The organism is Butyrivibrio sp., from assembly GCF_017635265.1.
Taxonomy (GTDB): domain Bacteria; phylum Bacillota; class Clostridia; order Lachnospirales; family Lachnospiraceae; genus Butyrivibrio.
The window spans coordinates 115,343-173,013 of sequence record NZ_JAGBLU010000091.1 but is presented as its reverse complement, the minus strand read 5'-3'; the positions used below and the strand labels follow the sequence as shown (position 1 = coordinate 173,013).

At 40.6% G+C, this 57,671-nt stretch carries 43 protein-coding genes (2 of these 43 running past the window's edge); 3 read left to right on the top strand and 40 right to left on the bottom strand.

From position 1 onward, the window contains the following. Positions 1–142, top strand: the final stretch of a protein-coding gene (gene arcC / locus J6O61_RS10855) for a carbamate kinase (RefSeq protein WP_292212956.1). The gene continues 797 nt to the left of window position 1, outside the view; only the last 142 of its 939 coding nucleotides appear in the window; its start codon lies off the left edge, out of view; its stop codon occupies positions 140–142. 147 nt (positions 143–289) lie between these two features. Then, on the top strand, positions 290–1,846 hold the full coding sequence (clpX, locus tag J6O61_RS10850) for an ATP-dependent Clp protease ATP-binding subunit ClpX (protein ID WP_292212954.1): 1,557 nt from the start codon (positions 290–292) through the stop codon (positions 1,844–1,846). 99 nt (positions 1,847–1,945) lie between these two features. Here the strand turns inward: clpX and J6O61_RS10845 are convergent, their stop codons facing one another. From J6O61_RS10845 to J6O61_RS10790, 12 genes are all read right to left on the bottom strand, one after another. Continuing rightward, positions 1,946–3,553 carry a S1C family serine protease gene (locus tag J6O61_RS10845; protein ID WP_292212951.1) on the bottom strand — a complete coding sequence of 536 codons (1,608 nt, stop codon included), beginning with the start codon at positions 3,551–3,553 and terminating at the stop codon, positions 1,946–1,948. Positions 3,554–3,646: 93 nt separating this feature from the next. Further along, a complete protein-coding gene (locus J6O61_RS10840) occupies positions 3,647–3,916 on the bottom strand; it encodes a hypothetical protein (protein ID WP_292212949.1) in 270 nt (89 codons plus the stop codon). Between the two features lie 97 nt (positions 3,917–4,013). Next, positions 4,014–4,823, bottom strand: a complete 810-nt coding sequence (locus J6O61_RS10835; RefSeq protein ID WP_292212947.1) for a phosphatase — start codon at positions 4,821–4,823, stop codon at positions 4,014–4,016. A 21-nt stretch (positions 4,824–4,844) separates the two neighbouring features. Continuing rightward, on the bottom strand, positions 4,845–5,861 hold the full coding sequence (gene galE / locus J6O61_RS10830) for a UDP-glucose 4-epimerase GalE (protein ID WP_022772438.1): 1,017 nt from the start codon (positions 5,859–5,861) through the stop codon (positions 4,845–4,847). A 158-nt stretch (positions 5,862–6,019) separates the two neighbouring features. After that, complete coding sequence (locus tag J6O61_RS10825) at positions 6,020–7,249, bottom strand: UTP--glucose-1-phosphate uridylyltransferase (protein ID WP_292212944.1); 1,230 nt, start codon at positions 7,247–7,249, stop codon at positions 6,020–6,022. A gap of 153 nt (positions 7,250–7,402) precedes the next feature. Beyond that, positions 7,403–9,109, bottom strand: a complete 1,707-nt coding sequence (locus J6O61_RS10820) for a GH25 family lysozyme (RefSeq protein WP_292212941.1) — start codon at positions 9,107–9,109, stop codon at positions 7,403–7,405. A 180-nt stretch (positions 9,110–9,289) separates the two neighbouring features. After that, positions 9,290–10,768: an L-fucose/L-arabinose isomerase family protein gene (locus J6O61_RS10815; RefSeq protein WP_292212938.1), complete on the bottom strand. Its 1,479-nt coding sequence runs from the start codon at positions 10,766–10,768 to the stop codon at positions 9,290–9,292. Between the two features lie 156 nt (positions 10,769–10,924). Then, positions 10,925–13,051: a glycoside hydrolase family 3 C-terminal domain-containing protein gene (locus tag J6O61_RS10810; RefSeq protein WP_292212936.1), complete on the bottom strand. Its 2,127-nt coding sequence runs from the start codon at positions 13,049–13,051 to the stop codon at positions 10,925–10,927. A 1,321-nt stretch (positions 13,052–14,372) separates the two neighbouring features. Continuing rightward, positions 14,373–16,091 (bottom strand): extracellular solute-binding protein, encoded by a 1,719-nt coding sequence (locus tag J6O61_RS10805; RefSeq protein WP_292212934.1) that lies wholly within the window; start codon positions 16,089–16,091, stop codon positions 14,373–14,375. Between the two features lie 145 nt (positions 16,092–16,236). Continuing rightward, complete coding sequence (locus J6O61_RS10800; RefSeq protein ID WP_292212932.1) at positions 16,237–17,121, bottom strand: carbohydrate ABC transporter permease; 885 nt, start codon at positions 17,119–17,121, stop codon at positions 16,237–16,239. A 13-nt stretch (positions 17,122–17,134) separates the two neighbouring features. Continuing rightward, a complete protein-coding gene (locus J6O61_RS10795; protein ID WP_292212930.1) occupies positions 17,135–18,082 on the bottom strand; it encodes an ABC transporter permease in 948 nt (315 codons plus the stop codon). Positions 18,083–18,352: 270 nt separating this feature from the next. Beyond that, positions 18,353–20,338: an alpha-glucuronidase family glycosyl hydrolase gene (locus tag J6O61_RS10790; protein WP_292212927.1), complete on the bottom strand. Its 1,986-nt coding sequence runs from the start codon at positions 20,336–20,338 to the stop codon at positions 18,353–18,355. A gap of 88 nt (positions 20,339–20,426) precedes the next feature. Between J6O61_RS10790 and J6O61_RS10785 the strand changes: the two genes are divergently transcribed. Next, a complete protein-coding gene (locus tag J6O61_RS10785) occupies positions 20,427–21,314 on the top strand; it encodes an AraC family transcriptional regulator (protein WP_292212923.1) in 888 nt (295 codons plus the stop codon). Here J6O61_RS10785 and J6O61_RS10780 read toward each other — a convergent pair. The 28 genes from J6O61_RS10780 to J6O61_RS10650 all read right to left on the bottom strand — a co-directional run. Then, entirely contained in the window at positions 21,309–24,566 is a 3,258-nt protein-coding gene (locus J6O61_RS10780) for a DUF4982 domain-containing protein (protein WP_292212921.1), read from the bottom strand. The genes J6O61_RS10785 and J6O61_RS10780 overlap by 6 nt on opposite strands. A gap of 12 nt (positions 24,567–24,578) precedes the next feature. Beyond that, positions 24,579–26,474 (bottom strand): sialate O-acetylesterase, encoded by a 1,896-nt coding sequence (locus J6O61_RS10775; protein ID WP_292212919.1) that lies wholly within the window; start codon positions 26,472–26,474, stop codon positions 24,579–24,581. A 200-nt stretch (positions 26,475–26,674) separates the two neighbouring features. Continuing rightward, positions 26,675–27,775 (bottom strand): hypothetical protein, encoded by a 1,101-nt coding sequence (locus J6O61_RS10770; protein ID WP_292212916.1) that lies wholly within the window; start codon positions 27,773–27,775, stop codon positions 26,675–26,677. Positions 27,776–27,797: 22 nt separating this feature from the next. Then, a complete protein-coding gene (locus tag J6O61_RS10765) occupies positions 27,798–29,837 on the bottom strand; it encodes an ATP-binding protein (protein WP_292212914.1) in 2,040 nt (679 codons plus the stop codon). 12 nt (positions 29,838–29,849) lie between these two features. Next, entirely contained in the window at positions 29,850–32,651 is a 2,802-nt protein-coding gene (locus J6O61_RS10760) for a hypothetical protein (protein ID WP_292212912.1), read from the bottom strand. 22 nt (positions 32,652–32,673) lie between these two features. Continuing rightward, on the bottom strand, positions 32,674–33,252 hold the full coding sequence (locus tag J6O61_RS10755) for a hypothetical protein (protein ID WP_292212909.1): 579 nt from the start codon (positions 33,250–33,252) through the stop codon (positions 32,674–32,676). Next, a complete protein-coding gene (locus J6O61_RS10750) occupies positions 33,252–36,281 on the bottom strand; it encodes a hypothetical protein (RefSeq protein WP_292212906.1) in 3,030 nt (1,009 codons plus the stop codon). The genes J6O61_RS10755 and J6O61_RS10750 overlap by 1 nt, the downstream gene beginning before the upstream one ends. 85 nt (positions 36,282–36,366) lie before the next feature. Next, positions 36,367–36,981 (bottom strand): SH3 domain-containing protein, encoded by a 615-nt coding sequence (locus tag J6O61_RS10745; protein WP_292212903.1) that lies wholly within the window; start codon positions 36,979–36,981, stop codon positions 36,367–36,369. 68 nt (positions 36,982–37,049) lie between these two features. Then, on the bottom strand, positions 37,050–37,928 hold the full coding sequence (locus J6O61_RS10740) for a sensor histidine kinase (RefSeq protein WP_292212900.1): 879 nt from the start codon (positions 37,926–37,928) through the stop codon (positions 37,050–37,052). A gap of 3 nt (positions 37,929–37,931) precedes the next feature. Further along, positions 37,932–38,606 (bottom strand): cell division ATP-binding protein FtsE, encoded by a 675-nt coding sequence (locus J6O61_RS10735; protein WP_292212897.1) that lies wholly within the window; start codon positions 38,604–38,606, stop codon positions 37,932–37,934. Positions 38,607–38,629: 23 nt separating this feature from the next. Continuing rightward, entirely contained in the window at positions 38,630–39,688 is a 1,059-nt protein-coding gene (locus tag J6O61_RS10730) for a phage tail protein (RefSeq protein ID WP_292212895.1), read from the bottom strand. Between the two features lie 20 nt (positions 39,689–39,708). After that, positions 39,709–41,805, bottom strand: coding sequence for a baseplate J/gp47 family protein (locus J6O61_RS10725; RefSeq protein ID WP_292212893.1), 2,097 nt, complete (start codon positions 41,803–41,805; stop codon positions 39,709–39,711). Positions 41,806–41,828: 23 nt separating this feature from the next. Beyond that, complete coding sequence (locus J6O61_RS10720) at positions 41,829–44,897, bottom strand: baseplate J/gp47 family protein (RefSeq protein ID WP_292212891.1); 3,069 nt, start codon at positions 44,895–44,897, stop codon at positions 41,829–41,831. 10 nt (positions 44,898–44,907) lie between these two features. Beyond that, on the bottom strand, positions 44,908–45,351 hold the full coding sequence (locus J6O61_RS10715; protein ID WP_292212888.1) for a GPW/gp25 family protein: 444 nt from the start codon (positions 45,349–45,351) through the stop codon (positions 44,908–44,910). Between the two features lie 20 nt (positions 45,352–45,371). Beyond that, a complete protein-coding gene (locus tag J6O61_RS10710; protein ID WP_292212885.1) occupies positions 45,372–46,184 on the bottom strand; it encodes a phage baseplate assembly protein V in 813 nt (270 codons plus the stop codon). Positions 46,185–46,210: 26 nt separating this feature from the next. Next, positions 46,211–47,359 (bottom strand): phage late control D family protein, encoded by a 1,149-nt coding sequence (locus J6O61_RS10705; RefSeq protein WP_292212883.1) that lies wholly within the window; start codon positions 47,357–47,359, stop codon positions 46,211–46,213. Positions 47,360–47,375: 16 nt separating this feature from the next. After that, entirely contained in the window at positions 47,376–48,419 is a 1,044-nt protein-coding gene (locus J6O61_RS10700; protein ID WP_292212882.1) for a CIS tube protein, read from the bottom strand. Between the two features lie 12 nt (positions 48,420–48,431). Beyond that, positions 48,432–49,388 (bottom strand): CIS tube protein, encoded by a 957-nt coding sequence (locus tag J6O61_RS10695; RefSeq protein ID WP_292212880.1) that lies wholly within the window; start codon positions 49,386–49,388, stop codon positions 48,432–48,434. Between the two features lie 3 nt (positions 49,389–49,391). After that, complete coding sequence (locus J6O61_RS10690; protein WP_292212878.1) at positions 49,392–51,059, bottom strand: hypothetical protein; 1,668 nt, start codon at positions 51,057–51,059, stop codon at positions 49,392–49,394. 16 nt (positions 51,060–51,075) lie between these two features. After that, entirely contained in the window at positions 51,076–52,170 is a 1,095-nt protein-coding gene (locus J6O61_RS10685) for a hypothetical protein (RefSeq protein ID WP_292212875.1), read from the bottom strand. A gap of 9 nt (positions 52,171–52,179) precedes the next feature. Then, on the bottom strand, positions 52,180–52,431 hold the full coding sequence (locus J6O61_RS19740; RefSeq protein WP_442861705.1) for a DUF6760 family protein: 252 nt from the start codon (positions 52,429–52,431) through the stop codon (positions 52,180–52,182). After that, the gene (locus J6O61_RS10680; RefSeq protein ID WP_292212874.1) at positions 52,383–52,745 is read right to left on the bottom strand and encodes a phage tail assembly protein; all 363 of its coding nucleotides are present in this window, start codon (positions 52,743–52,745) and stop codon (positions 52,383–52,385) included. Before J6O61_RS10680 ends, J6O61_RS19740 begins: the two co-directional genes overlap by 49 nt. 94 nt (positions 52,746–52,839) lie before the next feature. Next, on the bottom strand, positions 52,840–53,340 hold the full coding sequence (locus tag J6O61_RS10675; protein ID WP_292212872.1) for a phage tail protein: 501 nt from the start codon (positions 53,338–53,340) through the stop codon (positions 52,840–52,842). Between the two features lie 20 nt (positions 53,341–53,360). Continuing rightward, entirely contained in the window at positions 53,361–55,058 is a 1,698-nt protein-coding gene (locus J6O61_RS10670) for a phage tail sheath family protein (protein WP_292212869.1), read from the bottom strand. A gap of 24 nt (positions 55,059–55,082) precedes the next feature. Then, positions 55,083–55,472, bottom strand: coding sequence for a DUF4280 domain-containing protein (locus J6O61_RS10665; protein ID WP_292212866.1), 390 nt, complete (start codon positions 55,470–55,472; stop codon positions 55,083–55,085). After that, positions 55,465–56,274 (bottom strand): hypothetical protein, encoded by an 810-nt coding sequence (locus tag J6O61_RS10660; protein ID WP_292212863.1) that lies wholly within the window; start codon positions 56,272–56,274, stop codon positions 55,465–55,467. Before J6O61_RS10660 ends, J6O61_RS10665 begins: the two co-directional genes overlap by 8 nt. A 5-nt stretch (positions 56,275–56,279) precedes the next feature. Further along, positions 56,280–56,873: a DUF4255 domain-containing protein gene (locus J6O61_RS10655; protein ID WP_292212861.1), complete on the bottom strand. Its 594-nt coding sequence runs from the start codon at positions 56,871–56,873 to the stop codon at positions 56,280–56,282. A 17-nt stretch (positions 56,874–56,890) separates the two neighbouring features. Continuing rightward, a protein-coding gene (locus J6O61_RS10650) for a PspA/IM30 family protein (RefSeq protein WP_292212858.1) crosses the window boundary here: on the bottom strand, positions 56,891–57,671 show its end. Its footprint extends 1,922 nt past the window's final position; 781 of the gene's 2,703 nt are visible here — the last part of the coding sequence; its start codon lies off the right edge, out of view; the stop codon is at positions 56,891–56,893.

Genomic DNA, 57,671 nt, shown 5'->3' with positions numbered 1-57,671 from the left:
CGAAGTTGATATGCTTCCTAAAGTCGAGGCAGCTATCGAGTTCCTTGAATCAAATCATGGCGGCGAAGTGCTTATCACTTCTCTTGACGCTGTTAAGGATGCACTTAAAGGCAAAGCAGGAACACACATCGTATTTGAATAATATCCTTTTTACAATGGTCAGCCCCGCGCACTTTGCACGGGGTTGTTTTTGTGTTTTGTTAATAGAATGTTAACTTGTAAGAATATATGTGATGCGGATATAATAACCTCATGGGTTTAGTAGTTAAAATGCAAGATTGGAGTAGTTATGACAAATAAAAATAATGATGAATTTGATTTCAGAGAAGTCAAAGAGGGTGAAGAGTCTGAAGTCGTAGATACCACAAAAGATTCAACCGCTTCTGATGTCAGCTCTGACAATACTTCAAATAATAACGAAGAAATAACTGAATATGAAGATGTCTGCTTTGTCTGCAGACGTCCTGAAAGCAAAGCAGGAAAGATGTTCCATCTGCCAAACAACATCTGCATCTGCAATGACTGTATGCAAAAGACCATGGATACTGTAAGCCAGTTTGATTATCAGAATCTGTTAAATAATCCTAATCTCATGAATGAGCTCAATAAGAATCAAAATGGATTCCCGGGATTTGGCTTTTTTAACATGGACAACAATAACGGTTTTAATATGGGAGGAATTCCAAACTCTCAGAAGATAAAGAAAAAAAGTGAGAGCAAAGTAAAACCTGCATTTGATATCAAAAATATACCTGCACCTCACAAAATCAAAGCCAAACTTGACGAATACGTGATTGGACAGGATCAGGCCAAAAAAGTTATGTCTGTTGCAGTTTACAACCACTACAAGAGAGTGGCCACAGACACGATGGATGACATTGAGATTGAGAAATCCAATATTCTTTTACTGGGACCAACAGGAAGCGGAAAAACATACCTTGTAAAAACTCTTGCAAAGCTTCTTGATGTACCTCTTGCAATTGCCGATGCCACATCGCTTACAGAAGCCGGATACATCGGAGATGATATTGAAAGCGTTGTAAGTAAGCTCCTTGCAGCAGCCGGCAATGATGTGGAAAAAACCGAGCATGGCATTATCTTTATCGACGAAATAGATAAGATTGCCAAGAAAAAGAACACCACTTCAAGAGATGTAAGCGGTGAGTCAGTTCAGCAGGGAATGTTAAAACTCCTTGAGGGTTCTAATGTAGAAGTTCCCGTAGGTGCCGGAAGTAAAAATGCCATGGTTCCTCTGACTACAGTAAACACCAGAAACATCCTGTTTATCTGCGGCGGTGCATTCCCTGATCTGGAAGAGATCATAACGCAAAGGCTTAACAAACAGACATCAATCGGATTTGATGCCGACCTTAAGGATAAATATGAGGATGATCCTAATCTTCTTTCAAATGTAACTGTGGAAGACCTTAAAAAATTCGGAATGATTCCTGAGTTTCTCGGAAGACTTCCTATCATCTGTACACTTCAGGCTCTTACAAAGGATATGCTTATCCAGATATTAAAAGAGCCAAAGAATGCTATACTCAAGCAATATCAAAAGCTACTTGCACTTGATGAAGTAGATCTTCAGTTTGATGACAGTGCTCTTGAAGCTATTGCGGAAAAAGCCCTTGAAAAAGATACAGGTGCAAGAGCCCTCCGTGCGATCATCGAAGAGTTCATGCTTGATATCATGTATGAAATTCCAAAGGATGAGAATATCGGACGCGTGACCATTACCAGAGACTACATTGATGGCAAAGCCTCACCTCTCATCGAAATCCGTGGTGATTCCATACAGCCAAAGCTTCCCGTCTTTGATACAAGCCAGGCAACATCTGTTTAAAAAAAGTTCCAATATACTTCAAACAGAATTTAATAATTGTTTAAAAAAAATAGACCATATCTTTGATTTTCCAAAGATATGGTCCTTATTTTTTATTTATTAGTGACCGCCGCCCTGCTGTTGCTGGCCATCACCGCCATTTTGTCCGTTTTTGTCATCCGGAAGTGCCGGCTGTTGCTGACCATTATACTGATTTTCGCCTGAGCCTGCAGCATTTGAATCTGTGCTGCTTGAAGTACTTGCTGCTTCACCAAGTGTTACATCAAGGGTAACTTCTGTGTATCCTGAATCACTCTGTCTCATTACTGTAATTGAAACCGTTGTGCCTTTCGCGTAATACTCAAGTCTGCTCTGGAGATCGTCCATAGAAGTGATTTCTTCTCCATCAAAAGCAATGATTACATCACCGCTCTTAATACCTGCATCGGCTGCTCCGCCGCCTTCATATACATCGTGAACAAGTACTCCAAGAGGAATACCATATACTTCATGGATCTCTGAAGGAACGCTTACACCTGAGATTCCAATGTATCCTCTGTCTTCCTCAGATACCTTGCGTTTTGTCTCTTCGTTCATGAGCTTATCGATGATAGGCTTTGCTACTGAAATAGGAATAGCATATCCCATACCTTCTACTGTATCGCCGCCAATCTTGTTGGAGTTGATACCGATAACTTCGCCCTGAATGTTCAAAAGAGCTCCACCTGAGTTACCTGGGTTGATAGCTGCATCTGTCTGAATAAACGTATGTGTTACGCCCTCTTCAGTTTCAACTTCTCTGTTGATAGCTGAAATAACACCTGTTGTAACTGACTGACCATAACCAAGTGCGTTACCGATTGCTATTGCAGGTTCACCAAGTGTAAGTGAGTCGCTGTCTCCAAGAGTTGCAACCTTGATTGAATCAAGTGTATCTGATGAAACCTCATCGATTGATACAGCAATTACCGCAAGGTCCATATCTGAGTCAGATCCCTTAACAACAGCCTCTACTGATGAATCATCATTAAAGATAACTTCAAGGGAATCAGCTCCTTCTACAACGTGGTAGTTAGTTGCGATCAAGAGCTCTGTATCATTCTCACCTACAATAATACCACTACCTGAAGCTGTAGCTTCCTGTGTCTGTGTATAGCCAAAGTAGCTTGCTGATGCTGTGTAGTTATTGTGGATAATTACCATTGCAGGCATTACCTCTTCAACTACTTCTGTAACATCAGTTACTACTACTGAAGTTGCTGCGCTTGTTGTGGTGGTTTCTACTTTTTTCTCTGAAGAATCTTCTGTTTCAGCGCTCTGTTCGCTTTCTGTCTGTTCTTCAGTTGCCTCTGATTTCTCTTCAGCTTCTACCTCGGAACTATCATTTGAAGCTAAAAGTGATGCATGTCTTGAATATGCATAATACCCTGCGCCAACACCACCTACTACCAAAGCCAGAATCAAGATTGCTGCAATAACAATTGCTGCTGTATGTTTTTTCTTGGGTGGCTGTGGCTCAGGAGCACTTGCGTAATTTGAACCACTGTATTGATATGTCCCATAGGATTGCTGTCCATTCCCATAGCTATATGTATTCTGATTTCCATATGTATTCTGGTTATTTGAATAATTATTATTTACATAGCCATTTGAAGAAGTACCCTGCTGCCCATATCCGGATCCATATCCGTAAGAATTGTTCTGTTCGTTTTTCCCATCGTCAAACATTGTCTCTACCTTCTTCCTTTCTTTTATGAAATTCAGTATAGTTTTATTCTGTGACGGAATTGTGTTCAGTTTATAATAAAAAAATAATATTTTTTAGTAATCTTCTTCTAAAACCTGAATCTCCATGTAATCAAATGGAACCTCTTCTATAAAAGCATCCTTTGTGAATCTGCACTTTGCATGAAGCTGAAAGTCCCTGACAATAGGCTTAAGCCAGATAGGCTTTGAAAGATCCATCTCATAACAGGCTTTTTCAATCGCATTCATAACTTTATGTGTCCTGCTATCTACAGTATCATCACACACAACCGTATCTTTTAAGAGGTGATTATCATTAATGAGTTTTACCCACAATCGAAACATACTTTTTCCCTTCCTATTTCATAAATGCATTATAACAGACAAATAGAAAAAGCTGAATTACAAGATCAGACTCATAACCCAGCTTTTCACTCAGCTTTTATTGTTCATCCAGCGAAAATACTCCACTGTCTTTTAATCCTTTAAGGAAGGCTTCTTTGGATCGATTGATAATAAGCTCCTGCGGAAAATCAATACTCTCCAGCATATTTACCGCCCTATCCATATGTCCGATTTCCAGCGAAATATGAGCATCAGTGTTTATACATATACTAACACCAAGCTCAGCACATCTCTTAGCTATCTTTCTGCAGAGTTCCTTGTGATGGCCTTCAAAAGAGAAACTGTGTTCATTAATCTCAATAGGCTTGTGAAGTTCTTTTGCTCTTAAAAGAACTTCATCCAGTTCAAACGGAACCCCTGCTCTTCCAATGTGTCCGATAAAAAACACTTTAGGATTCTCTAAGGCATTTAAATACATCTGAGTATTCCTTGCCACAGACTGACCTATTGTATGTCTCTTGGCATGAACAGAAGCAATTACATAATCACATCTGTCAAACACCATCTTCTGTAAGTTCTGAGGCGGATCATATGTATCACCTATTGTTGATTTCAAAACTTCAATGTCGTGACCAAACAGATGACCGTCCATATCAACGATATCTGCCTCACAACCTTTTAAAAGTGTAACCCCCTGCCAATTTCTTGGCCACATATTGGTACAAAAGAGATACTGATAATTCTTGACCTCTTTGTAATCCCCAAACAGCATATCACTGAAGTGATCTGTGCTGCCCAAAAGCGTCATACCCGCTTCCTTCGCTGCTCGTACATTTTCTTCAATAGTTGAATAAGCATGTCTTGAATAAAATGTATGAGTATGTGTGTCACACTCAATTTTGTACATTATAAAACCTCATTTAAATCTTTAATCGTCGTATCCATTTGGATTCTGGCTCTGCCATCTCCAGGAATCCGCGCACATTTCCTTGATTCCGTTCTGAGCCTTCCATCCAAGTTCTTTTTCTGCCTTGTCGGCATTGGAGTAGCATGTAGCGATATCGCCGGCACGTCTCTCCTTGATAACATAAGGAATCTTAACTCCTGTAGCAGCTTCAAAGTTCTTTACAATGTCAAGAACGCTGTAGCCCACACCTGTTCCAAGGTTGTAGATGTTAAGTCCACTGCCCGGTTCAAGCTTCTTAAGAGCCTTAACATGTCCGAGAGCAAGGTCTACAACATGGATATAGTCACGGACACCTGTTCCGTCCGGAGTATCATAGTCATCACCAAATACGTTGAGCTGTGGAAGCTTTCCAACAGCAACCTGTGTGATATAAGGCATCAGGTTGTTAGGAATTCCGTTAGGATTCTCTCCGATTGTTCCGCTCTTATGAGCTCCGATAGGATTGAAGTATCTAAGAAGAACAACATTCCACTCTGGATCTGCCTTCTGAATATCTGTAAGAACCTGCTCAAGCATTGACTTTGTCCAACCATAAGGGTTTGTGCATGTTCCCTTAGGGCACTCTTCAGTGATCGGAATAAATGCAGGATTGCCATATACTGTTGCTGATGAAGAGAAGATGATGTTCTTGCAGCCATGCTTTCTCATAACATCTACAAGTGTAAGAGTTCCTGTAATGTTGTTGTCATAGTACTCCCATGGTTTCTGAACAGATTCTCCAACAGCCTTAAGACCTGCAAAATGAATTACGCTGTCGATCTTCTCACTTGAAAAGATCTTCTCAAGTCCTTCTCTGTCTCTTATATCTGCCTCGTAAAATGGTACCTTCTTACCTGTAAGTGCTTCTATTCTTCCAATTACTTTTTTGCTGGAGTTTGCAAGGTTATCCATGACTACTACATCGTAGCCAGCATTCTGAAGTTCTACTACTGTATGTGATCCAATATAACCTGCTCCACCTGTTACAAGAATTGCCATAATTTGCCTCTTTCTACATCTTGTACATGAGTAAAAGTATTTTGCGTCCTCATGAAGATAGTTTAAATATATCTTTTTATGAATATATTAAAAATAGACTGAGAGGAATACAACCTTTATTTGTTATATTAACCTGTCTTTTTGTTAACTACCTTTTCTTATAGTTCTATGCCACACTTCTTGCAGAGCTCTCTTGCGGACTCTACTGAGTCGATTCCTTCTTTGTTTTTGATAGGTGCGAACTCGTACTCTCTTACTACCTCATATGGAAGGCAGCTGTCAAGTTCATGGATCATATCAAGAACGAGCTGCTCGAACTTGCATCCGTTTGGCTTCTCAGGCTTTACCAGATTAGCATTCTCATCGATGTATGGGATCTTCTTCTCAACTACATGAAGAGGAAGTGTCTTTTTAGCGATCTCATTAAGTGCCTTCTCGTTAAAGAGGTAGTTAAGGATTACTCCGTAGTTATATGCAGGATCGCCGTTCTCATCCTTAGCGTCCATCATTTCCTGTGAAAGCTCATAGTACTCAACAATTGATGGCTTGCCATCTTCAAGGCACATAACGCCAACCTTCTCATCAGTAGCATTCTTTCTAACAACCTTTGCACCACAGTCAACTGCTGCATTAACTGTAGCACCTACGAAACAAGGATCTGCTATTCTCTGAAGAACGTTATCTACTGCAAAGATATCGATCCATTCGATGCCCTCTTTTAAAATAAGATCACGAAGACCTGCCTTGAGCATTGATGAATACCAGCCTGCATTTCCGTTTGGTGATGTGGAGATTCTGTTCTTGCCCTCCATATAAACCTTTCCTTCATAGTCAGAAGCAGGTGCCATGTCCTGTTTAAAGAATGTAACCTTTTCCTGAGGATATCCGAAATAGTTGTGCTCCTTAAGGAAGTTTATTGTTGCATCATTGTTCTTTTCACTTGTCATGATAAAGAGTCTTAAGTATGTTCCACCTGCCTGCTTAACTGTATCAAGAAGGTTTTCGATGATTCTCTGGAAAATGTAAACATGCTTGGTAAGTCCGATATCATACATACCCTTTGGATTGTCAGAGCCAAGTCTTGTTCCCATTCCGCCTGCAAGGAGACAAGCTGCTACTTTTCCGGCTTTGATAGTCTCAACACCAATCTTTGTGAACTCTTCTTTTCTCTTTTCAATCTCAGAGATCTGCATTGCTGCAAGTGGAGCAAAGTTTCCTCTTCCCTCGCTCTTACCAAGGTTCTTGCAGTTCTCAAGTACAGCAAAATCTGTCTCATCAATCTGCTGTAAAAGTTCCTTTTTCTCAGCCTCGCTGAGCTCATCGTAGTATTTAAGAACATGTTCCTGACCGAACTGTTCAAGTTTCTTTTTAGCTTCTTCGAAATTCATTAACGTTTCCCTCATCTTTCAAATTATAAAAACTCCAAGGAACATTTTAAGTGATTAGCAGACTTTTTACAAGGTGACAAAAAAGGCATACATACCACGTATTAAATGTGATATGTACGCCTTTATTATTTACGCTTAAATATTCGATAATTATCAGCCTGCTGTAGTTGAAGCAACTGCTGCAGCATCAGCCTCAGGTGCTGGTGCAGGAGCCGGTGTTCCGGGTGTCCAACCGGCAGGATCAACTAGGATTCCGTTCTTATCAAATGTACAGTTTACATTATCAAGCGGTACTGTCACGGAAGTAAGCATCTTACCCGTATTACCGTCAAAGAATCTCCAGCCTTCTGCTGTCTGTACCCATCCAAGTGTCATATGTCCGTCTGTAGGTTCAAGGTAATATACTGCGTCACCAATTGTTGCAAGACCCGTAGCCATCTTACCGTCAGCTCCAAAGTAATAGGACTGACCATCTATCACATTCCATCCTGTTACCATCTTGCCATCTGCTCCGAAGTAATATCTGCTTGCTACATCACCTGACCATCCGGTCTGCATTACTCCATCTTCGCCGAAGAGATAAGTTGCTCCCTCTACTGTCTGAAGTCCTGCAAGTGCAGTATGAGTCTCCGGGCTAAAATAGAATCTCTGTCCCTGCTCATCGGAATACCATCCACTGATAGCGATACCGTCTGCTCCAAACATGTACTTACCGGTTTCAAGTGCGTGCATTCCTGTAAGCATTACTCCGTTACCGTCAAAGAGATACAGATTATTACCAACCTGTGTAAGTCCTACATGCATTGCGTAATTGTCATCAAAAAAGTGAATTCCGTCTTCTAACTGAACAAAGCCCTTCTGACATACACCATCCGCATTTGCATAATACACTCCTGCTTCTCCAAGGTTGAGAAGTCCTGTGCATCTTACACCATTAGCATCAAAGTAGAAACGTGAACCGTCAATATCATTAAATCCTACAGCTGCAAGACCGCCTTCAGCCGGCTTAAAGTAATAAATACCACTTTCATCCTGGAACCATCCGGTCTGAACAAATCCGTTTTCATCTGTGTGATACCTTCCGTTTGCAAGATTAAGCCAGCCATACTGTTTGCGGTAGTTACTATAGTAATAAACATGTCCGCCCCAGCTGTTAAAGCCTTCTCCGATAATTCTTGAAAAATAATCAACATACAAATGGTTGACATCTACTCTCGTAGGAATTCCTGAGTATGAACCGTGGCTGCTTGACTGCCACATTGCATACTCTCCTGCATAATCGCAGGATGAGTTATACTGAGCAACCCATTTAGCTGATGCTACATTTGGCATTTTATTCGTAAACCAGTTTCTGCTGGCATATACCATGGTCTCATACCCGTTGGCATTTAAGATTCCGCAGAAAGTGTCTGCTATGGCCTGAAGCTGTGCTGAACTTAGGCCTTTCTGACATGAATCTTCTATATCAATTGCGACAGGAAATGTTACTGTGTATGGAGCAATCCACGCCAAAACCTGATTTGCTTCTGCTGCTGCAGCCTCCGGCGTTGTAGCGTAGGAATAAATGTAAACTCCGGTTCTTACACCTGCTGCATTAGCCCCATTTATATTGTTGGCAAACTGCTCATCAAGTCCTTTTTTGGTTGTGCCCACTCTTATCATGGCAAATCTGACACCAGCAGCCTTAACCTGCTGCCAGTTAATGGCCCCCTGATATTTGGAAACGTCAATACCAACTGCCACCTCCGGACCGGATGCTCCGGCTTTAGCTGTAATTCCAAAGGCAGGAACAAAAGACAGGAATGCTATAACTGCTACAAGCAATCCCATAGAAAAAAAGATTTTTCTAGCTTTTTTCATTTAGATATAACTCCCCTTCAACTTTTTTACAAAACTCTTAACATTTCAATTATAAAGGAAAAGCCACCTTGGAGCAACCTCCAAAGTGGCTTCTATTATCAATTTGCTATACCCCATCAAGTTCTTTATCAACAAGGTATCTTCTGCTGCACTAGACTCGATAATACCTCGTCAAGTACTTTACACAAAAGGATTCTCAGTTGGATATGGAAGTGATGCCGGCTGATTGTAACCAATTGTCTCAGCTCCAACATACTTAAATACCTCATAAAGAGCTTTTCCAAAGTGACCGAACGCAACAGCTCCGTGGTGAGGGAAGTTCTGCTGAATAAGTACATGTCTGTAGAATCTGCCCATTTCAGGAATAGCGAATACGCCGATACCACCGAATGATCTTGTTCCTACAGGAAGTACTTCACCCTGAGCTACATATGCGCGAAGATGATTGTCTGATGTACTCTGAAGTCTGTAGAATGTGATATCACCAGGAACGATGTCTCCCTCAAGTGTTCCCTGTGTAACTTCCTCAGGAAGGTTTCTTGCCATGATTCTCTGGAACTTCATCTCGCAGCTTGAAAGCTTACTTGAGCATGTGTTTCCGCAGTGGAAGCCCATGAATGTATCTGTGTGCTTGTAATCAAACTTGCCCTTGATGCTCTCTTCATACATGTCAGCAGGTACAGAGTTATTGATATCAAGAAGAGTAACCGCATCGTTACTGATGCATGTTCCGATGAACTCACTGATTGCGCCATAAATATCAACTTCGCAGGATACAGGAATTCCGCGACCTGTAAGTCTTGAGTTTACATAGCAGGGAACAAATCCAAACTGTGTCTGGAATGCAGGCCAGCACTTACCGGCGATACATACATATTTCTTGCCGCCCTTATGCTCTTCAATCCAGTCAAGAAGTGTAAGCTCATACTGAGCAAGCTTCTCAAGGATCTCAGGCTTCTTGTTGCCGGCACCAAGGTCTTTTTCCATATCAGCCTTAACTTCAGCGATTCTGGGATCTCCGGCATGTTTGTTGAAGCTCTCGAAAAGATCAAGCTCTGAGTTCTCTTCAATCTCTGCGCCCATGTTGTAGATCTGCTGAATAGGAGCGTTACAAGCAAGGAAGTTCATAGGACGAGGTCCAAAGCTGATAACCTTGAGGTCTCTAAGTCCGACAATTGCTCTTGCAATAGGAACGAACTCGTTGATCATCTTTGCACACTCATCAGCTGTTCCAACAGGATATTCCGGAATGTATGCTCTTACTCCGCGGAGATGAAGGTTGTAGCTTGCGTTAAGCATACCGCAGTAAGCATCTCCTCTTCCATCAATAAGGTCTCCCTGTGACTCTTCTGCAGCTGCACAGAACATAACAGGTCCATCAAACTTCTCAGCAAGAAGTGTCTCTGAAATTTCAGGTCCAAAGTTTCCAAGATATACGCAAAGAGCATTACATCCTGCTTTCTTAACATCTTCAAGAGCTTCAAGTGTCTGAACCTCACTCTCAAAGATGCAAACAGGACACTCATAAACGTCCTTGTCACCAAATGCTTTTTTGTAGGCTTCAGCCAAAGCCTTTCTTCTGTTTACAGCAAGTGATGCTGGGAAGCAATCACGGCTTACTGCAACAAGTCCAATTTTTACTTCTGGAATGTTAATCATAAAAATCCCCTTTCTTAATGTAAAACGCTTACAACTTGTATTGTTTTCCCCTAATTATTTTAATCTTATCTAAAATATTATCTGTCAAAGCTCTCTAAATTACAACCTTGCAATATGTAGAAAAACATATCAATTTTTTATTCAATATGCTTGTAATCAGTTAAGCTTAACATCAAAGCTTGCGCACTTATGACCTGTAAGCTCTTCTGATCGTGCATCAGGCTGCTGTGTTCCGAAATAAATCCTGAAGTTCTTGCCGAACACCTTTCTTTCACCTGCCTCATTAACAGATGTGAAGGCTTTCTTATCAAGCTTTATTGTTACCTCTTTTTCTGTCCCGGCCGGAACATGTACTCTCTTAAATCCGCAAAGACGTGGATTGGTAGTTGCAAACTCAGAATCAAGATCCTTTATGTAAACCTGTACAACTTCGTCTGTGTCTACTTTACCATCATTTACTACTGTAACAGTAAGCTCTGCATCAAATGTATCAGGTTCACTACCATTATCCATATGTAAATTGTTGTCAGGCTTCACATAGCAATCTCCATATGTAAGACCATATCCAAATGGATAAAGCGGTGTTCCGTTAAAATACTTATAAGTCCTGTTCTTCATTGAATAATCTTTAAAGTCAGGAAGATCATCCGCTGATCTGTAAAAAGTAACAGGCAGTTTTCCTGAAGGTGATACATCCCCAAACAGAATATCCGCAACGTCTTTTCCGCCTCTTGCTCCCGGATAAAATGCCTGAAGAACAGCATCCGCATCATCCTGGGCTTTTGAAAGATCTATGGCACTTCCTGCCATGTTGATTACGATTGTAGGCTTGCCACACTCAAGTACAGAGTATAGGAGCTGTCTCTGTGGAAGAGGAAGGCTTAAATTAATCTTATCGCCGGATGCAAACTGGTTTCCTGCATCCCCCTCTTCTCCCTCAAGGTTCTCATCAAGACCAACTACAACAATTACCACATCTGAATAATCTGCAACTGCCTTTGCCTCCGAGAGTCTGTCCGGAAGATTTGGATCAGAGAGATTGCTTAAGTTGTCCCTAAAAATATCGCAGCCTTCTGAATAAAGAACCCGGACGTCACTTCCAACCTTATCCTGAATTCCTTCAAGTACTGTGATATATCTTGAAGATGTTCCGTGATAATTACCTATAAGTGACAACCTTGAATTGGCATTAGGTCCAACTACACCGATTGTCTTGATCTTATTCTTATCAAGAGGAAGGATTCCGTTGTTTTTCAAAAGAACTACTGACTCTTTTGCCGCTCTGTGCGCAACTTCAAGGTGTTCTTTGCACTCAACAACATCGAAAGGAATCTCATCGTATTCTGTCTTATCAAACATGCCCAAAAGGAATCTTGTTGTAAAGAGTCGTTCGCAGGATGTTGTAATTGTCTCTTCACTGAGAATTCCTGCTCTATATGCATTCATGATCTTTTGATATGTACATCCGCAGTTAAGATCACATCCCATTTCAAGCGCAAGCTTTGCAGATTCTTCAGGACTCTTTGTAACTTTGTGATTCTCATGGAAATCTTTTACTGCCCAACAATCAGATACAAAGTGGCCTTCAAATCCCCACTTGCCTCTGAGTGTGTCAACCATAAGTGGCTTGTTAGCGCAGCAAGGCTCGTCGTTGGTTCTGTTGTAAGCACCCATGACTGCCTCTACACCGGCCTCCTTTACGCATGCTTCAAATGCTGGAAGATATGTTTCTTCAAGATCTTTCTTAGAAGCCTTGGCGTTAAAGAAATGTCTTTCGCCCTCAGGACCTGAGTGAACAGCGAAGTGCTTAGCACATGCGGCTGCCTTCATATACTCTCCATCGCCCTGAATCCCCTTAACAAAAGGAACTGCCAGGCTGCTTGTAAGGAATGGATCCTCACCATAGGTCTCATGACCTCTGCCCCATCTGGGATCTCTGAAAATATTAACGTTTGGTGCCCAGAAAGTAAGTCCCTTGTAGATATCTCTGTCTTCTCTCTTAGACTGCTCGTTATACTTGGCTCTTCCCTCTGTAGCGATGATCTCGCCGACTTCTTTCATCAGCTCCTCGTCGAAAGCTGCAGCAAGACCGATTGCCTGCGGAAACATGGTAGCTGTGCCGGCTCTTGCCACCCCATGCAGAGCCTCGTTCCACCAGTTGTAAGCAGGGATTCCAAGTCTGTCAATAGCAGGTGCGTCATAGCGAAGCTGAGATGCCTTCTCTTCAACTGTCATCTTAGCAACAAGCTCTTTTGCACGCTTTCTTGCTTCTTGTCTATTCATATCTATACCCCTTAAGTTTCTTTTGTTTACCATATTTATTGTATAGGTGGAGCATTTAATTTTCTTACCATATTTTGCCTTTATTAGCTTAATTATTGTTGTTACGTTCGGGCAATTCAACAAGGTAATAACTTTTCCTTTGTATATGCGTAAGTTGTTGGATATTAGGCAGGATGATTCTATGTATAAAATTAAGAAATTAGTGATTGATTGGTAAGCAATTGACTACGTACGCCACCATTGACTGAACCTGCGGTGTGACTGTAATCTAATGCCTCAGGCTCTGAATCCAGGAACAGTAGTTGTGGCTATTTTCAAGCATGTGACGGGCTTTATGGCCGCAGTTTCCAATACAAGAGTGCGAAGAAAACGAAAATTCTGTTTTGGGCACATAAGCCTGATTTCAAACTTACAACATCCATTGCCAGAATTTTTGATTCGTTAGTTTGGGCATATACGGCTTTTTATGAAGTTACAGCATCCAATAATTGATAATACTTTGTTTCATTTCACTCATCTAATGGATGTGTAAATCCATTTTTTCTCATATATGCCCATTTTCACTTCCTGAAAATTTGCCGATGGATGTGTTAACTTGAAAAAATAGCTATATGCCCGGAACGACATTTTTGTCTATGAAAATTCCGATACTTCTGGCAGAGGTACGGATAAGAATGCTGATAAAGTGTCATCTTATCCGTAAAATCGGTCAGTATAAGCTTCATTTCCCGCGTGGCATACGGATAAGACAGCATACATCGTGCAATCTTATCCGTAAAATTAAAGATCATTGAGCAAAAAATAACCATATTGTACGGATAAAAATAAAGAATGGTGCTGGAATTATCCGTATGACGGGATGAAAAGGAGAAAATCTATAAGCAGTGAGTGGACTTCAAAAAACAATATATGCCCAAAAACTTTCCAATGTGAGCACGCTTGCATTGGAAAGCTTCGGCCATACATCCTTGAAAATAGCCGTCCCTACTGTTCTCGGAGTCAGAGCCCGAGGCAATAACACCCAGCCACACCGCAGGTGCTTGCCATTTACGGGTTCTGAGGAAAACGCTACAATGCTGCATCCGACGGTGAGATAAGATCTACTGTTCCCATCGTCCTCACCGTCGGCTCCCAGACCAAGGCGTTTTCCTCAGGTTCAGTCAATGGTGGCGTACGAAGCCGCAATCTAAATTTTTTAGAATGTTAGAGAAGTCACTTACGCTTATACAAAGTGGGAGTATTATGACTCAAGAACAACTCACACAAAAACAGCTGCCACAATTAAGTGACAGCCGCCCCAAATTTCTTTTGCCAATACTAATTATCTGATATTCTCGGCATCGCCGTATGTAGCTTCCCATTTCTGAGTTCTCTCATCAATGATAGCCTGTCCGCCTGAACCAAGGTAATCAGCAACACCCTCATCCCAAACAGATTCGAATGCGTCTACACTTGCGCTCATAGCCTGATCATAAATCTGATCTCTCTTAGCTGAAAGTGTATCACCTACGCCGCCTTCTGCCTCGATGTCACCGGTCTTAACGTTGATACCGATTCTTGTATCTGTCTTTGCAATCTCATTAGCCTTGATTACATCCTCAACATCGATTCCTGCATATGAGTGAGCAAGAGTCTTCTCTGTAAGGTCATCGGATGTAAGGTGAAGACCATTACATGTGATTGTGTAGTCAATATTCATACCGGAGTTCTGGATTGCATCACCTGTTGCTGCAACGATTTCATATCCACCATCATCAAGCTTGTTGCATGTAACGCCTTCTTCGCCAAGCTGCAAGAACTGTATTGTCTCAGGATCTGAAATAAAATCAAGGTAAAGCATTGATGCAAGAGGCTCATCGTTTGTTGCAGGGAAGAAAATCTTACGGTCGATAGGACCTGCAAGGAACTTGTTGTGTGTTCCGTTTTTGTCTTCGAATGGATCGATTGCTACGTACTTAGCGTCTTCGCCTACAAGTCTCTTAAGGTTAGCCTGGATTGAATCCTCACCGTTTCTGAAAGGATAATCCCAGTTGTGTGTGAATGCGCCAACATAACCAGCCTTCATCATGTCATCTTCTGTTGTATCGCCTGATCCGTAGATAGCGAAGTCATTCCACATAAGGCCTTCGTTGTACCACTGGTTAAGAAGCTTAACTGCTTCCTTTGTTCCGTTCTGTGTAAGCTTTCTGTCATCGAAGCCGTTTACATAGAACTCTTTGTCAGAAATATCTGGGTCAATGAAAGACTCGATAAGAGTACCAGCTCTCCAACCTACATCGTAAGAAACTGAGTAAGGAACCATCTTGTCAGCGTCTGCTCCAAGAAGTTCGCTAGCATTGTCCTTGAATGCTACGAGCATGTCATGGAACTCCTGCTTTGTTGTAGGTTCAGCAAGACCAAGCTTATCAAGCCAGTCCTTACGAACGAATGTAAGAATTCTGTTCATGTTAGCAAGCTTTGCCTCTACAGCCCATGTCTGGCCGTTCTCAGGATCAGCATCCCAGTAAAGGTTTGACTCACCAAGCCATGTCCAAAGGTTAGGAAGTTCATCCTTGTAATCATCAATGTAAGGTCTAAGATCAAGAACACCGCCCATGTCAGCATATGTCTTGATTGTTGGATAAGAATAAGTTACACATACATCAGGAGCTGTACCGCCAGCAAGAAGGTTGTTGATCTCATCAACCTCTGTCCAACGAGGAACTGCTACGAACTCAACTTCTACGTTGTGCTTCTCGAGCATTCCTTTCTTGATGTAGTCTGTGTACACGTTGTTTGTTGGGTCTGATCCGCCGTCGTTACCACGATCATAAACCTCAACTGTGATGTGTCTTGTGTCTGCGAACTTACCATCTGTAAGTTCTGAAGCAACTGCTGGTTCTGTTGCTGTGTCAGCCTGAGCAGTTTCTGCCTCTGCTGCAGGTGTTTCTGAAGCTGCAGGCGTCTCTGAAGTTGCCTGCTCGCCACCCTGGCTACCGCATGCTGCAAGTGAAAGTGTCATCGCAGATGCAAGTAACAATGATAAAACTTTTTTCCTCATAACATAACCTCCATTTATCTTTTACCCCCGTAGGGGAAATTAACATATTTTTTCAAAAAAACTCTAACAAGGAAGTTCTGCTCTCACACTACGTGTGAGCCAGAACAAGAATTCTCACTAAGCTCGCCAAAACCTCGCTAAGTGATCATTCTTTTACCGCTCCAAGAGTAACTCCGTGAATGAAGTATTTCTGAAGGAACGGATAAATGCACAAAATAGGAATTGTTGAAAACATAACTATCGCAGACTTAAGTGAATCCTTAAGCCCCGGTGCAGAGAACCCTTCCTGAGTAGCAACTTCTACTGAATTGATATTGTTCAGAATGTTGTAAAGAAGAAGCTGCAAAGGATAGAAATCCTTGTTTTTCATAAACATAAGAGCATCTGAATAACCGTTCCAACGTCCTACAGCATAGAAAAGAGCAAGTGTTGCAAGAACAGGTTTGGACAGCGGAATATATATAGACCAAAGAATCCTAAAGTATGATGCACCATCAATTTCCGCCGATTCTCTAAGTGACTCAGGAATTCCGTAAAAAAAGCTCCTCATGATAATCATGTTGTAAACACTCATACAATATGGAACAATGAGTACCAACGGATTATCAAGGAATCCAATCTTTTGCATAAGCAGGTAGTTAGGAATTGTACCTGCTGAAAAGAACATTGTAATAGTAATAAATATATTGATGATTCCTCTTCCCTTTAAGTTTTCAAAGATCAAGGGATATGCACAGATTGTTGTCATAAAAAGTGAAAAGACTGTGCATACTACTGTCAAAAATACCGTCCATACAAATGCGTGAATATATTTCACATCGCCGAGAACTGTTTTGTAAGCATCGAAGTTAAATCCCTTTGGTATAAGATAAACCTCATGCCTTACAAGATAGTCTGTACCTGAAAGTGATCTTGCCAAAAGATTTATCATGGGAATCACACAGATAAGACTTATAAGTACACATATAATAACGAAAACCCAATCCCCAATTTGTGTCTTGGTGGATCTTATTGTTCTACTTTCATCCATTTAAAGCCACCTCCTACCATATACCACGTTCACCCAGCTTACGTGAAAGCCAGTTGGCAGCAAGCAGGAAGAATACATTGATCACAGACTGGAAAAGCCCAATCGCTGTAGTTAAGCTGAACTGAAGTCCCTTAATACCGGCCTTATAAACATATGTTGAAATAACTTCTGCATACTTCATAACAAGGTTGTTCTGAAGTGCAAATGGTCTGTCAAAGTTAGATCCAATAATATTACCAAGAGCCATAATCAAAAGAACTACTATAGTAGGCTTGATTCCGGGCAAAGTGATATGCCACATCTTCTGAAATCTTCCGGCGCCATCTACACTGGCAGCTTCATAAAGCTCAGGTGATATGCCGGCAATAGCAGCAAGATATATGATTGAGTTCCAACCAAAACTCTGCCAGACGCCAAGTCCGATATATGTCCCAACCCAGTGAGCCGGATCATTAAGGAAAGGAACTGCTTCACCACCCAGTGCCTTGATTGCCATATTAACAAGACCGTCTGTCGGTGTAAAAAGCTGAAGTGCAAGACCATAGATAATAACCCATGAAAGGAAATGTGGCATATATGCTATAGTCTGAACTGTCTTTTTAAACATTTTGAAACGAAGTTCGTTCAAAATAAGAGCAAATATAATTGGTATCGGGAATCCGATAACGAGATCAAGAAGGTTAAGTACTATTGTATTTCTCAAAGAATTGATGAAATCCTTTGTACTAAATGCCTTGATGAAATACTCCATACCATGATTCTTTGCCCATGGCATTTCCCAAATGGACTGGACAATGCTGTACTTTTTGAATGCAATCATGATGTAAAGCATTGGAATGTACTTGAAAACGATCAGATAGATAATAGGCAGAGCAAGCAGTACATATAATTGCCAGTAACGCTTAATATATACCCCAAATGACTGGTTGCTCCCCTTTCTCTGTGCTTTGGTATTGCTCATAAACTCCTCCTAAAAACCCTTACTTTCTATTGTAGAAATATTGCACAATTTCTACTCTTTTATTCTATATTGCTCACGTCATTTATTCCTATCAAATATTGACTATCACTTACCGATAAATGCGCGCATTGTGCATTCTTTACAATTCACAGAAGTGTTCAACTGTATATTTTGTCTAAACGCTCCACTTATACTCTGCCAAAATAAGAGCTGCAAAGAAATGATATGATTACTCATTCTTCACAGCTCTCTTCTTTGTTTTTTATATGTTTAATATATTATGCGGTTCTTTTCGTCAGCTATGCCGCTTTTTCTGTAGAAATAGGAATTTACCTGATCTCTCCATTCTTTGGCATTGTCTATCTGCATCTTAAACCTGCCGCTTACGTTTTCAAACACTTCATCAGGCACCTGCCCCTCAAGACTCTTCCATGTTTCAAAAAGTTCTTCTGCCTCTGCTTCGCCCTCAAAATGGCTGTCATAGATATGCTGTATCAATGTTTTTCCGCTCTTAAGTTTCCATGTATATGGTATGTGATGGAAAAATAAAAGCAGCTCTTCAGGGCATTTTTCAGGATCATTGTACTGCTCTGCATTTTCCTTGTAATACTGCTGAGCATAGCCTGTTCCCTTATCTGTTCTGTCAACACCTATTCCTAAATGATCTGCTCTGTGATATGTCCCCCATCTTGAGTACTCGTACCCGTCAACACTTGGACCGTAATGGGTATTAGGAGTTACCATCCAGCCAATTCCAAGAGGACTTGTATACTTCTCATAGATTTCTCTTGATCTAAGGAGCATATCTGTCAGCTTATCCTCTTCTTCTTTCTCAATGGCAAAAGAAAGTCTTATCCATTCTCTTGCTATTTCCTCAGCGCTAAGAGACGTATCAAAGGCAAGTCTGCCAAAACCATAGAGATTTGCCGCTGCCAGATAATTGCCTGTCCAGTTCCTGTCATTACCTGTGTTTATGACTGCTGCCATTCCGGCAAGCTTATTGCCAAAGGCTCTTCCGCTGACTATATCTGCAACAGTATCATTGTCCTTCTGACAATATGTTCTAAAGCCCAGTATTTCCTTGAACATAGGTATAAGATAGCAAAGATCGATCTGATGACCTGTATACTCCTGAGCAATCTGAACCTCCAGCATCTGATTGGTCTTGGTAAGTCCGCCGATAAGTGGTGAAATAGGCTCTCTTATCTGGAAGTCCATAGGTCCGTTTTTAATTTGAAGGATTACATTATCATGATATGCGCCATCATATTCCTTGAAGTAGTCGTAGCCGGCTCTTGCCCTATCAGTCTTATAATCTCTCCAATCCTGAGTACAGTTATATACAAAACATCTCCAGATAATGATTCCGCCGTAAGGAGCAACAATATCCCCCAGCATATTTGCGCCATCTGCCTGAGTTCTTCCATATGTAAATGGCCCGGGCCTTCCCTCGGAATCAGCTTTTACAAGGAATCCCCCAAGGTGAGGAAGCCTTCCGAATACTTCTTTTGCTTTTTCTTTCCACCATGAGATAACTTTTTCATCAAGAGGATCGCAAATATCAAGACCGCCAAGCTCTATAGGAGACGCAAAGTTAAGTGACAGGTATGTCTTTATACCATAATCTGCAAATACATCCGAGAGCTCTTTTACCTTGTCAAAATATCTGTCGGTAATAAGATATGTAGCAGAGTCCTTAACATTAACGTTATTGATAACAATGCCATTTATGCCAACGCTTGCCATGAATCTTGCATAGTCTCTTGTTCTCTCATCTACAACGATCTCTCTGTTTTCAAAAAAGAAAGACTCCCCTGAATAACCTCTCTCTATACTTCCATCCATGTTGTCCCAATGATTCATCATTCTAAGAGGATTGGCCGGCTTCTTTTCCATATTGATCTCAGCAAGTTTTTTCCCACATGAGAGTTGTCTTAATAATTCAAAGACTCCGTAAAGGGCGCCATTTTCATCAGAAGCCAAAATTTCTGCTTTTTTATCAGTGCCATAAAGCTTATAGCCTTCTTTAGAAACACTCTCATCCCTGACTATACTAAGAGTTATATCCTCTGCACCTTCATTTTCCACAACTTCATCCGAAAGTATCCCTTTTAATCCACATTTAAGTTCACAAAGTGCACTTTTAATAATCTTTGAGTCCTTATCAAAACCCTCAACACTACAGCTTACAGTCTTATTGTCAGAGCTTACGTTTTTATACTCCAGCCAAAGCTGTGTCCATTCCTTCTTCCCCATTTTTTATAAATCCTTTCTCTAATAAAATCTTTTATGATAAAATAAACCACGTAAAAACAAAGTTTCCCGGATAAGGAGCGGCATTAACATGATCAGTGACATCAACGAACAGGCCCGAGAGGACATTTTTTACGACACCTTAAAGGGCGTTCTTTTATATCACAACACACTTTCAGAATACCCTCTACACTGGCACAATGAAGTGGAACTGATCCTCATTGTATCAGGAACTCTAAAAATAAAATTTCACAATGATACCCAGTCAATGATCTGCTGCAATCCCGGCGACATAATCCTGATTGCTCCGGGAACTCTTCACGAGTATCTGTCAGACACCCCCGGCGGTGAAAAGCTCATCCTTCTTTTTGACATCGGTGGTTATTCACAGGTTTCATCCCTGGTCCCACTCCTCAAAACTCTTCCGCCTTATGTTCATATCAGGCAGAACGAATACCCTCTTGAAGATGCCCGCCTTCAGAATTATTTCTGGGAAATCGACAGGCTTTATGGTGAAAGTGATGAATTCCTTCACATTTCAGTTTATTCACTGGTGACACTTATTCTTGCCCAAATAGGAAGCATGCACCTCAACGATGCCCCAAGTGTATCTGTAAGCGATGACCCACAACGCAAGAATATCGACAAACTGGTTTCAGTTACAAACTATATTGATTCCCACAGATCTGACGATTTAAGTGTTGAACAGCTGGCTGAAATAGCAGGTTTCTCCAAGTTTCACTTTGAAAGATTATTTAAATCCTACATGGGAGTTTCCTGTTATCAGTACATCACAAAGCGCCGCGTGCTCATGGCTCAGGAGCTTTTAGGTGATACAGATCTCTCTGTAATGGACATTGCCATGCAGTCAGGATTCTTTTCTCTCTCAACCTTTAACCGAGTGTTCAAAGATACCAACGGCTGCTCACCAACGGAATATCGCAAGCTCTACAGAGCCGGTGCCGACTTAAAATCATGAGTTTTTCTTAAAATAAAAACTCTTGAAATCAAAATTACTACCCGGAAGGAATATGAAGGATACGTCCCATTTTCCTTCCTTTTTATTTATGGCAAAAGACTTCTCTTCATACTCATAACACTTTTCAAATTCCAGAATTTCTTTTACCTCTTCTCCACTTTCATTCCTCATTCGAAGGTGAATTGTGTTGATTCCCTTAGGTGCTCTTCCCAGAACAACCACTTCTGAAGAAGCATCCTTCCCAAAATCAATATCCTTAAACTCTAAAGTGACGTTGTTTCCGATTCCTTCTACAGCTTCATCTGTTTTAGTAAATGTATCTCCATAGACCGAATCCGCATCAAGCGCCCTTGTTTCAACCCATGCAGAGTACAGTCTGGTAAAAGAAAATCCTTTAATATGGATCTTTTGTTTAACCTTTATACTTATCGAAGATATGCCTGTAAGTCTTCTTGAAAGTTTATAAGTATCTTCCTGATACACATTCCAAATGCTCTTTTTATGATATACAGCTTTTAGAAGAAGCTCATCACCGGAATAAATCTCAAGAGGAACCGGATCATCGGAAAGAGCAAATATCGGAATTGTTATCTCGTCAGAGCCTGTCTTTCCAAAGTCTATATTGTCATAGGTTATAAGTGTCTCTGCTACTCTGTCTGTAGCAACTCCGTGCTCATTCCCCGCTGCCACTTTTCCTTCAAAAGAGCTGTAGGCACTTCCGGAAATGAATAAGTACGGATCAAGGTACGCAGTGCCTATGCCTTCAACCTCAAAATCCAAAGTTGAAATAACCTTTGCTTCACCCTTTTCATTTATGTACTCGCACCTTAGAATAAATTCTCCATCCGCAAAAGCTGTCACCTTACAGATATTTTTATCTGCACTTACCTTGGCAATATTGCTGTCAGTGCCTTTCTTTGTAAGAGCTCTGAAAACTATATTTTTATCAGAAAGATTTTTGGGACTTATCAAAGCTCTGACTGTAACTTCCCTGTTGCCAGCTGTTAGTTTTGTTCCGCCATCAGATTTAAGGTAAATGTTTCTGGGGATATCCGCCTCTTGAATAGTAGCTTTTATTTCAGGTTCAATGCCTTCTTCCGCCGAAACTATAGCAAGAAGTTTTCCTCCAAACAACCTTTTCCTGTTGCCTTTGTAGCTGTCGTAATCAGTGCTGTCTCCATTATCGATTCCTAAAAGAAATCCGCCAGTAACTTCAACTTCTACATAATTATCGGCGTTATCAACTATATTGCCATCCGCATCAACTGCCGATATTTCAGCAAAAACAAGATTTCCAAAAGTCTCCTGTTTTATCTCAAGTTTTTCTGCTTCGCCAAAGCTTCTTCTTGTGTCTCTGGCAATTTCCCTGCCATTCTCATCGAAGCCAACCGCCAGTATTTCTCCCTTTTCATATGGAACTCTGTAATCACCTATGATGTGGTATCCTGCGCCTTTTTTATGTGTAAGCTTTTGTCTTCCAAAACTCTTTCCATTTAAAAAGAGCTCAACTTCAGCCGCATTGCTTGCTACTCTCACATCTATTATCTGTCCTTCGTTGTAATCCCAATAGGGAAAAACATGGACAAACGGATCCTTACCCGCACTTACCCATGCGGATTTCCACACATAAAAAGCATCCTTATAAAAACCTGCTGTATCTATAGCTCCAAAGTAAGAATTTTTGGTGTGGTAAGGTGTAGGCTCTCCAATATAGTCGTAGCCCGTCCATATAAACTGTCCCAGAGAAAAATCCATGTCCCTGTCTTTACAGATACAATACTCAAGACTCTCGGCGCCCCAGCTGGTAGTGCTGTTTCCAAGCGATGAGCACTGAAGATCTCTATCTGAAAGAATATTTTCAGAAAGCGGAAAATGATATATTCCTCTGCTCTGTACTATTGAACATGTCTCACTTCCGTATATAATCCAGTCAGGATGTTCAGCGTGATGCTTTTCATAAATATTTTCAGCGTAGTTATAGCCTACAACATCAAGGTGCTCTGCACACTTCTGCGCATTTTCCCACGGCATATAGTTAGAAGCCGATGTTACAAGCGCATTCCTGTAAGGATCGTATTTTCTGACAAGGTCTTTAAGATGGATTGTCAGCTCTTCTCCTCTCCCCGATGCATGGGTATCATATATTTCATTTCCAATGCTCCACATAAAAACGCAAGGGTGGTTTCTGTCTCTTGTAACCCAGCTTTTTAAATCTTTTTCATGCCACTCTTTGAAGAAATGCCCATAATCATAATCCGTCTTTGGCATTTCCCACATATCAAAAGCCTCGGAAATCACCAAAAATCCCAGTTCATCAGCCTGATCCAAGACATCGCTGTCATACACATTATGGGATAGTCTAAGAGCATTTACCCCCATATCTTTAAGCTGAAGAAGCCGCCTTCTCATGGCGTTAGTATTATACGCTGTGCCAAGGGCTCCAAGGTCATGATGCAGACACACTCCATTAAGCTTTATGTGCTCTCCGTTTATGAAAAGCCCTCTGTCAGAAGTAAACTCAATATCTCTAAAGCCAATCTTTAAAGTTTCTTTTTGAAGTACTTCTCCATTTCTTACAAGAGCGCTCGTAAGTTCATACAGATTCGGTTCATCAACGCTCCATTCAGCAGGCTTTTTGACAAAAATATCTGCCTTTTCAGTACCAGGAACCACTATAGCCTTTACGCCACATTCCTCAATCTCTATCAAAAGATCTGTATCCGGGTGAACATTTCCCGATACATCTACAGATACAGAAAGAATATAATCCTCGCCTTGCTTCTTGGTACTTACATAGATTCCATTTTCCGGAATAAATTCATCTGTCTTTTGTCTGTCTATATAGACATTCCTGTAAATACCGCCTCCCGTATACCATCTGGCACTTGGATATCTGCATTTTAATTCCGCAATTATCTCATTGGTTCCGGGCTTAACAAATCCTGTTACGTCCAAAACAAATTGTGTATATCCGTTTTTCCACTCTCCGGCCTTTTGACCGTTTATGTATATGCTGCTGTCCATATACATGCCATCAAATATAAAGAAAATTCTTTTGTCACTTTCATCTACGCAAAAAGTGTTACAGTAGAAAGCTGACGCATCTTTATAAAGATTGTTTGCATCCTCAATCATAAAATCATGAGGAATTTTTACAGCAGTAAAATCAGAGAGACGCTTTTTCGCCTCTTCTATATCTGTTCCATATGGAGTCTTTAAGAATTTCCAGCCTTCTACAAACTTTTCTTTCATAGAATTATCCTCTTATTCAGTAATAGTCACTTCAAATGGAGCAAGTGGCGTTCCTGTCTCATTTTCAACAAGTCCCCCGTGATAAGTATTTTCGCAGCACCATTTGAGTTTTACATTTTTGCCATCACTATTCATTTTAACAAAAATCTTATCACCCAAAAGAGCTGCTTCTGCGTTTTCTCTTTTTCCATCTTCATACTCAAGATAAAAATCCTTTAATTCGCTTCCCTTACCCTCATCAGCTACAATCAGCTCTCCTGCATGTCCAAGCTTTATCTCAATCAGGATCTCGCTATCCTCTGTTACCTTTTTGATGCTCTCTATTTCCGGCCCCTTATATTCTGCGCCATATCCATATTTCATATGCGCTGCCCAAAGAGCCATTCTCTCGCCGATTGGCTCTTTCCTGGTCGGATGAAGATCGTTATCCTCACCAAGTCCAAGAGTCACAACAAGTCCGGTCATGGGAATATCAAGAATCCTGTTCTGAATAAGTCTGAACTTTCCCCAATCATCGGTGCATGGAAGCTGATCAATCACAAAGTTCGGAAGCTGAACTGCAATAAACGGAAGATTCTCATCATTCCACAGTTTCCTGTATCCAAGTATCATTCTCTTAGTGAGATCCGCATAATCATACTGTGGAAGTTCAACATTACTCTCACCCTGATACCATACCACTCCATCAATAGGATAGTTCTTGCATGGTGCTGTCATGCCGTTAAAAAGACCTGTAGCTTTCCAGTTCACAAAATCTGTAGGCTTTATCCTCTCACAACTTGCAGCAACCTTGTATTTATATGTTCCGTTCAGATAAACTGTTGCATCTGAATTAAAAATCTTCAGTTCTTTACCCGGTGTAAATCTTCCAAGACCGTTTTCCACACAAAGCCTTATTACAACTTCATTGTCATTTTCTCTTGTAAGTCCTTCGGGGATATCGTATTTACGCGGCGGATACTGATATGCAGTCTCTCCAACCTTTTGACCGTTTACAAAAACAGTATCGCTGTCCACCATGGTTCCCAAAAAGAGCCTTGCAGCTTTTCCCGCAAGCTCCTTTGGCAGGTCGAACTTCTTTCTAAACCACACAGAGCCAATAAATCCATCAAGGTCCGTGCCCTTAAAAAATCCCGGAACCTCAAAATTTCCCCAGTCACTATCATCTGTATCCATACTCTGCCAGTTATTTTTTATACCCTCATCGCTCTGATAAAGTGCATTTCTCCAGGCATCACCATTTTCTATATTCCCGGCAATCTGTCCATCATAGAAAGCTTTATCAGCATAGTGATCAGCCTCTTCCAAAAGCTCATCATATCCCTCAAGCATCTCTCTGCCCATCCAGCCAAATATCCTTGAGCCCCCAAGGCTTGCATTGATTATTCCGATAGTCTGCCCTGTAAGCTTTTGAAGGTGTTTGGCAAAAAAGTAGCCTACTGCCGAGAAGTCCATGATTGTATCATGCCTAACCAAAGTCCAGCTTCCGGTGTGATGTTCCTCAAAAGGTCCACAGTATGATGTTTCCTCAACTATTTTGAAAGTACGTATCCTGTCATTTTCATCATTTTTTACAACCTCAGGATACCGGTCTTTACATCTGGTAAGAGGCAGCTCCATGTTGGACTGGCCTGAACAAAGCCACACAAGTCCAAGCATTACATCCCTGACAACTATTCTTTCACCCTTATCATCACTTACCACAAGTTCGTACGGACCTCCGCTTTCCCTTGCAGGCAAATATATATCAAACCTTCCGTTCGAATCAGTAATTCCACTTACTTCATCCTTTTCAAGAACAGCTGTGACCTTTGCTCCCGGCTCATCCCAGCCCCATATATGAATGCTTTTTCGTCTCTGAATAACTGCTCCATCAGACAGTAAACGCGATAATCTTAAAGTAGACATAATAGTAACCTTTCCTACTGATATTTATTTCGATTATACTTTGCATTATCAAAATCATGCATCATTATAAATGCGAATAACTCCCCAGTTATTGCTTGCATTCAAAATGCAAAAACCTGCAACAGGCAAGTGCCTGCCGCAGGTCTCTATTATTCTCTCACAGCTTTACCTTGATGATAATATGTATAATCAAAAGCTAATCAGATATTCTCCCTTTCATCCTTAAGTACCCTGTCTACAAAGTCATTCATTGACTCGTGTGCCAGGCGACGGAAGTTCATCACATGTATACTGGTAGGTGGATCATAGTTAATGCCTGCATCCTGAATAGTTCTTTCAAACACTTCAATTGCCAGCTTACTTCTAATGTTGGTAAAGATCAAAAAGTCGCCATTATTCATGTGAATCACCAAAGCTCCCTCTGGAATGTTTAACTTAATAATATTATAAAGCTGATCCTTGTGCATTGGAGCTTTTACTATAAAAGCACACCCCTCTTGAATTTTTTCTCTTTCTATATATTTTAGAATAAAGTCAAGAGCTTCTTCTGTGTATGCTCTCGACTCGTCGTCCAGATATTTTTTCCTCATTTTTAAAGGAATATAAGTAATTAAAATCGAAACCGACGCAAAAAGGCCTAATGCTCCAGAGAAAAAAGTCTCACCTATGATTACTCCAAGAAGCCATGAAACGACGAAAAAATCAAGTCGCAGGAATACTGGTTCCATTCGCTTTCGGTGATGGTCCCTGATTATTACAAATCCACCAATAATGTAGGATAAAGTCAGAACAGCCTCAATAATCAGGTACGGAATAACAAGCCATTGGTAATCAAAAGTATCCTGAAATGCCCAGTTCATCCGTCCTCTACTCATATTGTATTCGACGGTTATGATAACAATCTCAAAAAAAATCAGAAGTATAAAAGGTCCAACAGCTGTTATCACATGCCCTTTGATTCGTTCCATGTCTCTGTTAACATAGTAGTCCAGAAAAAGCATCCAGATTAGAGCATATAGCAGATAAATAATGTCAGGTGAATATAGCATAAATCTGCTTAAATAACTATTGTCTTTAACATCATTATAAAAAAGGATCAAAATGCCATAGCCTATCAGAATAAGATTCATAATGCACAGCAAAACAAAAAGTTTATCCTCAAAATATTTGCTTTTTAGCCCCGAACCGTTACGATGCATATCCCAGATGACATATGTAAGTATCACCAAAGAAATAAGGGATGTTAAAACAGTAATAACTATATTAAGTTCTCTTGCTAATGCTTCAGCTAAACTAACCATGCACTTTCTTCTCCGACAGTTACTATAATAAATATGAATATTTACCAAGGGTATCAAGTGAAAACTTCACAGATGAGCTCTTTGAAAGTTCTATCCAGATTGCATATATCAAGTGCTTCATAGACAACTTTTCCTCCTGAAAAGCCGCTTTAGAGCACGCATTTAAGAATACTGTCTTTATGATACTACCGGTAAATTCTTTAAATTGTATAGTAAGATATTCCACATCGATTTCCTCGTGTGGCACTTTATCTGTGATAAGGCTCTCCCAAATCTGCCTTCTAACATCATCATCCGGCATATCAAAGTGGATAACATACCTTATTCTACGCATAAATGCAGGATCAATATTTCCTTTGATATTAGTAGCCATAACCACAATCCCACTGTAAGCTTCTATTCTCTGGAGAAGATACGAAACCTCATTGTTGGAATACTTATCCTGAGCATCTTTTACTTCTCCCCTTCTTCCAAATATGGAATCTGCCTCATCAAAAAACAACACTACATTTGTCTTTTCAGCAAAAGAGAACACTCTCTCCAGATTCTTTTCCGTCTCTCCTATATACTTGTCCACAAGATTGGACAAATTCACATGATAAAGAGGAATTCCAAGTTCCCCGGCTATGGCATTTGCAGTCATGGTCTTGCCGGTTCCCGGTGGTCCCGATAAAAGTATGCTTGTGGCGCAACCATAGCTGTATTCATTCTTGAGCTCCCACTCATCAAAAACCTTGTGGGATACAGTGACGCTACCTATTGCGTCCTCAATGGTGGAGCGAAGCTTTTTATCCAGTTTCACATCACTTAATCTGGTTTTCGAAAAAACAATTTGGCCGAGCCGATGCGAATCAGCTATTCCGGCACAATTAAGCGATAACTTTGAAAGCATTATACTTCTGTCCGCCGCATCCTTTTCAGCTATATCCATAAGTCCTCTCGCCATACGGCTGGTCTCACTGGGATTTAGATGATATCTCATAGCAGCCTCATTGGGATTGATATCCAACTTCAAAAGCCTGACAAACCCATTCCAAAGAAGTTTTCTCTCATCAAAAGTCGGAATGTTGTCAAGATCTATCATCCTGAACTCTCCTCCATCCATGTCAGGTAAAAGACGTACCTGCAGGTCACAGCACATAACAAGCATAATCTGATTATCAAGAATATATGAGATGATACTTTTTCTCAAGATATCCAGCTTATCCTCACTGCCACCTTCCAAAAGCTTATCTGAAAGCCCGTAAAGGCAAATCATTGATTTCTGATAAAGAGCTTCTCTTATAAGGACATTCCTTGTAAGAAAGAACCTCTCGCCCATAGCATTTTTTACCTCATTTACATTTAGAAAAAGCACTTTCTTCCCAAGTTTCTTTCCTATATGCTTTGCTAAAAAGCGCCTTCCACCTTTCCCGGAAAGCTGTAGCACTTTCCCTCCATTTTCAAAAAAAGAAACACCTCTTTTGATGATCTCATTTCTTATAAAACTCTCATGTAGCTCTTCCTCAGGAGAAAAAAGATAACCATAAAGTGATACTTTATTTCCTATGCTATCATCTCCCGATAAAAAACCCATGGTTCTGTCATCAAGGCTAATTTCCTGATACATTACTGGTGATTTATTGAGATCAATGCCAAAAAACAAGGATAAAGCCCCACTTCTTTTCAAAACTCTGCTTTCGTCAGGAAAGGGCTCTTCCTCTATAAGACAGGCAAGCTTAAGGCATATGCCAAAACCAAAAAACTTCTCAAGATATCTTTTAAACTCAGGATAATAAAAACCACAAATCGCCAAATCCACAAGGCTTCGCACTATTTCATCCGCCTTTAGCATATCGAGAAGTTCAAAGTAACGTCTTGCCTCCATGCACGAATAATCGCCTCTCCCACTATCATGGCGTGCCTCTTCATCCGCCCAGTTCTTCATTGCCTTTTCGTTACAGTTTTCTGCCATACCAAGGAAAGCCGGAAAATCCGAAAGGGAATTTCTGACACCCTTTTTTGTAAGATACATATCACATCGTATAACTATAAGTACTGCTATAGCCTCAAGGTAGGTCATCCTAATACCCCTTTACCCGCTTATGGACTGCATCAGAACAGCTCTCCAGTTGCCTGGAGCTCCTACTGCCTCAAATAGTCTTTCAAGTTTTATCAAGGCACGGTATTCTGCAAATGTCATACCCTCTTCATAAGGAATAATATTATTAAGCGTTTTTACTGCCAGTGACTGCTGTGCCGGAGAATCGGCTTTTTTGGTTACAAGTGCGTGAAGGTCTATGGCCATAAACACCCTGGATAAATCCGTCAGATAGTGCTTATTATTAATTCCTGTTTCCTCCTTAAGGACCTTATCAAAGCCTGAAAGCGAATCATAATCCCCGTTGCCTAATATATCATTTACTATGCTCTTTCTTTGTCTCCAGCCCTGGAACTTATCAGCAAAAAAGCTGATTGCATCTACAACCTTTGATGCCAGCTTAAAAGGGAAACTTATAGGATTAAACCACGCTGCAACTTCATTAAGTCCCGTAAGATTTCCGGCAAGATTAACTCCTTTAGAAACCACATCAAAGCCCGCCTTAATTCCTTCTCTCCTGTTTTGAACCCTTGAAAGTGACAAAAAGAACTGACTTTGAGAATTCTTGCTTACAGCCTCCCCAAGTTTTCTTCTCTCCTCATCATCTGAATTATTTCTAAAATCATCAAGGGCTGTACTTAAATCTTTTTCACTTTTCCTTATCTGTACGTGATTATAAATGGAAACTGCGGCTTTAATGGCCGAGATAAGTCCTCCCACAGCATCTCTTATAATAGCCATAATAGAAACAGTAGATGCAAATACATCCTTACTAATGTCAGAGAGAATGCTAACTACATTATTTCCAAACTTCAAAAAGAGCTCCAGCAGTTTAAGAGTGTTTGCAGCTTTCTTTCCCTTCTCTGCCCTGGTCTTTTTGATAGTATCAACAATATCGGTCAGTACTTTTATAGTTTTAAAAACTGTAGAAAGAGACCCTACAAGAGGAAGCTCACCAAGACCGAGACCTCCACTAATATCAGAAGCCGCTACAATTCCGTCTAAAACAGTGTTGACGGAACTCAAACTCGCATCCTCTCCCAAGCCCATAATTCCATTTTGTAAATCTTCAATACTTGCAAAGCTTTTATCAATAATTACTGCATCCTTATCCCCCTGAATGGAGGATGACACATCATTGGTCACTCCTATAGCACTATCCACTAATCCGGCAATGTTGCCGTTTAACGCATTCTGTCCCAAATTTGTGAGCGAAAAGAATCCATCTCTTTTGGCCATAAACTTATCCTGCCCGCCAAATTCAAGTTCTTTTTTCTCAACATACTTTATGTCATCATTATCATATCCGTCATATCTTGCATAATGCTGAATTGTAGCGGCGTTGACATGCCTAAAGAAATCAGAACGCCTTATCTGAGTTCTGACAGTCTCCATATTGGCCGCTTCCTTCCAGCTGGGGTGTTTTGTTATTTCCGGGTCATTTTGATCCATTACCAGATTATTATCCCCGGATACAAATTTGCCATTCAGAACAAAGCCGTTTACATCTCTGTCACCTTTTTTTACTGTGTATATCCTGGCTGATTTATTTGAAAAAAGATATTTACCTGTGCGATCCTTCTCATCAATAGTCAGATTAAGATTCTCCAGTTCCTGAACATTTTTTTGAAAATCCAGAACATCCGGAGCATCATCAGTTTTTTCCTGATTTCTTGCAGCATAGCCTGTAAAATCACTCAGTACCTTGATTCTTCTTCTGGGAGCAATATTTACAGCATCCTGCTCATCTGTGACAGAATGGACATTTTCATCCCCAAAAGCTTCTGTTGATATTTTGGTGTGAAACTTTAATCTGCCTGCAGTATCGACACGGTTAGTAGAACTCTCATCTTTAAGCGCTCTGGCTTCATCAAATACCATTGCGATATGATGATCTCTGGTATATGGATTGCCTGCCCCGCCTCCATTAGGCATAAGAACATTGATGTAATTTGTTATAGCAGTATTATCATAGCAACCAACGTACTCAGCTATGTCCTTGGCATAAACATCTTTTTCTGGATCATAGCCTTCATCGCCGGTTCTCTTGAACCCTATATTATCAACGTCTCTTGACATGGCATAGTACATCATGGCCACTTTATCATATTGATCATACAGCGGCTTATAGGTATTTTCTTTATAATCCTTAAGCGTGTTATCCCATTCCTGCGACGCTCTCCTAATATACTCAATCCTGTTTTCAGCACTCTTTCTCTTGCTATTTAATCTTGAGGCCCTATACATACGCCTTAATCCCGTACCGGTAAATATGGACCTGGCAAGGCTTACAGGATGATGTTCATAATAATCAAGGTTTTGCTGCGCCTGTTCAAACTGCCTGAGGTTTTCCGTACTGCCACCATTGGAAGCCGCATCTTTGTAAGGACTTAGTATATTTTTGGCTTCTGAAGCCCCGGTAATTCCAGACCTGACCATTGCTACCTCATAGGCAGCAAGAGCAAGATGATAGTTCTGAACAGCAATCATTGCACTATTAATGGCTCCCTGCATGCTGTTTTCAAAATGGCTCCGATGTTTATCGGCCATTTCATTTGCCGCATCCAAAGAGTCCTGATTAGTCCTTTTTAGTTGTTCTTTAAGTGTTTGTCTGACACCCCCAGCAACAGCTTCCTGCTGCTGTATTTCTTCATCGCTCTTTTGGGCGCCTCCCATATAGGACATATTATCGGCATCAAACCCATCCATAGCAGGAAGGCTTTCAGTATCACTGATAAAGCCACTTTCAAAGGTCATCTTTTTTGGTGCCGTTGTTTTGGTTTCAGGTCCGGGCATGGCATTTCCTCACTTTTACTGACTAAGCAAGCTTGTCCACTATATCGGCTAGCTTTTTAGCGCGTTCCTCAAGATTTTCGAAATCTTGAATTGTTTTCAGATATCTAAGGTATTCATCCATGGTTACCAGTTCATTTCCGTTTGCAATGAACATGACCATATCAGCAAAAATATCCAGCTGCTCATAAACGGTTCCCAAAAAGAACCTGACATTTTCCACTTCGCCCTCAAGACAGTCTGTATTTATAGGCATACGATAGCTCATAAATATCTGTCCAAGAGGCATATAAAGGCAGAAATTTCCAATGGATGGGTATTCTCCACTAGCTATTACAGTATTCAGCTGATTAAGAGCAAAGGTTACATCTTTGTAAAGCTCTTTATCAATGTCTTTAGCCAGCGTAATATGAAATCTCATAACAGGATAAGGAAGGTCACTTCCATTTTGTGCTCCCTCAAGACATACCTCAAGGATTGCAGCTGATCCTCCAACTCCAAGATTCGTTAACATTCCTCTAATAACATCGTCTTTAACATCTGTTTCCTCACAAAGACTACCCACATCCTTTTGTACAGCTTCCAAAAACTCGTTAACGTCCATTAATCCCCCTTAAAAAGTTCTTCGAAATCATCATCCCTTTTTAGCTGGAAAGCCGGTATAAAAAGTATTGCCAAACAAAGTCCAATGCTGGTGAAGCTTAGCATAAACAGCCACAAAGCTGCTCCTCCTCTCTTGGTAAATATATCCGTAAGTCTGATCTGTTTTCCAGCCTTTCCCGCAGAATCATAATTCGTAAGGACTCCGGAAACAGTGGTCATCGAAGCTTCTCCCAAAGTTTTTTCCGGAGAAATAATAACTGTATAATCAGCGCCTTCTGAAATATCAAATTGTACAATACCGTTTTCATCTACCACAGAACTCCCTGCTTCCACCAACTCCTTTTCTTTAGAATCATACTTGTACAAAACAGCATTCATTCCGGCATTGAGGCTATTAACAGGAACGCTGATAACAGAATCAAAGCCAAGTTCTCCTGTAACTGAGGTTGAAAATTCCACATGGGGATAAACATCTGCTACTTCGCTTATTACTACATCAGGAATATTCCTGCTGCCAAGTTTAACTTCCATATCTTTGTCAGATAACTTGACTTTTATGGTCTCCGGCTTGATTTCCCACTTGATACCATCAGGCATGCGAAGTCTCACCGCCATGTCCATTCCCTTGATTATTTCGAAAAAGCTCGCAGGAACCTGGCTGGTCCCTGACATTTCTATTTCCACTACACCTACACCATCAGCGGAAGAAAGAGCCTTAGAGACATTATCCCATCCGGAGGTTTTAGCTTCTCCTATAAGAACTTTACCGGTGGCATCCGCAATGTACGGATCCCGCTTAATGACGTAGTTCTCAATCCTTGATGCCGGTGTTTCTGTTTGGGTTTCTGTCTTCTTTGGTGCTTTAGACGGACTTACAGAAGATGCTGATCCTGAACCCGCAATTCCGTTTGGCGCTGCCGTAAGGCTTGAATTTGAATTAGAGGAACCGGCCTGCGATACTCCCGAATTAGAAGAATTGTTACCTGCTGTAGTACTGCTTTCTTCTCCCTTTACAGCTACAGATTTAATGTCACTGATATTTCCTGCCCTGTCCACTGCAGCCATAAAAAATTTATAATTTTTTGAAGCATCAAGCCCTGTAACTTTATATGAAGCTCCATATATATCGTCCTCAGACTTAGCGGTCTCTATGTAGATTCCGTTATTAAAGATATCTTCCTTGGTAGGTGCATAGGTATCTTCATCAGAGGTTTCTTTATATATTAACTTAAATCTGTTGACTCCACTCTCAGCATCCTTAGCTGCCAGAACCACATTGTATTCTCCACTGTTTCCTGTAGCAATAACTCTTTGAGCCTGCATCACCGGTAAAACAGTGTCATAATAAATGGCGCCGGTGGAGATATAGCCCGCATTTCCTGCCTTATCATAAATTGCTATAAAAACATAGTTTTTCTTGCTTTTAATAAAGTTAATCTCTTCCCCGGATGTATAGATTCTCCACTTGAGGTTATTCTCACTCATATAAGCTTTCATATTCTCAATTGAAGAATTAAATGTATCTGTGACAACATAGCTAATGTAATCAATCCCTGAATTGCCACCAACATCATTAGAAGCATTGTCCTCAGCGCTTATGCTGACAGAAGGATTACTATTGGTATAAAATACTGTCTCACTCTTTTGGGTAACAGAACTACTGGAATAATCCCCCATTGAAAATTTTCCCGTAGGGGCGGTCCTGTCAATACGAATCGTCATACTATAGGTTTTTAAAGGATTAGCTGTATTATTCTCATCTTGAAAATCAAGAGTCAGCGTTGTGGTTCCATTATCTGTCACTTTAAAGTATTTCTGATAGTCCGTCTTTCCTGTAGCCGCGATCTTATAACCACTTGCGCTTATGACAACGTCTGTATTGTACCACTGTTTGTACGCCTCACCGTTATAAAGAATATCCAGATCTATATTCTCTTTGTATATTCCACCTTCAATGCTACTTATATCGCTTATATTCCCTGCTTCGTCCCCCGCTACCACATAGAAAATATATGCAACATCAACTTCAAGATCAGAAATATCATAGCTTGCGGAATATGAATTTCCGGATATGGTAATTTGATCCCCTTCAACCTTCTGACCCTCATTCCAAACTGTATCCTTGGAAGGGGCGTCCTGATAAGATTTGCTATAATATACACCAAAACCTGCAACCCCGGATTCTAAATCTGTGGCTGTAAATGTAAGCGTTATTTTATCTGATGATGTATTTTTACTTAAATTGTCTACTGTTGGCGCTGTTGTATCAGTGTTTTGGGGATCATAGCCACACAGAGAGCAGATTCCCTCGTCACCCAGCTCATCACAGGTCTCTGTAACCTCATAGTCACAAAGTGCACAGGTTATAGTATGCGTGCCATCTTCATTTGAGGAATATACATATTGATGCTCATGCTCTGTAGTATTTGTTGCGCTTGCATTACTTGTATCGCCTGTATTACTTGTTGCGGCTGTGCTACTCGTTGCGGCTGAATTGCTTGTTGCAGCTGAACTGCTTGTTGCGCCAGTATTACTTGTATCGCCGGTACTGCCTGTTGCGGCTGAATTGCTTGCTGCGCCTAAATTATTTGTATTTAATATATTACTTGTTGCAACTGAAAAACTTGTAACGAAAGTATCACTTGTTGCATCTATGTTTTCTGAAGACTCAGGCACGTTGCCACATTTTGTACAAGCACCATTTTCTCCATCGCTGTCACAGGCTTCCACATTGCTGTAATCACAGCCGGAGCATGTCACGATATGGGAATTATCTCCATTATAGGCATATTTATAGTCATGTTCATCATGTGTAGTGACGTTTGGCTCAACAACATCCGATTCTCCATCTTCCTCCTCACTATCAGCTATATTACTGCTATCTGACGTCATTTCCGGATCATCCTCCGTGGCATAAGCTACTAATGTCCCTATACCGGATGCTGTACTTAGCACTGATAGTATAAGTAATCCTATCAATACCTTTTTTGCCCCGGATTTGAGATTGTTAAGTCTTTTTCTAATTCTCATAGCGCCACCCTCATACTAAAACCCAAAAATACATAATTCGGTTATCTACATCCTTCATTAATACTTCGGCAAGATCTTCTTTTTTTTAACCGTTTCTTAAAAACCTATCATCCAGTTCTTCATCCGGTGCCTCAACCTTATCCTGAAATTCTTTTGGAAAACTGTTTTTACTTGTCTCTTTAGCTATCAGATATCTTGTAAAAAGATATCCGGTATTACCATCTGATGTAACACAATAGCACCATTCATTTCCGGGTTTTAAAATATAGCCTTTCGAACCCTTGGGAAGTTTTGCCAGTATCTCAGCGTCGGTACTTGGCTGCTCTCTAAGTCTTAAACTTGTCTCCATAGTATCTGTGGTATAGGTGTAATACTTAATTTCAACCTGACTTTGAGTCTCAGCTTCTGCAGCAGGCTCTTCCTCTGTATTTGGCTCTTTCTCTGTAACAGTCTCCGGTTCATCATCAAATTCTTCAGTCTCAGCTTCTTTAGCTGCCTTAAGATCCTCATGAATGGCCATTGTCTGCTCAGTTACTGCGTCCTGAATACCCTCTTCTCTCTCCGTCAGAACATCTTCATGCAAATCATTGTCCAGATCAATATCATGTTCCTTATCATTAAGCTTCCAGGTATAGTCAGAGCTTCTGTCAAAAACAGAAAAATCACCATCCAAAATAAGAATTGATCCTAAAGCTACCACTATAAAAAATATAAAAAGCAATGAAAAAACTCTTTGATTATGTCTCATGCATTCCCCTTTTCCCAATATCAGACAGTTGGTAATTGGATATAAATACCCATTCCGTTTCCCTGTGGACTTCTCGCATAAATTGTGCCCCCATAATGCTCTACTATAGCTTTTGCCTGAGTAAGTCCGAGCCCATTTCCGCTTATTCTGTTGGAACCCTGATAATTTAACTCAAAGATATGCTTTGTTTCATCCTCAGGAAGTCCCTTTCCGGTGTCCTTAAGGACTATAAAAATATCATCACCTACAGTAGAAATAGTGATCACCAGATTGCCCGCAGTCTGCATATATTTAATAGAGTTATCTATTATATTTCTGAACATAACAAGCAGTCTGTTACCTGAAGCTTTAACCATAAGCTTGTCGAAAGAACTTGATATAGTTACACGAAGTCCCACTTCTTTTGCTTCCTTATCCAACTCGGCCACGGCTCTTTTTGCTATTTCAACAATATCAACTTCTGACTGCTCATCATCCTCAGGAGGCATAAGACTTTCATATTTCATTCTTTCAGCCTTTTTGACTTCAATGGACACCTCCTCCAGTTTCTTTGCAGTCATATCCTTTTCTGCTTCCATGTCGGTAAGTTTTTTCGACAGTTCCTCGCTTTGACCACGCAGATTTCCTATCTCTGTGTCTTTTTCACTTATAAGGATCTCATAATCTCCAACAATCTGTTCCTTCTCAGCCTTTAAAAGCCCTATTTCCTGTTGAAAATGCTCTGCTCCTGTATAGTCCTTGTGCGTTTTGTAGCACAGATAGGCAAAGTAAGAAATACATAGTGAAAAGAGTAAGAACACCACCACTATAAGTGTCAGACTAAAATAGAAAAATCCAATAATTGTAATTACATACAATACACATGCCGCTGCCAACGACCACTTCTGTTCCTTCGACATTTTTTATGCTCCCTTACGCTCTTTTTTCTGAATACTATCAAGATTGATTCTTCTAACTCCGCTCCCTCCCATGGACAACTGATCATGAGTAGCCATTACAACTGTCGTCCCCTGGTTATTTATTACTTTAAGGAGCCTGTTTATTTCTATAGATGAAGCAGGATCAAGATTTCCTGTGGGCTCATCCACCAGTAGTACCTTAGGATTATTTATGATAGCCCTTGCAAGACATACTTTCTGCTGTTCACCACCACTCATCTGCCTTGGAAACCTCTTATGCAGATGATCAATTCCAAGCATAGTCAGAATATTGGTGATCTTTCGCACTGCATCTTTTCCCGCTCCTCCGGTAGCAATGATTGTAGTATACAGATTGTCGTATACACATAAGTCCGGAATCAGCCTAAAATCCTGAAACACAACACCTATCCCTCTCCTGTAATAGGGAATCTGAGCCTTAGTTATGGATGATAGTCTTTGCCCATCCACAATTATTTCTCCTCCATCGGGTTCTATCTCTTTAAGAAGAAGTTTAAGAAGCGTCGTTTTTCCGGAACCACTTTCTCCCGTTACTACCACAAACTCCCCGTCCTCTATCTGCTCAGAAAAATCTCTGTGAACAGTAATCATTCCATCTTCAGTCATATATCTTTTAGTGATGTTGTAAAAACGTATCATTTTGCTTCACCGCCTTCCGACACCTACACCAAAGTTATCGCTCCATCATAAATAGATTCCTTATCAAGAACAACGTGCTTTTCAGCCGGTATGCTTGCGTTAATATCCAGATAATTATTGCCGTCTATGACAGCCTCTCTTTCCATCTGCATAAGTTTTACCTTGACTCTCACAGGCTTAAACTGATCTAACATAAAAAGAATCTGATGTCTTAGCTGTTCTGTAAGCTTCTTATCAATAAGTATCGTTATATTCAGAAATTCGCCATTTGTAAGGCGATTCTCATACAAAACATATTTCTGGCCCAACATAATTTCCAAAACACGCTCAATGGCCCACTTTGTTCCCTTCATTCGGCTAAGCTGATAGGCCTCTTTAACAATTGTTCTCATGGTATCTGTAGAAAGTCCGCCTCCACTTATATTGATTCCAAACCAGGAAGCATACATCTCCAGCTGTTCAGGTAAGCATTTATCCAAATCCAGCATTTCGTAAAGTTTCTCATTTTGCTCACTCATATCATTGTAGATACTTGAGAAAATGGATAGATATCTGTGGAAAAAGCTGTTTCTGTCCTGATATACTTCAGGGAAAGATCCCATGAAGTTGTCGCCCCTTACACCAATCCTCATTTTCCCTATATGAGCTTTTCCTCCTCCAATCATCTCCACCGCTACAAAGAGATATCTACCCTTCAGATCATACAAAAGAAAGTCATCAGTATTTACAAATCTCTTAGCCCCAAGGTTGTTTATCAAAGTCATCTTTCTGTCACGACTAATTTCGTCACTGCAAAGATAATCACTAATATTAATATTCTCTTTTCCCTCAAATGACGTGGTCAGGAAGTTGGTTGCCGCCACGTATATATAGCAAATCAATTCCTCTGAAAGCTTAAGATCGCAGGTAAAGCGCCCCCATAAAGCATCATCCGCCAATCCGTCAATTTCTCTCAAGTATAGAAAATGCCCGTTTTTTGATTGATCGAATCTGAGCGTATCTCTGCCTTCAATGTTAAAACCGGATATGAAGGCCTGTTTTATTCTGTTATTTTTTATCGAATACCAAATATCATATGCCATGAAAAAACCTATGCTCCTGCTTATTTATCTGATATAACAACTTCCAGCTGTATGTCTCCGGGATAGCATAAGACATCATATCTGGGGATTATGTCATATTCTTTGAGTGTTGCCAGCTTACTATTTTCCGAGAAAAAGCTCAGATTATATACATAATCAACGCAGTCCAAATTTTCTATTGCACTAAAGACATCCTCAAACAATAGGGCATCTCCAAAATTTCTGTCAGAATTTATGTAATCGATCTGTTGCCTGATTTTCTCCTCTACCTGACTGTAAGTATCTGCATAATGTCTTTTTACATACACTGTACACTTGACACCTATTGCAACAAACGACGGCTTTATTATGGAAAAGCTTGTAGTTATCAGTCTTCTTTCCTCTAGCCTCTCGCTTATTTTTTTTACATAGATGTCGGATAATTTAGGAAACTGTTCATCGCAGTCCATCAGTACAACTACCTTGACATTATTGTTAAAAGCTGAAGGTACAGCTTTTACCTTTCTGATGCACAGTCCGGGAGTCGTCTTTACAATATATTCGTAATCCTCTGCAGTAATCGCTCTGTATACCTGTCTAACATCTTTTTGAAATCTCTCTTTTACCTGCTCGAGATTTTCTCTATAGCAGCCTCCCGTTCCGGGTCCCGGATTATAAAAGCCATCTGTAATCCCTCTGTTTTCTTCTATCGACAGATAATTTCCTGCACTTATATTTCCTCTGTCGCCACTCATAACAGCGACACTTCCCATAAAAAGATCCGCATCAATATAGTCACCTGGATCTTCAATGATTATTTTTCCGTCTCCCTCTAAAAGGTGATAGTATAAATCTCCATCATTTTTCTTTTCCGGTCTCACGAAATCATAATAATATCCCTCTGCATCCTTTCTTCTTGCTATGAGAAAGAAAGTCTCGTTCACAACCTTTTTTACCGGAAGCTCTATTTCCTGGTCGTCATACCCGATAACCTTTCCAACGTTATACCTACGCATTATTTCTTCACTATAGATGATTACCCTGACACATTCCTTGCCTTTTAAAGGCCGGAATCCAAAATTTTCCTCCGAAAAGCTAAAAATTACGGAGCCATCATCCGTCTCTGAAATATTGCAGTATCTTCCGTTTCCCTCAGTCCCTCTGGTAAGTTCATATCTTCTGTAGGAAGAACCCTTTTTTTCTTTGCCAAATACCAGATAATAAACATCCCTGCCCAGAGGTGATGTTACTCTAACTTTGTCATTTTTGTTAAAGGTCTGAGAAAATGACTTGGTATCTTTTTGCCAGACTTCAAACAGGAAACTGAAAATATGCGTCATTTTGGGAACAATGTCATAATCAGCTCTTGTAAGTGTGGCTCTTATGCAATAGCCTTTAACATTTGCAACCTCATAGACTTTAAGTTTGTCCTGAGGAAGTGTAAGCCTTATCTCTCCGGAATTTATAAAGGCCGATGTAAAATCTCTTACATGCATCTTTGTAAAGCCTTTATCGGTGTAGCATTCCCATTCAATATCAGCAAAAATATGTTCCTGCCTATCCTCAGTCTTATTTCTCCTTTCATTTTCCACCATTTTTATGTAGAAAATGATCTCATTTAAATCGCTGGGATTCCCCTCCATAATGAAGTACAGGCTGTTTCCTGCTTTAGGCTTTTCGCCAAATATCCTGGCAGAAACATTAATTTCCCTATCCAAAAGGTAAGTTAAATCTTTAAATTCATCTCCCTGCTGCGCAAAAACTCCGGTAATCCTGCTTTGTCCCACAGAAGTTTCCTTTGTAGTCTCAAAGCACAAATCTCCCAGAAAAAATCTCTCTCCGTTTCTTAGTAGCATTGGTTCTTCAAGCTGATCAGCAGATAAAAGAAGTTTTGAACACTTACTTCTTGTAGGAAGAAACCCTGCCATCTTTAAAAGTGCCATCTTAGCTCTGTAGTCAACAGTAACAATCTCTTCCCCCTGCAGAGCCGAAAAAGCAGTCATGTTCTCCAGGATAGTAATACCGGGATCCGATGGATTATAGTTCGTCCACTCTGAGCTCCTTACCGGAATCTCGTTCATTACATCCACTATTCGTTCTTCGTAAATCCTGCTCCTTAATTCTTCAACACTCAACATATGTTCAGCTCATCTCCTGCCGATTATTTATCAGTTATGTAAACCTTATGCTCTCCGCTTCTAACTACCATGAAAGGACTTATTTCTATATCCTTCACATCCAATTCGTGTTCACCCAGATAATCCACGTATTTGCCTGTCATGGTTATTCTCTGGATCATACTCTTGTTTCTTAGAGAACTGAGCTTCATCAGAATTTGGGTTTCCTTTGGCAGTGTGCCTATATCCCAGCCTTCATGACCTTCTTTTCTGATTGGTTCTAAATACCCTTTCAAAATGCTCTTTATCTCACTCTGTACATCAAAAGCATCGTCCAAATCCACTACCATAGTCCACACATTTACCGATACGTAGACAAATATGGGTTCAACTATATGCAGTGTATCCGGTGTCACTGTTACCACGCACTTTTTATAAATATCCCTCTTAAGAGTATTGCTCATACGGTGAAAAGAAAATGAGCCGTCAGCATAATCCTTCATCAAAAGAACTATTGAGAGATTATTTTCTTCTTCACTCTCGCCGTCCCGGTTTTCCCCCACAACTACCTTGCATCTGTCTATGCTATCGTTAAATTCCATGACAAAACGCACAAAATCTGACTCTGTCACAAGTCGATGTCTTGAATTAATAACCCCTGCACATCTTTCCATGGCATGGTCTAAGGTTTCCAAATTACTACCACCAATAGCCCTTATTGGATTGAACACGCTTTCTATATATGGTGCAGCTTCAGTGAATGAAGTAATCTCACCGACTCCCAAATTTCCCTTTTCGCCATCCGTGGATCTTACAACAGCTTTAAAGGCAATATCATCCAATACTCTTGGCATTTCACACTTATTACCATCGGAAAATATTATCGTCCCATCCATACGATCTATGCGATAGCATCTCTTATGAGGCGCGCTGTCAAAGCTCTCTGTTTCATCCCACTGAATATAAACAGCTAAAAGCCGCCCCAGGAAATCATACTCTGTTCTTACCCTCTCCGGATCATTTTGCAGTATCTTATCTATTTCCTCTTTGCTGACAAACCCCATCTCATTCACAAAGACCTTTGCGTCCAAAACATTGGAAACTCCAAGTGAAATACTTCTGTCCGGAATTACTTCATCAATGTAATAGTCCATCTCTTCTGATGTCTGAAGATTAGTCACCGTTACAGCGTTAAGGCACATCATTGTAATATATGGGAGAAAAACATCGCTGAAATCGTCAGCTTTTTTTCTATTTCTTTTTATCTTAAGCCAGAATAATCTGTTGCCCTCCAGATTCGTCCTGACCATATCTGAAGGTGGCATGAACATAACAGAGCCTGATTTAGTAAAGCTTTCTGTAAGATCCGTTATCTTCATTTTTGAAAAGCCCAAGGGTGAACTATACTCTACGCTAAAACCTGCACTGTTATGTATGCTTGCGTCAGACAACTGAAAATACAGGCTGATCGGTCCTTCCACCAGTTTTTTGTCAAGACCTATATACAAAGCATCCTCATGATAAGTTGATCCCGAAAATGCTGTAAAAGGTTTATTTCTTCCAAGATATTCAGTAATATCTTCCTTAGTCGTTCCGAAGATTCTCTCCAGCCTTGCAGGATGAACAAATCTTCCCTCATAAGAAAAAGAAATCCTTAGCTTTTCTATAATAGGATATGTGTGAACTGCAGGACGCATATAGCAGTTATCTGATCTTACTATCCGCATCCTAAGGCATCTTCCCATGTATGGACCACTTTCAGAAACCATAAAGTCATCGGGACAGGTAAACTTAAGTTTGTATTCCCCACTTTCGCAATTTTCAAACATGCCGGCATATTCTGCGTCACACTGTAGTTTCTTCCAGCCAATGCCATTGTAGTACTCAATAATAACCTCGTTGACCTTTACTTCTGCCGGTACTTCAAAGGTCATTTTTCGGGGCTTGGCTTTGATTATTGCCAGATCATTTCCCTCCTGCTCCGGATTGATCTTCAATATATTTTCATGGTAAGTCACCTTGAAATCCAAAGTTATTGTCGCTCCGCTCTTTGAAAAGCAATGATCATTACCAATGTAACACTCGTTATAAACAGCCATAGTATCCGAAAAGGGTTTGAACTTTTCCGGGTTCAGCTCTAATATTCCATCCCCCACGTAGTCAGGCGAAACTCTGTTTCCGCCTGCAGATATAGAAACATCGCTTATCTCAAGACTACCTGTCATGGTCTTTTCTGATTCCAAAACAACCACTGAATAATCCTTTCCTGAAATTTTGACTTTCCTGCAGTCCTTACTCTTCAGGAGCATAAAGGTCTTATTATCAGCTAAAATTTCCATCTTATCAAACTTTTCAAAACCCTTGTCTGTAAAGTATTTAAAAGTAAGATCTCCATTAAGTATTTTTTCAACTACCTGGGATCCTCCCTCGAATCTTACGTATATGGGCTCCATATTTCCATCAAAAAGTCTGGGTTCATACATTGTAAGAACACTTCTCCCGATGGTTCTTTTTTCACCAAAAAGAGAAAAGGGCGGAATAGTCATTCGCTCTTCTGTAGCGTCTTCAGTAGTCTCATCAGGAATATCGGTCTCGATTTCTTCCATGTCATCAGAAGCTATAGATGATATGGTTCCCGAGAGTATCTCAGGAGGGTTGAATTCTCCGTATATTGGAGTTATTGTTCCATTATCTGAATCCGTCATAAAAACACTTCTAATCTTGGACTCAGTCACATACAGATTTCTATCTGTCTCATAAATAAGATAGCCCGAATCAGTTTCATCGGAATTGGCCGCAAGTCTGGTTCCCTTTGGAACACTAGTCCCTATGATGGTGTCAGTGTCCATGTTAAAAACAACCATACTTGAGGAAGGCTTCGCCGACCGAAGAGTTGTATCCAGCATATTCACGAATTCTATGTGATACCTCTCCGGCATCCTGGTCATGAGCCTGTTATTTTCTTCCATCTGACGGGCAAATATCTGTGCGATAACTGTACCGGCATCAGGATTTTTCGGATCAAACTTCCACTCAGGAGCATAGCTTCTTCTGAATTTTTCAATTATTTTCTCAAAGTCCTCTGCGGACTGAGTATTAAAAGTGTTACTCATAAATCCCCCATCATGTATCTATGATTTCAGGTTCATAATACTCTTCTTCTTCATCAGGTGCCGGTTCTGCATTAAGATAGAAAGGAAAAACAAGATTATCTCTCTGGTTATTCTCCGCCAGTGTATAATCAACATTTATAAGTATGTATCCCTGCTGTGCTTCCATGCTCGTCTGTATGTTAACGTAGGAAATTCTCGGCTCCTGACTCAAAATACTGTCTGCCAGATCTCTTTTCATGATAGTAAGATTAGTCTGGTTGACATCCATGAATACGTAGCTTGCCGTATTTGTACCAAACTCAGGTCTTGTAAGTCTCTCCGATATCTGAGTCATAAGAATCAGATAAACAGATTCCCTGACACTTTGAGAGCCTACGCTCATTTTAAATCTTCCGGTCGCAGGATCTACCTGCGGTGGGAAAGTTACTCCTGTTCCTAAAAATTCCCGTTCCATCTATAATATTCTTCCCTTTCTTATCCAAGCTTTATTGGCGTTCCTTCTACTGATACAGGCCCGCTGCTTGAAACTTTCACCATGGAGTTGCCCTTTACGGAAACATTTCCTCCTTCCATGGTCATGCGGCTGTTAGACTTTACTTCTGTGGATTCTGTTGTCGTCATCTTAAGTTTTGTAGCTTCTAAGGTTACTGTTCCATTTGCTCCATTCATTATCAGTTTTATGTTATCTCCAACCTTTATGGTAAGCTTCTGGGAAGCTATTATTTCCATCTGACCATCCTCGGTCTTCATCTGAATCTTGTTTTTGCCTTCCTTGTCTGTGATAAGGATTTTTTTGTTTTCATTATCCAGAACAATTTTGTGCTTTTCCTTGGATGTATAAAGGCTTATTTTGTCCTTTTCGCCTTCTCCCTCTTTATGATCTACTATATCTATGGTGTTACCGTTTTTAGTAGTTATACGCTTATACTGATTTTTTTCATCAAAAGCTTTTTTCATGAATTCGGAACTGCTTTTTGGAACAGCACCTACAACAAAGGCTCGTTCTATATTTCCCTGTTCAAAAGTGACAAGAACCTGATCTCCCACTTCCGGAACAAAGTAGTCTCCCCATTTATCCCCTCCGTAAGGAAGTGTCACCCTTGCCCATACCATCTTGTTTTCTTCATAATCTCTGGTGTTTAGATTCACCAATATAAAGCCCTGTTTTTTCTTGTCATAGTTCTTGACAACAACGCCTAAAAGGATCCCTGTAATACGAGTGTCCCCCATTTCATTTCTATTGAACTTCTGTCTGGTAACATCATCAACAATGTCAAAAAAAGGCATATTCCCTCCGACGATATTTTCCTAATTTATAATGTGGATGCCTTGCCAATGATAGTTGTGGTATAACTATGACCGTCATATTCATGCTCCACGTCTGTAACATAGAACTTATTGGAAGCCCCATCTCCAAAACCCTTTAATACAATAAATTTTCCCGGAAAGATTTCAGGTAGTCCCTTTAGAGTCAGCTTTAAAGATCCTAACCTGTAGGAAGTCTCCTCCAGAAGATATGCTGCTCTGTTTTCAGCATCTTTCTGGGATTCTATAGCAGAATCCACATAGACATAAGTTTGATTTGTTACCAGTGGTTTTGCTTTAGTGCCAATTGAATATTTAGCATTATTTTTCTTTTTAACCTCTATCTTACTGGCTTTACCTATGTCCAGAGTTCTCACTACAATCTCTCCTACTACTCCTGTAATATCGTAGCCTATGTCATAACTTAAAATTGCTTTATGTGGCGATAGGGTTCCTATTTCCTTTTTGTCAGACTTTGCTTTTCTGAAAACTACATGTCCTCCTATGGTGAAAAACTCGTAGTTAAATTTCTTTGCAGCTTTTACCACGAAGTCGTAGTCACTCTCCGCCACCATCTCAAGCCTGTTATCCGCTTGTTCATTTCCGGTTTTTTCTTTAGGCTTATCCGGTGTGTCATTTATAGTTATGCTTGATATTCCTTTATTATTTTGGAGGTTCTGATAGGTCTGTTGATTCAGTATTTCCTTCACTGCATCTGAATAATAATTGGCTTTAAGGCGCTTTGACCTGTTATTTGCCATCATGATTCCCTTTACATCAAAGGCCGTTATCCTGATGGCTGCATCATGAAAGCTGTCATTGTTATAAAGAAAATTTACTCCTGCTATAAACCCCTTGAAAACTTCTCCGATTTTGTTAGCATGACCCATATATATGGAAATACAGGTGCCCATGCTGATATACTTCTTAATATCACTGGTTCTGAAGGCCCCTCCCCCTACGTTATAGGCATATATGAGAGAATACTCTGCAATACTTGCCTTATAATCACTTGTAATGCTGACAGAAACATCCGTGACCCTCATCTTCACTTTCTTATCTTCCTCAATGTCTGTACCATCAACATAGACTTTTACCAGCGGTTCGTAAAACCCTTCATATTTTTTACTAAGTTCTGTCAGATCAATTCCATCCATTCAAAACTGCTCCCTTTTATGTTTGAACCTGTTTCGCAATCTCGCCTATCTTATCGACCATCTTTTTAATATTTTCATTTTCCTTCTTTTTTGGGTCAACAGCTTCTGTAGCTTCTTTGGCTGCATTTACAACATCTTCAGCATTCGCTCTTTCCTGGATCGCATGGATATCATTCATATATTCCTGAACCCATAGATCCGAGTTAGCCATATCTGTCTTCTCATCAAGCAGAACCATATTTACAGTCACGTAAGCCCTTATAGGTTCACAGCTAACATTAAACATGACATATTCAGCGCTGATATTATTTATAACTCCCTGATAACACATATCCCCCCAATAGAAAGCAGCCAGATTCTTTTTACTGTCACGAACAATAGCCGTCAGGGCTTCCACCTCTCTCTGAACTGAATAGGTTTTTTTAAAAACACCCTTCGCAACCGAACTTGCAACCGCCTTTCCGAGATTGGAAAAACTCAAGGTGAACTTATCTGAGTAAAACGCATCCGAATTAACACTCTTATCAAAAATCAGCTTAAAATTCATCTCTATATGAGCGTTAGCAGGTGCCATTTTGACATCATCCTGTTTATTTCCATCATCACCGGTATTTTTTTCGTGTTCCTGATAGTCCAGAGTAGCCAACGTATCACCGGCATATCCGAAAATAGTTATTTCTTCCGGATTAAACTGGCAATGAAACCTGTAGCTTTTATATTTCTCATGCCCTTCAATCCTGTCTTGCTCATCTTCCCCATCTGCATCTAATGCATTAGCTGCATTTCCCGGAATCCCTGCTATTTTTGAAGGAGCTTTGGCATAGTTTTTTACTGCCTTCAGATTTATTTTACTTTTAACCTTTTCAGCTTTTTTCTTAGCTTTGTTTGCAGTATCTTTAGCCTTTGTCAAATTGTCCTTAGCACCTGCAACTTTGGCTTTATTTTTTTCAGGAGCCGGAACATCGGTTTTCTCCAATTTGTTTTCGCTGAAATCAGCAACCTCGAGTACTGCCTTTTCAACAATACCCGCTGAACTTTTCAGGCTTTCTAAAATATTCATCAGCTAACCTCGTTAAATATTTATGTTAAGGAACGCATTATTGGAAAGTTTGTTCCACATACCCTGCTTATCGGCATCGGCATCACCCTCCTGGCTTTTACTCTGTTTAAAAATTTCTTTATAGGAATTGTCCCAATAACTTTCATCATATTTAAGATCTGTTTTTTCTCTATCCTGAGTAATCTCAATATGCATTTTCCCTCTGATAGGATTGCCGGCAGGATTGAACATTGTATAAGTATTTCTTACACTGGTCACCATCCCTCTAAATACCATTCTTGACCAGAAAAAAATAACCTGCTGGGTATCCGGATGAGAAAGCAACGACATAATAGCATCCATTCTCTTTCTGACACTATGGCTGTTCTTTCCACGATTTGTTGTTAAATCGCCTTTTTGATACATGTTTAATCCTTTATTTATGGCACTGGTAAAGTTCATATTGACCAGATCATTTAGCATAAAAGCATCCACATTGTCGCAATCATCAAACACCAGATCAAAGCTCATAGTGGTTTTTCCGTTATACTCCGTTTTCCTGAGCTGTGCTACGTTTCCTTCATCGGAAGTTCTATGCTGAATCTTACCGTTAAAGGAAGTGAGTTTTATGGATTCGGGATTATATTGAACAGTGAACTTCACAAAATCCCGGTTTTCATTTGCTATCTCCCCGACGCCATTACCTGCCTTTTTCCCTGGCATGACAATATTCTTAATATCGCTTCCTATACCTTTTAAGATATCCTTTATCCCAAGAGACTTTTTGGCTTTTTCTGTCAAAGTGTTTTGCATCTTGACCATGCTTTTCACCATATTATCATCAGACTTGTGTGCTGCGTTTCCCTGACCCTGATTTTGGTTCTGCGAAATGTCCTTAATATAAATGTATAGAATGGCCTTCTCCGCTGCGCCATCCACAAACATGCCTTTTAGACTGCTGGTCCATTCTCCTAAAACATTTTGAGCCATTAATTAGTAACCTCTTCTCATTTTCTCATTCTTAAACTGCTTTTCTATCTTCCTGATAACCTGATTACTTATGGTATCCACCTGACTTCTGACACCATTTGTAATCATCTGCTCTATTTCTCTGCGATTTATCTGGTCGACCTGAGTTTCTTTTTTTACCACTTCAGTCGTATTTATTACCTCTTCGCTTTTTTTCTGCCCTGTCTGACTTTGGGGCTGTGGCTCACCAAAAGTTCGGATATCGTGAATAAGTTCTGCCACATCAGCTTTTCTTATAGTGTTATTATTTATAACGTTGGCATCACCCTCATTAATATCATTGACTATCGAGTAAATATCCTGATACTGAAGAGGAAGAAGATGCTTTATCTCATTCATGATAGAACTTTGTTTTTTAACCTGCCTTTTTCTCCTCTCCGAAAGCTTTTCTTTGAGTTTTTCCGGATCTGAAAGAGACAATATTGCATCCCTTCTTGTCTGTTCCAATCCGCCCTCGCCCTCTGAGACAGGATTCTCTTTTATTATTTTCTCAAGCTCCTTTTCATAAAGCTGTCTTCTCTCTTCATTCTGAAGTTCCATTCTGTTTACAGCTTCAGTTATCCTTTGGATTTCCTCGTCAGTTATCTTTTCTTCCTGAGTATGGGTTATAAGCTCTTCCTCAGGTTCGCTTGATTTTTCCGTACTTTCAGGAATAACAACTGTCTCCATTCTTTCCAGATAAGTCAGCTTTGCATCTGTCACCAGCTTATTGATGGTCTTATCCGAAGCTTTATAAAAGGTATTCTCAAACCGGTAATACGCTTCCCTGTTTTCATAAAACCTTTCAAAGGAGGTATGATAGAGATTCTTTACCAGTTCCATAAATACCGCCGATGTTATCTCATTTTTTACATCGGAGACTTCTGTTTCCATGTTTTCCAAGCTATCCTCGTAGATATTGCTGTTAAAGAAAATCAGATCATTAGCATCTTCACCGGCTCTAGCCCTTAACACTGACAAGAGAAGATTCTGAGCCAGATAGCTTTGATTTGACAGCGCGTACTCTCCATAATCCACTTCGCTATCTGAAAAGGTTCTGTTAAAATTGGATACTATCTGATATACAGCACCGGTATTAAGCCTGTCCATCACTCGGTTATACAAGTAGTTATCCTTTTGACTCTCCTTTTCTTTTATTTCGCTTTTGGTAATCTCTTTTTGCCTTGTCTCAATTTCCTGAACCAGTTCATTAAGACTATCTGCTCTATCCAAATAGAGATTTATCAGAGTGTTTGTGTTTCTGGTTTCAAGAGCCATCCTGTTAAAGGCTTTCATGAATCTGCGATCGTCTTTGATGCCAAGCTTATAGAGAGCATCAGTTATAAATACTCTGTCCTGATAAGTCAGGTCAATATCCGTTGAAAGAAGAATTCTGTTGAGAACGTTATTTAATATATTTATCTTGCTTATATTGTTCTCGTTTCTAAAATTATTGGTGATAATATTGCTTATTCCGGTGCCTTCTTCCACATAAACTTCAGGAGCAGTGGAAGTAATGTGCAAAAGATCTTCCTGACTTATATTCGTCTCCATAAGAGCATATCCGCCAAGGATCCTGTGGTAAAAAGCTTCCGAGCTTAAAACATATGAAGTTTTTGCCTTTATCTCAATAGGAGCGGAAATTGTCAGCATAACAGTTCATCCCTTGTTATCTTTTTTTCAAATTTTCAACCATCAAAGCTCGTCTGGTAGGCGGCCAGGTTACAGCCTCCGGTGCAGGTTTAACATTACTATCATCGGCCCACTTTGTTTTAGCGCCGCTTTTAAATTCCCACTGTGGTTTATTGGCATGTGCGTTGCCCGCTCTGTCAGTAATTCTTTTCAAACGTGCTTTTTCATCTTCATCTTTGGTTGGATCAAAAATTATTTTCTCTAATTGCCCTTTATCATTTACCCGGTAGGCATCGTTCGCACGTTTTACATAGTCAAATCTTTCCTGACGCGCTTTTTCATCTGCTTCTTTTGTTGGACCGAAATTCTTTTTCTCAAATACACCTTTATCATTTACCTGGTAGGCATAGTCCCCACCCTTTACATAATCATTTGGTGAAAAGGCTGCATACTTAGTCTCATAGCCCAGATCCTGCATGTTAAGTATATGTTTACCCTTATCTTTGAATTCCCATTCATCTTTTTCGTTGTTGTCAGAAGGATTGGTGATTGCAATAAGTTCCCTGTATGCGATTGTGGTAGTCTCAGTAGCAATTGCAGACCGATCCGCCGCCAGTTCCCCATACTCCTTGCTTATTACAGTACACCCTGTGAATATAAAAATTCTTGCAGGTACTGTGTCACCTCCTGCTCCCTTAGACATTCCCTGTATGGCCTTATATCTGTATACATAGAGAAAAAGCGGCAATATCAGTTCGGTGCCAAGTGCCAAAGGATCAATAAACCTCTCTGTAGTCACGTATCTTTCAATCTGAAAGGTAAAGGGTTTACTGATCTGCTTTCTCTTCATGTGAACATAGTCGTTGACTCCGCCTTCTTTTATGTACTCATATTCATTTTCCTTAGTGAAGGCCTTAACTGACTTTAAGGGTATAAAATACAGTGCTTCTACTTCAAGAACGAAGTTAAAGGCAGGCACCGGATTGTTTATGTCATCGAAATTGGTATTTCCAAACATAAACCCTTCAGTTTTTGAACCACCGCTTCGAATTCTGTCTCCTTTTTCATCTACTTGTTTTAGATCTGATAAAGCAGTTCCTGTATCTTTTCTTGTGATATACGATCTTGGCATTTAATTACCTCACCTTGTTGGTTTCATATCTAAAATGCTCTTCTCTTTATCTTTCTTATTAGAGGGATTCAGACTCTTGTTGATCTCTGAGATTTCTTTGCACCACCTTCGCCTCTCGGCGTGACCAAGAGCCATTACTTCGTCCTTGGGCCAGTGAAAATAGTAGGAGATGAAAGACATTTCCTTATAAAGATCATCCTTGGGATAAAGTCTTAACCCTCCTGCGTAAAATTTAGCGGTACCTCGAAGACCTTTCCACAGTCAGGGCACACACACTGCATGGTAGGCGGTTCCACATCATTTATCCTCTGGTACATATCCTGCAAAAAGGCAAGATCGGCAGTAAAAAGCTGCTCGATAGTTGTGGCTGTAACAGCTTCAAGCCCCTCAAGCTCTGTGACAACCTTACTTAAGATCACTATTGTCAGATATGAAGGGTTGGATAATACTCTTGGATCCCTGGTTGCAGAAATCTCATCTCCCGCTGTAGCAAGTCTCATTTTCCCTCTCTGATGAAGCTGACCTGAAGCATCCATGTATCCCTTGGGAAGTGTGAAGTTATATACTGTTTCCATTTACTGCCTCCTTTGTTTGCCTTTTGTTTATATCTTGTTTTCTTTAGAGGACGCAGGATAGATTCCTGCGCCCATAAAGAAAGCAAAAGCTCCTTTAGTTTGGAATTATAAGCTCCTCATATGCTATCTCGACAGATTCAAGAGCAATGTCACTGTTCTTTGCATCAAGGTCCGGTGCCGTGTACTTTGTAACCCAGGCATTGGTCAATGTCCACTGACGGGCTCCGACTGAAGAGGATACCAGCTGTGTAGGAGCGCCTGAATTTGTATCAATAAGTTCGATGGTCAGATTCTGACGAGGCATCTGGCCACGCATCTCAGATACACACTCCATAACCCATGTCTTGAAAGGACTTGAAATAACATATCCCATCTTAAGTGTTACATTTCCATGTTTAACAAGCCCGGGAATCTTAACAGGTGCAAGTGAACCGGAATTACCCTGACGAAACTCGATAACATCTACAGTAGACTCGATTCCTGTTACTTCAGAAAAAGCTGCACTTCCTGAGATAGTATCAACTGTCACAAGAAAGTTCATTTTGGTTAACGGATAGGCAGAACCTTTACCGTTGTCATATGCTCCAGTAGCCATAAATTGCGACTCCTTTCATCTTATTCTTCACTGTTCTCTGCTTCAGCTGTGTGCTGAGTAACTCTGAAGATTACAAATTCAGCAGGACGTGAAGGTGCTATACCGATATTGCAGATAAGTCTTCCGTTCATGATATCTTCTCTGGTCATTGTTGTAGGTCCGATATCTACAAAGAAGGCCTCTGCTGCGGATTCACCTGCAAGCATTCCGTTTCTCCAAAGAGTATTCAAAAAGTTTGCAATTGTCAGGTGAACTCTCTGCCAAAGAGTAGCGTCATTAGGCTCAAATACAACCCAGTTGGTATTGGCCTTGATACTCTCTTCTACGAAGATGAACAGTCTCCTTACATTGACATACTTGAAGGAAGTATTGCTTGATGCTGTCCTTGCACCCCAGATACGTATTCCCTGTCCCGGGAAGAATCTGATCAGGTTGATTCCCTCAGGGTTTAAGATATCCTGCTCATCCTTGGTATAGTTAACTGAAAGACCGGTACAGAAAACAACCTCATTAGCAGGTGCTTTATGAACACCACGTTCTATATCTGTTCTGGAATAAACACCACATACAGCTCCTGAAGGAGGAATGTAGTCTGATTTGCTTGAGGATCTGTCAAATACCTGTATCCATGGATGATAAAAAGCAGCATAGGTACTATCTATCATTTGTCTGTATCCAATCAGGTCTGCAGTCTTGTACATCTCTTTTGGCATATCCAAAACTGCAAAGCGGCTCTTGAGGTTCTCACAGTGTGCCACCAGTGCAACTACAACTTCCGGCATTGTGATTCCAGGGATTGCCAGCATGCTGACTATATTATTCTCAACAAATGCCTGAAGACCGGTTCTCTTTCCGGGGCCGTTATCCTCTCCGATATAGGTAGAAGCATCGATCTTGGAAACAGATCCATCTGTTCCACCTTCCAGGAAAAAGATTCCATCGGAAACGTCTTCTCCCATAATATCTGCAACCGGATTTGACGGCGTCTTCTGAGGAGTAACCTCAACCTTGACAATATCGGAACCGGAAAGCCTTGATTCAATGAATCGTGGTGACTTCTCATTAACAGAGAGTTCTGAGTAATTCTCCACCTCATCCCCGTAACGAACTGACATATCAACTGTTACAAGGTAGAGTAAAGACTTTGGAATGATATCCGCATCCACAGCCGAATCAGGAATATCGTCCTCGAAAGTTACCTCTCTGTCAAAAATTGTCTTTATCCTGGTGTAGGTTCCTTCATACTCAACAAGATCCCCTTCTCTAAAGCCCTCAAGGCTCTTTGCCAGGAACCCTCCTGCAGTCTTTTCGATAAGCTGAAGTTTTCTCTTCTTGTTGGTAGAAACTATTACCTGGATCTTATTGCCCCAGCTTCCCGGGCTAGTGGCAGTAACTGTAATAAGCCCCTTCCTGGCGGATGCCGTCTTGGTATCTTTAGGTGCCACTCTCATTACAAAGCACCTTGTTCCGCCATTATCAAAAAACTGTTCAACGCTGTTCGCAAGGAATCTGTATTCTCCATAGCCGAATTCTGAGAGGAATCCGCCAAACTGCTGTTTAAAGCTTCTAAGGCTTGTAACAAGAAGAGGTGCCCCCTCAATTGGTCCTTTCTCTGCCAGTCCAATAAAGCCAGCTGTACTGGTACCAACGCCTTCGATACTTCTTGGAGAATTGTCATATTCTTCAACGTATACGCCCGGTGATAAATACTCTGCCATATACTTACCTCTCTTCTTTTCTACTTAATTTGCTTGCGCTTTGACTTGTCCGGGAAAAGAAACAGTTACAACTCCTGCATATGCACACATGCATTTACTGTCTGATGCAAGACAAGGCTTTCCGCCTATGAGGACCTTGGGTTTTGTTGGAATCCAGGGGCCAACCGGCATAGGTATGCAGGGCTGAGGACTAAGTACTCCTAAATGAGCAGCTGTTGCTGCCGCTACTTGGGGATTAGCCATGGAAGTGCACATACCAAAGGGTCCCACATTGGACATGGGCTGTGCATCTGCGATGGTCATACAGGGCTTTCCACCGGCCAGTACCTTTTGATTAGAGGTTGCCTTAAGCGGTGCCGGGGTTGTTCCCATGGAGCACTTGCATATTCCTGTAGCTGTAACAAGTTCACTCATCTTTTCTTTCTTCCTTTCTAACCAAAGCGTCTATTTTGGTTGCGCCCTTAAGAGGGTCAATATCACCGGCCTCGGAATGAAAGTCTATAGGGCGGATGTACTCCTGCCCATCCACTTTGAAATACAGCAAGTAATCTAAGGTGGATGAATCATCCCGTACCTTCAAAATAAAGTCACCCCTTGGGCCCGCTCTTCCATATATTATGCGGAATATCCTGTCATTTAGTTCGTGCTCATATTTGAGCTGTTCCTTAAGTATGACAGTTGTTGAAGTATCCTGTTCTTTTACTCCAAAAACCTCGTAGCGCACCTGGTTCTTGGAAATAATGGCATAATCCATACTATCCAGTGACACTCCACCTCCCGCAGTCATTGGAAGAAGACTCATCTTTGTGATGTTCTTCTTAGTCGCCACACTCTGGAACGCAGCTATTGGACGGCTTAAATTTATTGCCTCAATAACATCAAGCCCTGGAAGGGTTCCGTTTATTTTGATTACTGAACCTCCACTTTGATTTTTCTCTGATGGCATCAGGAAAACGTCAAGAAGTGGAAGCCTTGGATCCAGCGTTTCCTTCTTTACATCGTAGAATGCATCATCATATCCGTAGGCACTTACCTGCATAAGAAAGTCTTCTTTGCCCGTGTTTACAAATACATAGATACCACTGTCTTTCCTCATGGGATTAGACAGCTCTCCATCGATGTAAAAACTGACATCCGTCTGGTTAAGTTCTCTTCCTGTTGTTGTATCAACAAGTCTTACAGCCAATGTCAGATGTGCTGTGATCACACTTGTCACCTAAACTATTCCCTCCTTTCTTCGCTTGTTATTCCGAGTTCGAAGCTTGCTTCTGTTACGCGAGGTGTATCAATTACCTCTTCGCTTGACAGGAATACGGGGGATGCTCTATAAAAGAGGCTTACCTGATATGGTTTATTAACCATCCGCCACACCCGTTCTTTTTCCTCCAGACCTATCTTCGCCTGAGACAGTACTATTGGAGGTTCCTGCACTTCGAGCCATGGCTGCAATTCATTGGGAAGAACCGAATTATTATCATTCACTATCTGCGCTATTTTCCCAATGATCTTTTGCATATCCGGATCCTTTAATCCCATTTGGCCGGATCCGTTGATAAAGACCATATAATAAAGATCATATGGTCGTGGCGGCTTTGCCAGTTGTGCTCTTCCCCTTTGAACAAATCTTGGAGTTGATAACTCTAAGCTCTCCTTAATATCATACAGATAGAGTCCCACAAGATAGTCCACATCCTGAGAAGCCGGGGAGGATATCTCAATATTGTTGGGAGAGGGAATAGGTTCGGGGCACATTTTTTTTCGAAGCGTCTCAACTATGAACTGACTTACATCTGCAATTATCGGATAATCTGCCATTTCATATTCCTTCCTGATTAGTCACTATTTTCCTGAAGCTGATTAACATACTCTTCTACATCACTCTGCATTGTCTTTGTCAGACATGCTGCATAGTCCACTGAACTTAAGTACTCCGAAGAACACCCGAAATAGCTAAGGGCATCATCCTCAGAGAGGTATACATAGTTTTGATAAACTGTATTGGTAGAAAGCTCCTCTGATTCGGAACCAGCTGTGTTTTTAGTCATTTCGTCACTACCAAGTTTAAAGGTATAGACCTTTGAACCTGAAGTCATGGTGGCAGTTGTCTTGTTATCATCATATAAATATCTGTAAGCACTTATGTCTGATATAGCTTCCATACTGATATATTCATTGGACTTGTTCTGCTCGTACTGTCTGTACAAATATTTGTTTCCGTCCGTCAAAAGCCGGTTAGTCAGAATCTGCACCAGAGTTTCTGCAGAGGCATCTCCCGATTTAGCTATTTTGGATGCTACGCAGTCAGCAATGATAAGCTCCCTATCATCCATTTCATCTACGCTTTTACCAAGCATTGATTCAATATCTGCCAAAAGTGCTTCTGCATCTGCAAAACTGCTTTTATCCTTTAAGGAATTCTGTGCATCATTTATTCCTGCCATGGCATTTGCCGAAGCACCGCTATCTTTAGCTTTTTCGGCCAAAGCATTCAAAGCATCCTCATCTCCCACATCTGCTAAAGCCTGAGCAATCCCTGCCAGGTCTGCATCTGAATTATCCGCCAGTTTGCTCATGGCCTTGTCTACCAGCTTATCTGCCATAGAGGCTGCATCC

Bases quoted from the DNA above. Each gene is read 5' to 3' on its own strand.
- clpX (WP_292212954.1), top strand. From the start codon at position 290: ATGACAAATAAAAATAATGATGAATTTGATTTCAGAGAAGTCAAAGAG.
- J6O61_RS10845 (WP_292212951.1), bottom strand. From the start codon at position 3,553: ATGTTTGACGATGGGAAAAACGAACAGAACAATTCTTACGGATATGGA.
- J6O61_RS10840 (WP_292212949.1), bottom strand. From the start codon at position 3,916: ATGTTTCGATTGTGGGTAAAACTCATTAATGATAATCACCTCTTAAAA.
- J6O61_RS10835 (WP_292212947.1), bottom strand. From the start codon at position 4,823: ATGTACAAAATTGAGTGTGACACACATACTCATACATTTTATTCAAGA.
- galE (WP_022772438.1), bottom strand. From the start codon at position 5,861: ATGGCAATTCTTGTAACAGGTGGAGCAGGTTATATTGGATCACATACA.
- J6O61_RS10825 (WP_292212944.1), bottom strand. From the start codon at position 7,249: ATGAATTTCGAAGAAGCTAAAAAGAAACTTGAACAGTTCGGTCAGGAA.
- J6O61_RS10820 (WP_292212941.1), bottom strand. From the start codon at position 9,109: ATGAAAAAAGCTAGAAAAATCTTTTTTTCTATGGGATTGCTTGTAGCA.
- J6O61_RS10815 (WP_292212938.1), bottom strand. From the start codon at position 10,768: ATGATTAACATTCCAGAAGTAAAAATTGGACTTGTTGCAGTAAGCCGT.
- J6O61_RS10810 (WP_292212936.1), bottom strand. From the start codon at position 13,051: ATGAATAGACAAGAAGCAAGAAAGCGTGCAAAAGAGCTTGTTGCTAAG.
- J6O61_RS10805 (WP_292212934.1), bottom strand. From the start codon at position 16,091: ATGAGGAAAAAAGTTTTATCATTGTTACTTGCATCTGCGATGACACTT.
- J6O61_RS10800 (WP_292212932.1), bottom strand. From the start codon at position 17,121: ATGGATGAAAGTAGAACAATAAGATCCACCAAGACACAAATTGGGGAT.
- J6O61_RS10795 (WP_292212930.1), bottom strand. From the start codon at position 18,082: ATGAGCAATACCAAAGCACAGAGAAAGGGGAGCAACCAGTCATTTGGG.
- J6O61_RS10790 (WP_292212927.1), bottom strand. From the start codon at position 20,338: ATGGGGAAGAAGGAATGGACACAGCTTTGGCTGGAGTATAAAAACGTA.
- J6O61_RS10785 (WP_292212923.1), top strand. From the start codon at position 20,427: ATGATCAGTGACATCAACGAACAGGCCCGAGAGGACATTTTTTACGAC.
- J6O61_RS10780 (WP_292212921.1), bottom strand. From the start codon at position 24,566: ATGAAAGAAAAGTTTGTAGAAGGCTGGAAATTCTTAAAGACTCCATAT.
- J6O61_RS10775 (WP_292212919.1), bottom strand. From the start codon at position 26,474: ATGTCTACTTTAAGATTATCGCGTTTACTGTCTGATGGAGCAGTTATT.
- J6O61_RS10770 (WP_292212916.1), bottom strand. From the start codon at position 27,775: ATGGTTAGTTTAGCTGAAGCATTAGCAAGAGAACTTAATATAGTTATT.
- J6O61_RS10765 (WP_292212914.1), bottom strand. From the start codon at position 29,837: ATGACCTACCTTGAGGCTATAGCAGTACTTATAGTTATACGATGTGAT.
- J6O61_RS10760 (WP_292212912.1), bottom strand. From the start codon at position 32,651: ATGCCCGGACCTGAAACCAAAACAACGGCACCAAAAAAGATGACCTTT.
- J6O61_RS10755 (WP_292212909.1), bottom strand. From the start codon at position 33,252: ATGGACGTTAACGAGTTTTTGGAAGCTGTACAAAAGGATGTGGGTAGT.
- J6O61_RS10750 (WP_292212906.1), bottom strand. From the start codon at position 36,281: ATGAGAATTAGAAAAAGACTTAACAATCTCAAATCCGGGGCAAAAAAG.
- J6O61_RS10740 (WP_292212900.1), bottom strand. From the start codon at position 37,928: ATGTCGAAGGAACAGAAGTGGTCGTTGGCAGCGGCATGTGTATTGTAT.
- J6O61_RS10735 (WP_292212897.1), bottom strand. From the start codon at position 38,606: ATGATACGTTTTTACAACATCACTAAAAGATATATGACTGAAGATGGA.
- J6O61_RS10730 (WP_292212895.1), bottom strand. From the start codon at position 39,688: ATGGCATATGATATTTGGTATTCGATAAAAAATAACAGAATAAAACAG.
- J6O61_RS10725 (WP_292212893.1), bottom strand. From the start codon at position 41,805: ATGTTGAGTGTTGAAGAATTAAGGAGCAGGATTTACGAAGAACGAATA.
- J6O61_RS10720 (WP_292212891.1), bottom strand. From the start codon at position 44,897: ATGAGTAACACTTTTAATACTCAGTCCGCAGAGGACTTTGAGAAAATA.
- J6O61_RS10715 (WP_292212888.1), bottom strand. From the start codon at position 45,351: ATGGAACGGGAATTTTTAGGAACAGGAGTAACTTTCCCACCGCAGGTA.
- J6O61_RS10710 (WP_292212885.1), bottom strand. From the start codon at position 46,184: ATGCCTTTTTTTGACATTGTTGATGATGTTACCAGACAGAAGTTCAAT.
- J6O61_RS10705 (WP_292212883.1), bottom strand. From the start codon at position 47,359: ATGGATGGAATTGATCTGACAGAACTTAGTAAAAAATATGAAGGGTTT.
- J6O61_RS10700 (WP_292212882.1), bottom strand. From the start codon at position 48,419: ATGAATATTTTAGAAAGCCTGAAAAGTTCAGCGGGTATTGTTGAAAAG.
- J6O61_RS10695 (WP_292212880.1), bottom strand. From the start codon at position 49,388: ATGGCTCAAAATGTTTTAGGAGAATGGACCAGCAGTCTAAAAGGCATG.
- J6O61_RS10690 (WP_292212878.1), bottom strand. From the start codon at position 51,059: ATGCTGACAATTTCCGCTCCTATTGAGATAAAGGCAAAAACTTCATAT.
- J6O61_RS10685 (WP_292212875.1), bottom strand. From the start codon at position 52,170: ATGCCAAGATCGTATATCACAAGAAAAGATACAGGAACTGCTTTATCA.
- J6O61_RS10680 (WP_292212874.1), bottom strand. From the start codon at position 52,745: ATGGAAACAGTATATAACTTCACACTTCCCAAGGGATACATGGATGCT.
- J6O61_RS10675 (WP_292212872.1), bottom strand. From the start codon at position 53,340: ATGGCTACTGGAGCATATGACAACGGTAAAGGTTCTGCCTATCCGTTA.
- J6O61_RS10670 (WP_292212869.1), bottom strand. From the start codon at position 55,058: ATGGCAGAGTATTTATCACCGGGCGTATACGTTGAAGAATATGACAAT.
- J6O61_RS10665 (WP_292212866.1), bottom strand. From the start codon at position 55,472: ATGAGTGAACTTGTTACAGCTACAGGAATATGCAAGTGCTCCATGGGA.
- J6O61_RS10655 (WP_292212861.1), bottom strand. From the start codon at position 56,873: ATGGCAGATTATCCGATAATTGCAGATGTAAGTCAGTTCATAGTTGAG.